Here is a 54,348-nt window from a genome sequence, read left to right on the forward strand (position 1 = left end):
GCGATCCCATGCCTACACCGGGAATTTTTAAGATTTCTGCCCGCAGATTCCCATGTGCCGCTGCCCATGCAGGTCGGACACTCGCACCGGTCGATACGCCCGCGAAAGCTGCCATCGTGCTTGTCGCGCCGATTCCTTTCAGAACATCGCGCCGACGCAGCTTTCCGGTCCGCTTCATGTAATTGTAGATTTCTGGTCTCATAAGATATCCTCCCATGTTCACGGGTGACACGGTGCCAGCGCGAAGTTGGGCTCGTTCTCTATCGGATCGATTCCTGCCCAATGCTTAGCTTGTCTACCGTCGGGGACCGATCTGGCCCTCGCCCTAAGCCAAGGTGACACCACGTCACCCGAACCTGTCAAGCGCGGCGGTGAATTGTGCGGAAGCCGTGCGAAGAGGTGATGGACAGGATCGAATTCGCTCGACTATCGTGGGCGGCAAACAGGGAAGAGGGGTCCATGGCGGAAGTTCAGATCCGCGATGTGCGGAAAGCCTACGATTCGGTCGAAGTTATCCATGGAATGGACTTCACGATCCCCGACGGGGAGTTCGTTGTGCTGGTAGGTCCGTCCGGTTGCGGGAAATCCACGCTTCTTCGCATGATCGCCGGGCTGGAAGGGATCACTTCCGGTCAGATCGCGATTGGCGACCGGGTCGTGAACGGAGTGCCGCCATCCGAACGGGACATCGCGATGGTGTTTCAGAACTATGCGCTCTATCCACACAAGACCGTACGCTCGAACATGGCCTTCGCGCTTCGGATGCGGAAGATGGACAAGGCGGAGATTGACAGGCGTGTGAACCAGGCTGCCGAAATCCTGGGCCTGACACCCTATCTCGATCGGTATCCCCGCGCACTGTCCGGTGGACAGCGCCAGCGTGTGGCCATGGGGCGGGCCATCGTTCGCGATCCCGAAGTTTTCCTTTTCGACGAGCCGCTTTCGAACCTCGATGCAAAGCTACGTGTTCAGATGCGTGCCGAGATCCGCGAGTTGCACCAGCGCCTGAAGACAACCACGGTCTATGTCACCCATGACCAGATCGAGGCAATGACCATGGCCGACCGGATCGTTGTCATGGAAAATGGCTACATCCGGCAGATCGGTGCGCCGCTGGAGCTTTATGACCGGCCCGCGAACCGTTTTGTGGCCAGTTTCATAGGCTCGCCTTCGATGAACCTTATTGAGGGTACTGTGCGCACCGGTGGTATCGAAGCAGGTGGCACGCTTGTCTCGGTCCCGAACGTAAGCGAGTTGGGGAACGGACGAAGCGTGGTTTTTGGGATCCGGCCCGAGGATCTGATTCTTTCCGATGCAGGTCTCAAGGTGACAGTCTCGGTGGTCGAGCCGACAGGTTCGGAAACTCATGTTGTCTGTCGGATGGGGAAGGTCGATATCGTTGCGGTCTTCCGGGAGCGTCACCCGCTTTCTCCGGGCCAGGAGATCCATCTCGCACCAGCGACGGACCGCGTGCACCTTTTCGACAGCGAAAGCGGCGAACGACTGAATTAGAATATTTCGCGGCAGAACCGGTCGCCGCGGACGAAGGGAGGATATACCATGCTGAAGGGCATTGACCCGCGCCTGAACGCGGACGTTCTTTACGTGCTGCGCGCGATGGGGCACGGAGACTATCTGATTGTCGCCGATACCAATTTCCCGTCGGATTCAATCGCGCAGCAGACTGTTCATGGCGATCTTTTGCGGATGGAGAACATCACCACCGGAGAAGCCGCCGAAGCAATCCTGTCAGTATTTCCTTTGGACACGTTCGTTGATGATTTCGCCGCGAGGATGGAAATCGTCGGGGCGCCCGATGAAGTTCCGCCTGTCCAGCAGGAGGTGCAGGCTGCCGTGGACGCTGCGGAGGGTCAGCCCCGCAAGATGATAAGCGTGGAGCGGTTTGCGTTTTATGATCTCGCAAAGAACGCCTATGCGGTTATTCAAACCGGGGAGCGTCGGTTCTACGGGTGTTTCATGTTCCGCAAGGGCGTGATCCCGCCAGAGGAGTAAGCTGATGGGCCACATTGCGATACTTGGGGTTTTCGTCGCCGACACCGCCTATCGCGCGGATCGTCCGCCGCGCATGGGCGAAACGATTCTTGGCAATTCCTTCGCGCTGGGGCCAGGTGGAAAGGGGTCGAACCAGGCCGTGGCGGCGGCAAGGGCAGGCGGTGAGGTGCATTTCGTTTCCAAGTTGGGAAGAGACGCGTTCGCAGACCTCGCCTTCTCGATCTGGAACGACGCGGGTGTGAAACCTGCCGTCAGCCAACATGACGACAGCTACACCGGCGCCGCCTACATCTTTATTGAAGAGGCTACGGGAAACAACGCGATCATCATCTGTCCGGGGGTTGCCGGTACGATTTCAGCCGAAGATGTCGAGGCGCGGCGGGACCTGATCGGTGGGGCCTCGGTGTTCATCACGCAGCTTGAGCAACCGATGGAAGCGGCGCATCGGGCGCTTGAGATTGCCAAGGCTGGCGGGGCTCGGACCATTCTCAACCCGGCGCCTGCTGCGGAAGTGGCGCGCGAGATGCTGGCGATGTGCGACTTCGTCACGCCAAACGAGTCTGAAGCAGAGGGGATAACGGGAGTGGCTGTGACCACGCTCGACGATGCGCGACGTGCGGCCGAAGTCTTTCTCGACATGGGCGTTGGCGCGGCGGTCATCACGCTCGGCGAGAACGGGGCGTTCTACATGGACCGCGAGACCAGCGCGCATGTGCCGCCCTTCAATGCGGGGCCGGTCGTGGAAACCACCGGCGCCGGTGACGCGTTCAATGGCGGATTTGCCGTAGCCTTGTCCGAGGGCAGGACTCCGGTTGACGCTGTCCGGTTCGGATGTGCGACTGCAGCGATCTCCGTCACGCGTCCCGGCACGGCCCCTTCAATGCCGTCGCGGGCCGAGATCGACGCGCTTCTGGCGAAGTGAAGCCTCAGAGGGCGTGCGGTAGATCCAGTGCGACCTCGCGTGCGCGACGGGCGAAAGCCAGAGCCAGCGGACCCAGTCCTTCGGCTTTGTCGCCTGCCGCGGTTCCCGCTTTGGCGCGGTCCGCAATGCCGACGAAGATGACGGCGAACCGGTAGAGCGCGAAGGCTTTGTGAAACGGCAAGAGCGGCGCATCGAACGGAGCGGATGTCATGTAGCGGCCGACGAACTCGCCTTCGGTTGGCAAGCCGAGTGCGGTCAGGTCCTTGCCCAGAAGGCCGCCGTACTCGTGGGGTGTCGAATGCCACGGCATTGCGCAGAACCCGAGGTCGGCAAGTGGATGTCCGAGGGTCGACAGTTCCCAGTCGAGGATCGCCACGACCCGGTCCTCGTCCGGGTGAAAGACCAGGTTTCCCAGCCGGAAGTCTCCATGACAGAGCGAAACGAGGCCGTCATCCGGCGGCATCTGCTCCACCAGCCATGCATGGACCTCTTCGATCTCGGGAAGCGGACCGCTGGGGGAGGCGCGATATTGGCCGTCCCATCGCCGGATCTGCCGCTCGAAGTAGGAACCGGGTCGCCCGTAGTCACTCAACCCGACTTCATCGGGCCTCAGGCGGTGCATGGCGGCAAGGGTATCTGCAACGGTCATCCAGATCCCGTGCCTTCTGTCCCGCGGCAGGTCTGAAAGCGACGTATCGGTGAAGATGCGGCCTTCCACACGTTCCATCAGATAGAAGGGCGTACCTATGGCCCTGGCGTCGTCGTGGAAGAGAACCGGTTTCGGCACCGGTACATCCGTGGGAGCGAGCGCGGATAGCACGCGATATTCACGGTCGACGGCATGCGCACCTTTCAGGATCGGACCATTCGGCTGCTTGCGCAGGACGAGGTTGCGGTCGCCGTAATCCAGGAAATAGGTCGGGTTCGACTGACCGCCCGCAATGCGGGTGAGGGCGAACCTGCCGTCGTCGGGTCCCACGAGATTGGCCAGCAGGGTGCGAAGCGCCTGCGGGTCGAAGTCGGTCTCGGTCATTCTGCCGTGTCCCAGCGATAGAAATCACGGCCCTGATCGGCCAGATGCCGGTTCAGGATCATCTTGTGGACTTCGTCCGCGCCATCGACAAGCCGTGCCTGCCGGGCGTAGCGATAGATCCATTCCAAGACCGTATCGCGTGAATATCCGCGCGCGCCATTGATCTGGATCGCAACGTCAGCGGCTTTGTGCAGCAGGTTGGCGACATGGATCTTGGCCATCGAGATTTCCTTCTGGGCGAAACCGCCGCGGTCGATTTCCCACGCAGCCTTCATCACGAGCAGTCTCCCGGTCTCGATCTGCATGGCCAGGTCTCCCAGCATGACCTGAACGGTTTCGCGGTCCGCCAACCGCACGCCGAAACCTTCGCGCACCGCAGCATAGTCCTGTGCGATCTCGACGCAGCGCTTCGCCAATCCCAGCCAGCGCATGCAATGCGTCAGACGGGCCGGTCCTAGCCGTGTCTGGGTGACCTTCATACCTCGGCCCACGTCCAGAAGGATGTTTTGCTCGGGGATACGCAGGCCGTCAAAACGCAATTCGCAATGTCCGCCGTGTTCCTCCGGGCCCATGATCGGAATCCGCCGCGTGATTTCCCAACCCGGATCGTCCCTGTGGAACAGAAATGCGGTGTGGCCTCGCCGGGCGTCTTCCGATGTGCGGGCCAGCAGGATGAAATGCGCTGCCTCTCCGGCCCCGGTGATGAACCACTTGTGCCCGTTGACGACAAAGTCGCTTCCATCGCGCGTCGCTGTCGTCAGCATCATGCCCGGGTCCGACCCGCCTCCCGGATGCGGCTCGGTCATGGCAAACGCGGAACGCACTTCGCCCCTGGCGATCGGATCAAGCCAGCGGCGCTTCTGAGCTATGGTGCCGAGCGCTTCCAGCACCATCATGTTTCCGTCGTCGGGAGCGGCACTGTTGAAGCAGGCGGGTCCGAATATCGAGCGGTTCATCGCCTCGTAGCAAACCGCCATGCCAACCTTGTTCAGGCCGCGCCCTCCATTGCCGGGGTCGAGTTGCAGGCACCAGAGACCTTCGTTGCGGGCCTTCTCGCGCATTTTCTCCAGTACGGGGAGAGCGATGTTTTCGTGCTCGTCATAGGCGGAAGCGTCGGATTCCAGCGGGATCAGATGTGTCTCGACGAATTCTTCGATTTGGTCTCTCAGGACGGCGACGTCGGCGGAAATCGTGAAGTCCATGGAGCTACAGTCCTGAAACAAGATGGCCGCCGTCGACGGCGATGACCGATCCGGTCATGTAGGCCGAAGCATCCGACGCAAGCAACAGAAGCGGGCCATTCAGGTCTTCCAGCGTACCAAGACGACGCTGAGGTATTCGGTGAACAAGCCTCGTTCCAGCATCGGAAGCGAAGAAGGCCGAATTGATCGGTGTCTCGATATACCCGGGGCAGAGCGCGTTTACTCGAATTCCGTAACGCGCCCATTCAAGAGCAAGCGCCTTGGTCAGTTGAATGACGCCGGCCTTGGAGGCGGCATAGGCCGACACGTGCCCGGACACCCTCAACCCAAGGATCGAGGCAATATTCACGATCGAACCACCGTGCGCCTTCATTGACCGTGCCGCGGCCTGGGCCACGGAGAAGACGCCCGCGAGATTTGTCGCGATCACGTCCTCGAATTGTTCGATCTTCATGTCCATCGCCGACCCTTCGCCTGTAATGCCGGCGTTGTTGATCACGATGTCGAAGGGTTTCGAGCGGGAAAAAAGGGCTGCAACGCTATCCGGAGAGGTGACGTCGAGGGTCGCACTCTCTGCTTCAAGGTTCTGACTGCAAAGGCTTTCGGCGGCACGGGCAATGCGCTCCTTGCGCCGCGCGGCGAGCGTCACCGACGCACCCGATCGCGCCAACAGTTCCGCGAAGTGCAGGCCGAGCCCACTTGAGGCGCCCGTGACCAGCGCGCGCTTGCCTGCAACCGAAAGTTCCATTCGACCCTCCCGTCACTCTGTCCTGTTCTTTTGGACGTAGGTGCTTCTTCTGGATCCTAGCGATCAGTTCCGGCGGATGCAGCCTGAATTTGCCCTGTCCGCAGCCCGGTTCGGACGATTGTCTTCTTCCCGTACCAGCTCAGGTCGGCTCCGCGCTCGGCATCGGCTTCCTGATATTGAAAATCAGGAAACCAATGACCGCCAAGGCGCCGGCGATGTCGATCATGAGATTTCCGGGCCAGAGGCACGCGACACCGGCGACTGCGATGATCGCGCGCTCGATCCAGCCTATGGGGCGTTCCATACAGCCCTGCATCGCGGCCGCGAGCGCATAGATGCCGAAGATCGAGAAGAAGAAGATTTCAAGCGCGACCAGCCAGTCTCCGGAAAGAAACGGCGAGTAGGCCATGATGATCGGAACGATATAAAGACCTTTGGCCAGCTTCCAGCTGGCCACGCCCGTCGCCATGGCCGGAGCCTTGGCTATTGCTGCTGCCGTAAATGATGCGAGGGCCACGGGTGGCGTTACGTTCGAATCCTGGCTCAGCCAGAAGATGATCATATGCGCCGTCAGGATCGCGGTTACCGCCGCCTCGGGCGGAACCACAAGCTCGCGCAAGGGAGCCGCGACTTCGAGAGGAAGGCCTCCGATGATGGCCGCCGCGTCTGCAGCGGACATCGGCGCCGCGAAAGCTGCCATGTGTTCGGGCGCGCCAAGCATCAGAACGGCTTTTGCGGGCTCGGCAAGAGTGCCGGCTGCAAGAGCGTCGATGACAACGCGGTCCGAGATCATGCCCGCCAAGGCAGGCGCCGACAGCGTGGCCAGAACGATGTAGGCCGCGGTCACAGGCAGGCCCATGCCAAGGACGAGACTGGCGAGGGCGATCAACACGATGGCGATCAGCAGGTTGCCGCCGGACCAGCCGGCGATCATCAGGCTGAACGTATTGCCAACGCCCGCGGTCGAGATGACATTGACGACGATGCCGACGGTGCAGAGAAGCACGGCAGTCATCATCATGCCCTTGGCGCCCATCACGAGTGCCTCGAACACGGCTTTTGGCCCCATGCGGTTTTCGGTCAGCCAGCTGGACGCGATGACGGCCAGAATGCCGAACACGGCAGCGTAGGTCGGGGTGAAGCCCATGACCAGCATCGTGATCAGCCCTGCAATCGGGATGACGAAGCTGGCACCACCCTTGCGGAATGCCGAACCCAGTGTCTCGCCATCTGAAGGCATGGGCTGCAGGTTCAGCCGGCGCGCCTCGATGCGGACGAAGAAAGCGACCGAGAGGAAATAGAGAAGTGCAGGAAGCGCCGCGACGGCGACGATCTTCTCGTAGGAAATCTGCGTGAATGTCGACATCACGAAGGCGCCTGCGCCCATGATAGGTGGCATCAGTTGTCCGCCGGTCGACGAGGCAGCCTCGACACCGCCTGCGAAGGTAGGCTTGAAGCCCGCTTTTTTCATAAGGGGAATGGTTATCACGCCGGTCGACGCGGTATTGGCGACGGCTGAGCCCGAGATCGTGCCCGTAAGTCCGCTGGCGATCACCGCGACGATGCCCGGGCCGCCGACCATGCGGCCGGCCACGGCGCGCGCAAGGTTGATGACAAAATCTCCAGCACCGGAGCGAAGGAGGAAGGCTCCAAAGATGATGAAGAGGAACACGTAGGTCGAGGAAATCCGCGCGATGGTGCCGAACATGGCATCGTCACCGAAGATCGATCGAAACGCGATGGTTTCCCATGAAAGGCCGGGGAAACTGAACACACCGCCGATCCATGCCCCCCAGAGGCCGACATAGGTCAGTGACAGGATGACAAGGATCGGGATGACTATCCCGGTCATCCGGCGGGTCAGTTCGATTCCGCCAATCACGCACAGAGCGATGGCGACCCAATCAAGCCAGATGAGGTTGACGCCGCGGTCATATATCGGGGTTTCGGCCGCAGGCAGATAGATCGCAGCGGCGGCTACCAGGGTTCCGAACGTCAGGTCGAAGATCAGCATCCCACGGCTGCGGATCCGCCCCGTGAACATCGGATTGTAGGCCGCGGCGAGAAAGGCAAAACCGGCAAAGTGATAGGCGTTGCGTTGCAGCTCGGAGATGATCGGGTCGAAGGCGACGTATATGTGGCCCACCGATATGACGAAGCAAAGAATGTGGAGCGCCATTTCGCCGGCGCCGCTGAATTCGCGCCGTGCCTCATCCTGTCCCCGGGTTTCGTTGTCCTCGGCCACAGGTTCCTCCCCCGGTATGTTCTTGGTGTCTCCGGCCGGTAAGTCCCGGCCGGAGAGATGAAGGTCTTATTTCGCGATCAGGCGCTCTGGAATCTCGACGCCCTGCTCCTGGTAGAACTTCGCCGCGCCCGGGTGCAGCGGAACCGGCAGGCCGGCGATCGCGTTTTCAAGGGCCATGGCCTTGGTTGCCGGATGGATTGCCTGAAGGAAGGGCAGGTTCTCGAAGATCGTCTTGGTGATCATGTAGACGTTCTCTTCCGAGACATCCGCATTCGTCGCCAGGAAGTTCGGCTGAGCGATGGTGTTCCAGTCAGCGTCCTGCCCCGGATAGGTGCCGGCCGGGATCACGAAACGGGTCCAGAGGTTCCGACCGCCGTCCATGGCCATCATCTGCTCGTCCGTGACCTGAAGCGGGGTTACGCTGTCGCCAGCGGCCGCCATCAGCTGCGAAATCGCGCCGGTGGGAACACCCGCCGGAATGCCGACGCCCTTGACCTGTCCGTTCTGAAGGGCTTCGACCGACGGGCCATAACCGCCGAAGACAAGCTCGTAGTCTTCCTCGATGTTCACACCCAGCCCGGCCAGAAGGGTCCGGTTGGAGCCGATCGTGCCCGAGTTCTGCGCGCCCAACGCCATGCCTTGGCCCTTCAGGTCGACAAGCGCGGACACCGTGCCATCACCGGCGGCGTCCTTCGACACGATGAACTGCTCGACGTTTTGCCAAAGCATCGTGACCGAGCGCATTTGTTCCTGTGGGCCAGCTTCGGCAACCGGGCCTGTGCCGGTTGCGGCGTAAGAGCCGAAGAGACCCTGAAGAATGGCGAACTGTGCCTCGTTCTCACGAAGCAGTCGGACGTTCTCGCCCGAACCGGCCGACGAGATCGCCGACATGCCGATCTTCTCGCCGGGCTCGAGTTTCACTTTGACCAGCGTCGAAAGCGCGACGCCTACAGGGTAATAGGTTCCCCCGGTCGATGCTGTCGCCAAGACGTAGCTGGCTTCTTCTGCGTGAGTCGCCGTGCCGAACGATACAGCAGCGGCAGCCGCGAGTGCGGCTGTTCTAAAAGCTTTCATTAGGTCCTCCCATTTTGACCATGTGTCTCCGAAAACTAGTTCGGAAAACGATGTATCAAGGTGCCTTGCTCAGGCGTCCGCCCCCAGTTTTCTCCGTGATCTCCTTGGCGGCAACCCCGCAAATGGAACTGTTTGCGCAAACAGGGCAATGTGGTTACCCCGTGGGTACGCTGCTACACGTTTATTGGTTTCACATGTGCAGATAATCACACGGTCGTTGTTGAAAGGGGTGTTTTCCAGTTCAAACGGACCCGGAATCCCGTAATTCTCGAAGAATGGACTTCTTCTCTTTGATATTCCCCCCCGAACTTGGGGTTGCGGTCGGTGGTGGGCTTCTGGCAACCAGCTTCGTTGCTTCATTCATCACCGTGGCTCTGGGTATCGGGGGCGGAGGTCTCTTGCTTGCCGTGATGGCCACTTTCCTTCCGCCAGTTGCACTGATCCCCGTTCATGGTGTTGTTCAATTGGGCTCGAACGTCTTCAGGGCCATCCTGCTTCGGGGGTATGTGGTCTGGAAGCCGGTACTGGCATTCGGCATTGGATCATTTCTCGGCGTTGCACTTGGTGGGCTGGTTGCCGTGGAACTGCCGCCCGGACTTGTGCTGATCGGCGTCGGCGCTTTTGTGATTTTCAGCGTTCTCGCGCGACCGCCGTCATGGTTGGGACGCCACGGTTGGCTGACCGGGGCGATTTCCAGTTTTCTGACCATGTTCTTTGGCGCGACAGGAACATTTGTCGCAACCTTCACCAAGTCGCTGGAGCTTGAGCGCCATGCTCATGTTGCGACACATGCAGCCCTCATGACGCTGCAACATGGGTTGAAGATCGTGGTTTTCGGTATTCTCGGTTTTGCCTTCGGCCCGTGGATTTTCTTCCTCGTAGCGATGATCGCGACCGGGTTTCTCGGGACGGTGGCTGGCCGGCACGTTCTAGTGCGGATGACGGACACGGGCTTCAAACGCGCGCTTGATGTCGTTCTTGTCCTGATCTCGCTGCGTCTGATCTGGCAAGGGTTCGGGTCGCTTACCCAGTGATCGACCGGCGAATGAGATTCAGGCCGATCAGGATCAGAACGAACATCAGAACGCGCTTGAAATCCTGCTCCGAGAGGCGGTGCCGAAGACGGGAGCCGGCCCACATGCCAAGGAGGGTCGGCACCAGCATTCCGGCCGAAACCCAGGCGATCGGACCTGTCAGGAACCCTTCGCGCCAGAAGCCGAGAACAAGGGGAATGCTGCCGGAGAAGAGAAGCAATCCGGTTGCTCGTACGAACTCCTCCTTGGTGACCTGGCGCGCCGAGAGATAGACGAGAACCGCTGGAAGCCACAGCGACACGAGACCGCCGAGGATGCCCGCCAACGCTCCGAACCCGAGTTGCGACGGGACATCCGCGCTGTCCGGTATTCTCGGTGCCCATCTGGTCAGGTTCAACGCCACCGAAAGAATGATCGTCGCTCCAAGCACGCCAAACAGGAATGCGGGGCTTGCGCTGGCCGTCAGGGTCAGCGTGACAATGATCCCGATCATCATCACGACGACGAAGGGGAGATAGCGCTTGATCGCCGAAATCGCGCCGCCCGCGGTCAGGAACTGCCACAGGTTCGCCGTGAGAATCGGAGCGATGGCCAAGGCAATTGCCGTGCGAGGATCCGTCTGAAGTGTCAGGATGCCCAAGGCCGTCATTGGCAGACCGACCCCCGCGATCCCTTTGACCGTTCCCGCGATCAGGAAGGCGCCGACGATCATCCACAAGGGCGGCAGCGTCGCAAGGACTTCAGGCCACAAGCGCCTCGGCCTTCTTAAGATCAACGGAAACAAGCTGGCTGACGCCCTGTTCGCCCATGGTCACGCCGAACAGGCGGTCCATCCGTGCCATAGTGACCGCATGGTGCGTGATGATCAGGAACCGGGTTTCGGTGCGGCGGCACATCTCGTCCAGAAGGTCGCAGAACCGGGTGACGTTGGCATCGTCCAGCGGCGCGTCCACCTCGTCCAGCACGCAGATCGGCGCGGGGTTTGCAAGGAATACGCCGAAGATCAGCGCGAGCGCCGTGAGGGTCTGCTCGCCGCCCGAAAGAAGCGAGAGCGTGGCAAGTTTCTTGCCAGGCGGCTGGCACATGATCTCCAGGCCCGCTTCCAGCGGATCGTCACTCTCGACGAGTACCAGCTTCGCTTCACCTCCACCGAACAGATGCTTGAACAGCATCGAGAAATTGCTGTCGACCTGCTCGAAGGCGGTGAGCAGCCGTTCGCGGCCTTCTCTGTTCAGGCTTGCGATGCCGGAGCGCAGGGCACGAATGGCCTCTTCGAGATCGGTCTTCTCGGTTACGAGGGAGCCATGTTCGGCCTCGACTTCTCGGGCGTCTTCCTCGGCGCGGAGGTTGACAGCGCCCAAGGCGTCGCGCGCACGGCGCAACCGCAAAACCTCGGCCTCGATCTTCTCGGCGGATGGCAGCGCCTCGGGGTCGGCGTCAAGTTGCTGCAGCAGTGCCTCGGGTGTCGTTTCCTGTTCTTCGCTGATCCTTTCGGCAGCCTGTGCCACGCTTTCCCTCGCGGCCTCGGCACGGGCTTCGGTGGCGGCGCGTTTCTCTCTGGCCTCAGAAGCTTTCCGTTCCGCCTCCCGCTCGGCCTCCTTGGCATCGCGTTCAGCAGTCTCGGCCTCGGCCAGTGCGTCGGCCGCCATGCGTCGCCGCTCTTCCGCCGTTCCGAGGGCGTCGGCCAGTTTCTCGCGTTCTGCCGCGATCCGGTCCGGGGCCGCGCGGGCTTCGTCCAGCTCTCCTTCCGAGACCGTCCGACGCTCACTGAGTTCCGTCATCCGTGTGCCGGCGTTCTCGAGGCGGGATGACCAGGTGGCGCGCTCGCGCTCGATCTCTGCGAGGCGTCGGGCGCGGCTTTCGCCTTCGCGTTTCAGTTCATCGTGGGCTGTGCGCCGCGCCATCATCGTGATCCGCGCCGCTTCCACCGTGACCTTGGTATCCTCGGCTGTAGCGCGGAGCGCGTCCAGGTCGTCAAGATCGGCGAGTCCGCGTTCCGCTTCCAAAAGCCGACCCCGTGCTGCCGTAGCCTCATCCGCATGGCGGCTGACCGCCATTTCGGCCGACTCCCGCTTGCCCTGCGCGATATTCCTGTCGGCTTCGGCGCGGCTCAAGGCCCGGTTCGCCTCGGCAAGCGCGTGATCTGCCGCGCGCCGCTTCTCGCGGGCTTCTGTGACGGCAGAGGTCAAACGTTCCAGTTCGTTCTTGAGATGCTGGTGTCCGCGCGATGCGCCGTCGGCGCGCGCCGTCGCGCGTTCCAGGTCCTGCTTCAGAGCTTCGAGACGGTTCAACTGCTCAAGACGAAGCGCGGCTGCCGATGGCGCATCTCCGGAACCGGCGCGAAACCCGTCCCAACGCCAGAGGTCGCCCTCAATGCTGACAAGCCGCTGACCGGGCAACAGGTCTTTCTGAAGACGGTGGCCGTCCTTTCGGTCGACGAGACCGACCTGACCAAGACGGCGGACCAGCACCGGGGGTACGCTCACAAAGTTGGTCAGAGCCGCGACGCCCGACGGTAAAGACTGCGGCTTTGCGTAGCCCGGAAGCGAAGCCCAGCCCGACGCTCCGTCGTCGTCGATGGCGGGCGCGCGCAAATCGTCTGCCAGTGCCGCGCCCAGAGCCTTTTCGTACCCGGATTTTACGGTCAGCAGGTCCATGACTTGCCCGCCCTCGGCGGTGTCACGATCGACCAGCTTGGCCAGAGCTGCCACCTCGGCCTGAAGCGCCTTGACCTCGCCCTCCGCCGAGGAGCGTTCCGCGCGGGCCTCGGCCTCGCGGGTCTGATGCGCCTCGCGGGCATCGTCGGCCGCGACCAGCGCCTCTTCGGCGGCAGCGGCGGCACTGCTCGCGGTGGCAAGCGCCACTTCGGCAGTTGCGAAGGCCGCTTCGGCCGACTTCAGGTCTTCGGTCGCGGCTTTTGCCTCTGCGGCCGCCTTTGCTTCGCCTTCCTCGTTGCGGGCAAGCGTCGTTCGGGCATCTTCCAGCAGGCGTTCCGCTGATTGGTGACGCGCTGCGAGGCGGGCCACGTCTTCGGTCAACTGGGACAGGTCGTTTTCGCGGTTCTGCAGTACTCTTGCTGCGTCATGCGCCTCGGCTGAAGCTGCTTCCAGGGCGTCGTCGTGGCCGTCGCCGGCCGCGACTAGTCCGGCCTCTTCCGAGCTCAGGGTTTCAAGGGTTTCACCTGCATCCGTGTTCAGAGCGACCTCGCGCTCCATGTCGCGGTCCAGTTGCGCAATGCGCGCCTCCAGCGTCTCGATGGTCTTGAGCGCACGGGCCTCCTGTTCGTCGAGCGCGCCGATCTGGACCTGGACACGTTGCAGAACGGCTGCGGCGATCGCCTCCTCTTCACGAAGAGGCGGCAGCGCTTCTTCGGCTTTTGCGCGGTTTCCGGTCGCCGTGCGCGCGTGGCGTTCAGCTTCGGAGGCGGTGCGGACGCGCTCGGCCAACTCTGCTTCCGCAGCGATGCGGGCGTTTTCCGCCTCTCGCCAGCGCAGGTACAGCAGCAGACCTTCGGCGTGGCGCAGCTGACCTCCGATCTCGCGGTAGCGCGCAGCCTGCCGGGCCTGGCGGGCCAGCGATGCCAGCTGCGAGGCCAGTTGCTCGATCACGTCGTCGACGCGCGCAAGGTTGGTCTCGGCGCCTTTCAGCTTCAGTTCGGCCTCGTGTCGGCGCTGATAAAGCCCTGAAATCCCTGCGGCTTCTTCCAGAATCCGGCGGCGCGACTTCGGTTTGGCGTTAATCAGCTCACTGATCTGCCCCTGACGAACAAGCGCGGGGGAATGCGCGCCGGTTGAGGCGTCGGCGAACAGCATCTGCACGTCCCGGGCGCGGACGTCTTTGGTGTTTACCTTGTAGGCCGATCCCGCGTCGCGCGTAATGCGCCGGACGATTTCCAGCGTATCGCTGTCATTGAACCCGGCAGGGGCCAGGCGGTCGGAATTATCAAGAAAAAGAGCGACTTCCGCGAAGTTCCTCGCGGGCCTCGTCGCGGCTCCGGCGAAGATCACATCCTCCATCCCGTCACCGCGCATGGCGGTCGGTCGGTTCTCGCCCATGACCCAGCGCAATGCTTCCAGCAGGTTCGACTTGCCGCAACCGTTCGGCCCGACCACGCCTGTCAGCCCGTCCGCGATCACGAGATCGGTCGGGTCGACAAAGCTTTTGAAGCCGTTCAGGCGCAGTTTCGTGAAACGCAAGGGCTCTGCTCGCCTCAGCTGATTCCGGGTCCGACGATCTTGCGGTCTTCGTTCCGAGAGTCAACTTATCCCGCAAGGGGAGGTGGGCAGATCGGCAGTTATCCACAAGATATTGCGGTCCGGTGATTGTCAAAGCGCCTTTGCGGTCCTAGCGTCCCGCGCAATGACTGAACATGCCACAGAAGAACGGATCGGCGATCGGATCGATCCAGCACGGGCCGGTGCGCTGTTGGCCACCCTTGGCCTGGACGTGGATGTCGAGGTAGGTCAGGAATTGCCGCCGTTCGCCCATCATGCCTTCTTCTGGTCGCGGAAAACCGAGGAAAACCTGGCGCTTGACGGGCATCCGAAACTGGGCGGACTGATACCCGATCTTGGCCTGCCGCTTCGCATGTGGGCAGGTGGGCGCCTGCGGCTGCACGCGCCGTTCAGAGCGGGCGTAAATGCCGAGCGATTCTCGCGGGTTACGGGGGTTGCGCGCAAGGAAGGGCGCAGCGGAAAGCTGGCTTTCGTGACGCTGCGCCATGAACTGCGGCAGCGGGGGCAGGCGGTGCTGACGGAGGATCAGGATATCGTCTATCGGGAGGCGACGACGCTGGGGGGCGAAGCGCCTGTCGCGGGTGAAACGCCGGATGAGAGACGGGCGCTAAAGTTATCCAATATAACGCTTTTCCGGTATTCAGCGCTGACTTTTAACGCGCATCGGATCCACTATGACCTGGAGTACTGCCGGAACGAGGGCTACCCGGGTCTTGTCGTGCATGGCCCGTTGATGGCAACCGCGCTGGCGATGATGGCAGCAGAGCGCAAGTCTCTGAAACTCTTCGAGTTTCGCGCAACCTCGCCGTTGTATCTCGGTGACGTCGCCTGGCTGTGCCGGACGGGAAACCGTTATTGGCTCGAGGGGCCGGGGCGGCGGCTTTGCATGACGGCCTCGGCGGAATAGGACGGGTCGGCAAAGCGTCGGCAAAACGTATGCCAAGTGTATGGCAAGCTGTCAGCCAAGAGGCTCGATGCGGAATCCGTCGGGAATCCCGTCCTTGTTCTCCAGCACGAGGTCGCACATCACCTTCGCCACCTTTGGCGCGACGCCAAATCCGATCTTGAAGCCGCCATTGGCCACGAAATGGCCCGCGCGGCCGGGCCAGGGGCCAAGAAGCGGCGCGCGGCTTTTGGCGCGGGGACGCACACCTGCCCAACGTTCGACGACGCGCGCGCCCTTGAGGACCGGCATCAGTTCCGAGACCCGGTGAAGCACCTCGTCGAGAAGGTGATCCGTCCTGTCAGGCGTGTCGAAGTCCCGTTCGGAGGTCGAACCGATGGCCACGGTGCCGTCGAGGTGGGGTACGATGTGAAAGCTTTCCGCGAACAGCTGGGGTTTTCCCGCGGCGTTGAAATGAAGGATCGCGGCCTGGCCTTTGACGCCGTTTCCCATATCACGGTCAAGCACTTGTCCAAGGTCTTTCAACCCCTGCCAGCCGGTTGCCCAGACGACCGGGCCGGCGTCGTCGCCATCGGTCACGATTTCGCCGCCGCGCGCCCGGATTGCCGCGGCGAGGCTGTCGGTTGCGTGGCGCGGATGCAGGATGGCGGACAGGGTATCGTGGATGTAGAGGCCGGTCGGTGAGGGCGGGCGCCAGTCGCCGGCGGCCCCGGCGTCGATGACCTCCCACTGCGCCTTGCCACCCCAGTTTGCTTCCGCGGCGGCGCTTCTGGCGCGGGCCATCACGACGGCCTTCTCGTCGATCAGCGGCTGAAGCCGGCCGACGCGCGCATAGCCTGAGGAGATGCCGGACGTAGCCTCGACCTCGGACCAGAATCCTTCGGCCATCAGGAGGCTGTCGAGCTGAAACTGTTTCTTGACGTTCCAGACATCGGGAGTGTGCGGTTGAAGCGCGCCGACCACGCCGCCGGATGCCCCCGCGGCGGGTCCCCTGGGGTCGATGACGCGCACTCTGGCGCCGCGCTTCAGCGCTTCCCAGGCGATGGACAGCCCGAAGATGCCGGCGCCCCGAACAGTGAGATCTGCCATTGCCAAGGTCCCCGCTCCTTGCCAGTGTCGCCGCGATTTGACTCCTTCTAGGACAGACCGTGCTCAAGGACCAGCATCCGGAACTTGATTGGAACGGCGACGTGCCCGTGGCGCGACGCTTCGACGACCCGTATTTTTCGCTGGCCGACGGGCGCGAGGAGACGCGGCATGTCTTTCTTGCGGGCAATGGCCTGCCCGAGCGGTTCCGCGACGGGTTCCATATCGCGGAGTTGGGCTTTGGAACCGGGCTGAACCTGTTCACGGCTCTTCAGGCGTGGCGTCAGGCCGGTTCTGCGGGTGTGCTTCGCTTCACGACCTTCGAGCGATTCCCCATGCATGTCGATGACATGGTCCGGGCGCTGGCGGTCTATCCTGACCTGAAGGCCATCGCCGGGCCGGTTCTGGAGGTTCTGGCAGACCGCGGAACGCATGTCCGCACCGCGGAACTTGAGCTTTCGGTCATCGTGGGCGATGCGCGCGATACCTTGGCGGGATGGCCGGGACGGGCGGATGCATGGTTTCTCGACGGCTTCTCTCCGGCGAAGAATCCCGAACTGTGGGAACCCGGACTGCTGGCCGAGGTGGCACGGCACACCGCCCACGGCGGTACGGCCGCGACCTATTCCGCGGCGGGCCATGTGCGCCGGTCGCTGGAGGCGGCCGGTTTCGAGGTTGAACGGCGAGCGGGCTTTGGCCGCAAACGCCACATGACGGTGGCGCGGCTGGCATGACGGAACAATCGAACCGGCAGGGCATCTACCTGATGATCCTGACAACCTTCGTCTTTGCCGCGCAGGACGGAATCTCGCGCCACCTTGCGGAAAACTACAACACCCTGATGGTCGTGATGATCCGTTACTGGTTCTTCGCCGCCTTCGTGATCGCCATCGCCGTGCGCAAGGCCGGCGGACTGAAGGCGGCGGCTGCGACGAAGCAGCCCTTGCTGCAGGCGTTCCGGGGTGTGCTTCTGGCCGCCGAAATCTGCGTGGCCGTGCAGGCGTTCGTGTATCTTGGGCTGGTCGAGAGCCATGCGATCTTCGCGTCTTATCCCCTGTTGGTCGCCGCGCTGGCCGGGCCGATTCTTGGCGAGAAGGCGGGGTGGCGGCGGTGGCTGGCGATCTTTGTCGGCTTCGTGGGAATGCTGATCATTCTTCAGCCGGGGGCAGGCGTGTTCAATCCGCTGGCGATCATCCCACTGGTCTCGTCGCTGATGTTCGCGCTGTACGGGTTGCTGACGCGCTATGCCGCGCGGCTGGACACGACGGCGACCTCCTTTTTCTGGACCGGGACGGTGGGTGCCGCGGTGATGACGGTGGTCGGCCTGCCGAACTGGGAAACGATGACGCCGCCCGACTGGATCTGGATGCTTGCCCTGTGCATGACCGGGGCCACGGGTCACTGGCTTCTGATCAAGTGCTACGAGGTTGCCGAGGCCAGCGCCGTGCAGCCTTTCGCCTATTTCCAGCTGGTTTTCGCTTCGGCGATCGGCATCCTTCTCTTCGGCGAGGAAGTGAAGGCGAACCTTGTCCTGGGAGCGGCGATCATCGTCTTGGCAGGGATTTTTGCCTTGTGGCGCGCGCATGTGGCCGCGCAGAGGGGGCGCTGACGCGCGCCCCCGTGCAGCCGGGAGCGATCAGCCCGCTTTTTTCAGATCGGACACGAGCCCGTCGATATCGCCGCGCCGCTTGTCCAGCATGGCGCCGATCTCGGCACGTTCGGATTTCAGAAGGCTGATGCCTTCGATCAGCAGATCGAAGAACTTGTCCGAGCCGGACCGGTCGGAGACCATGAAGCTGATCTCGAAGGGCGGCTGGCCCTTGAGGAGCGCGACGGCCTGAACCTCCTGGAAGGTCTTCACCGCACGGGCGCTTTTCACCTCGATCTGACCGCCGATGAACTCGCGGAACCGCTTGCCGTATTTGCGCGAGAGGTAGCCGGCAAAGGCATCGGTAAAGGCGTTCATCTGGCTCGATGACGCCTCCCGGGCCGGCGGGCCCAGCGCGGAGCGCGCGATGGTCGGCACGTCGGCGTACTTGCGGAAGATGCGCTCGAAATCGCCGTACATCTGGCTTTCGGACTTGCCCGAGTTGATGATCTTGTTGATCTCGGCCACGGCGGTGTCGATCAGCTTGCGGGCTTCGGATTCGGACAATGCGAATGCGCCGGGTGCCGCAAGAACCGACGTGGCGGAGAGCAGGCCGGCCAGAATAACGCGGCGCGAGGGATCAAAATTCATCATAAAGTCCTTCATAGACCTCATCGTAGAGGTCTTCATAGGGGTCGAACATGTTACCGGCGGATGTCTGCCCAGAAAGCTCGAACCGGCGGCTTTCCAGGTAGAAGAGCCTGAGTTGCGCGTAGCTGTCGGCGCTGTCGTAGAGAATTCCGTCCACGGTGTCGGAGAACTCGTACCGCGAATTCAGAACGGACGGCAGGGACGTCGATGCCGCGATTTCATCGCCATCGTCGCCGAGGACCGTGCCAATCGGGTTCGCGAGGATATCGACGAACTGGCCGATCGCGTCGCGCTCGGTCGAGGGGCCGAGAAGGGGCAGTTCTATATAGGCGCCTTCCTGCGCACCCCAGACCGCAAGAGTGTCGCCGAAGCCTGTCTCACGCGGTTCCAGGCCGAAACCGCTGGCCGGGTCGAACAGGCCGAAAATGCCCATTGTCGTATTGATCAGGAACCGGAAGGTGTTGTGGACGGCGTCTTCGCCCTGACCCTGCAGAATGTCGTTCACGACGCTGCGCGGTGTGTCGAGGTTGCCGGCTGCATTCGAGAGGCTTGTACGGACACGACCGGGAACGATCGTCCCGTAAACCTGGCTTGCGGGTTTGAAGAACAGCCTGTCGGCACCTTTGTTGAAGGCATGGCTGGCACGGTTGGCGGATTCGTACGGGTCGTGAATTTCCACCGGCGTATCGGGCACCGAACACGCGGTCAGACCGACCGCGGCAACAAGTACGAACATCCCCACTGACTTTGGCATCAAAAAAGGCCTTTGGACTACCGTGCCGGTGAATCGATCCCGGCTTCAAGGGACTCACATAATCGAATTTCCGGGGATTTACATGGTATGGGACGAAAGAGTCCGTGAAATCGAAAAACGTTGTTGCGCCTGAGTGCCGCCCATGGCTAACCGATAGGCAAGTGCACAATTCGTGCGTCCGGCCGAAAGCGGAATGGGAGGTGCTCCGTGAGTCATATCGATGCGAAACTGTCCGAACTCGGGCTGAAACTGCCGGACGCGCCTGCGCCGGCCGCAAACTATATTCCTTACGTCGTGAGCGGAAAGCTTGTCTTCGTGTCCGGTCAGATTTCCATCGCGGAAGACGGCACGCTGATCACCGGCAAGGTGGGAGCAGACCTGGACACCGAGGCTGGCGCGCGGGCTGCCGCGCGGTGCGCGCTATCACTTCTGGCCCAGGCCAAAGCCGCTTGTGGCGGTGATTTCAACCGCCTGAAGCGGGTGGTTAAACTGACCGGCTTCGTCAATTCGACGCCCGATTACGCCGAGCAGCCGAAAGTCGTGAACGGAGCCTCGGACCTTCTGGTCGCGGTTCTTGGCGAAGCCGGACGGCACTCCCGTTCGGCCGTCAGCGCGGGTGCGCTGCCCCTGGGGGTTGCCGTGGAAATCGAGGGCATTTTCGAACTCGAATGACGCGCACTCTGCCAGCAAGTCTGCTTGCAGCGCCAATTTCGCACCGGGCGCTGCACGATATCCGAGACGGTCGGCCCGAAAACTCGCGCGCCGCCGTGCGGGCGGCCGTTGCATCGGGCTATGGAATCGAGATCGACATCCAGATGAGCGCCGACCGGCAGGCCATAGTCTTTCACGACTACGATCTTGAGCGACTGACTCCCGCCAGGGGGAAGGTAAGGGACATACAGGCGGACACGCTGTCCGAGGTGAGATTGAACGGAAGTGACGAGGGAATCCCCCGTCTGGACGAGATCCTGCAGATCGTAGCGGGCCGGGTTCCGCTTCTCATCGAGATCAAGGATCAGGATGGGGCGCTTGGCCCGGATGTCGGGGAACTGGAGGTGGCGGTTGCCGCTGCGCTTGAGGGCTATGCGGGCGATGTCGCGCTGATGTCATTCAACCCGCACAGCGTGGCGGCCATGCAGACTTTGCTGCCCAACCGTCCTCGCGGTCTGACGACCGAGGCCTTCCTGAAGGACGATGAGTGGCCGGCGAAGCCGGACTACCTTGCTGAACTGGAGCGAATTCCGGACTATGAGAAGGTCGCGGCCTGTTTCATCAGTCACAATCACCGCCATCTGTCGATGCCTCGGGTTGCCGAGCTGAAAGCGGAGGGTGCGGCGATCCTGTGCTGGACGATCCGCTCGCCCGAGGACGAGGCAGCGGCACGGCGGATTGCAGACAACGTGACCTTCGAGGGCTATCTGGCCTGAACGACGCTTGATTTCCGGGGATCAGCGCACAGGTTTACCTGAAAGAGAACTGGGGCCGGCACCTTGGCCGATATCGAGATTTCCGTTCTGAATTCGCTGGCCGAGATCTCGCCCGAGGTCTGGGATCGCTGCGCCTGCCCGGAAACCGCCGATGGCGGGCGGCCTTTCGATCCCTTCACCACTCACAGGTTTCTCAAGGCGCTGGAAGACAGCGGTTCGGTCGGAACCGGGACCGGGTGGCAGCCGCGCTATCTTGTTGCGCGCGATGGGGAAGACGTGCTGGGTGTCCTGCCGCTTTATGCAAAGGGTCACAGCCAGGGCGAGTATATCTTCGATCACAACTGGGCCCATGCCTGGGAAAGAGCCGGGGGACGGTATTATCCCAAGCTGCAGGCGGCGGTGCCGTTCACGCCGGCGACGGGCCGGCGGTTCCTGACCGCACCTGGCCATGAGAGCGAAGGCATGGCCGCGCTGGTGCAGGGGGCGCTGGAGATCGCGACGCGGAACAGGCTGAGTTCCGTCCACGCCACCTTTTGCACCGAGGAGGAAGCCGAGCGCGGTGCGGCAATGGGCCTGCTGCACCGTGTCACGCAGCAATACCACTGGGTCAATGACGGCTACGCGGATTTCGATGCGTTTCTCGCCGCGCTTTCGTCCCGCAAGCGGAAAACCATCCGCCGAGAGCGCCGGATCGCGCAGGAGTTCGGCGGCGAGATCGTGCAACTGACAGGGGACGCGATCCAGCCCGAGCACTGGGACGCGTTCTGGGCGTTCTACCAGGATACGGGATCGCGCAAATGGGGTACGCCCTACCTGACACGGCGCTTCTTCGACATCGCCCAGGATACATTGCGCGACGATATCCTGCTGGTCCTGGCGCTGCGCGACGGTCGCCCCGTTGCCGGGGCCATGAATTTGATCGGGCGGGATGTGCTGTACGGCCGGTACTGGGGCGCGGTCGAGCATCACGACTGCCTGCATTTCGAACTCTGCTATTATCAGGCCATCGACTACGCGCTTGAGCACGGCCTGTCCCGGGTCGAGGCGGGCGCGCAGGGCGAGCACAAGCTGGCGCGGGGCTACCTGCCGGTGGAGATCCACTCGCTGCACTGGATCGCCGATCCGGGGTTCTCGAATGCGGTGGCCGACTATCTCGAAGCCGAGCGCAAGGCCGTGGGGGAGGACATCGAGGTGCTGACCTCCTACGGCCCGTTCCGGAAAGTGACGGAGGAACCGACATGACAGACAAGTTGACGGGGCCTGAGCGCGACGCTGCTCTGGCCGAACTGGCCGGGCGCGGCTGGGAGCTGATCGAAGGGCGGGACGCAATTCGGAAGACCTTCAGGTTCAACTCGTTCATCGATGCCTGGGGCTGGATGAGCCGGATGGCGATCCATGCCGAGAAGCTCGATCATCATCCCGAGTGGTTCAACGTCTACAACCGGGTGGAGGTCACCTTGACGACCCACGACGCGGATGGTTTGTCGGCGCTCGACCTGAAACTTGCCGAAAAGATGGACGCCTGATCCCCCATGGAATATCTCGACCAACTGCTCGCCTTCAAACTCACCTCGGACACGACCATCGGCGACGTGCTGACGATCGATTTCCTTCTGGGGGTCGTCGGACAGGTGACGTTGGCCGCCGTGATCCTGATCGTCGGCTTCTTCATCGCCGGTTTCGTCAAGCGCCGGATCATGAAGCTGACCGACCGCTCGCGGCATTTCGACAAGACGATGGGCAGTTTCCTGGCCAGCGTGGCGCGCTATGGCATTCTTGCTCTGACGATCATCTTCGTCCTGCAGCAGTTCGGGTTTCAGACCACCTCGCTGGTGGCTCTTCTGGGTGCCGCCGGCCTGGCCATCGGCCTTGCCCTTCAGGGCGTCCTGGGCGGCGTTGCGGCAGGGGTGATGCTGGTCGTGTTCCGCCCGATCAAGGTCGGTGATTTCGTCGAGGTGAACGGCAGGTCGGGCACGGTGAAGGATATCTCGATCTTCACCACCGAGCTTGCGTCGGTCGACAACGTGCAGATCATCATCCCGAACTCGCAGGTCTGGGGCAATGTCATCACGAACTACTCGATCTACGACACCCGGCGCGCCGAATGGTTGTTCGGCGTCAGCTATGGCACCAACCTTGCCGAGGCAGAGCGGATCATCCGCGACACCGTCCTGAGCGATCCGCGCGCGCTGTCCCAGCCGGAGCCGTTCATCCAGATCAACAACCTGGGCGATTTCTCGGTCGATTTCCTGGTCCGGGTCTGGGTCAAGGCGCCGGATTATTTCCAGTACCAGGCCGACATGAAGCGCGAGGTGAAGGAAGCCTTCGATGCCGGGGGGATCGAGATCCCGTTTCCGACCCGCACGGTCATCGGACAGTCCGCGGAAGCCTGACCCTCCTCGGGAACCCGCAGAGCTTCAAGCAACCTGCAGTTCCTCTTGGCGAAAATACTTCGGGGGGAGGCCCGGAGGGCCCGGGGGGGGCTGGCCCCCCGGTGTCAGATCGCTTCCAGAAGCGTCTCGCCGGTGGTCAGGTCGCAGGCGCCGATCTTCTCTTCCATCTGAAGCACCTTCACGACGCCGTCTTCGACGTAAAGCGCGCAGCGCTGCATCCGGTCCTTGAAGCCGATGGCGGGCACGGTGAATTCGAGGCCAAGTGCCTTGGTCAGCTCCGAGTTCCAGTCGGCGAGGATCTTGATGCCCTTGCCGGTCGCACCCGAGGTCCGTCCCCAGTGTTCGCACACGCGCACGTCATTCACCACGACGACAAGCAGTTCATCCACGCCCTTTGCGCGGAAGGCATCCGCCGTACGGATCAGGCTGGGCAGGTGCGCCGCCGAGCAGGTCGCGGTATAAGCACCGGGCATTCCGAAGATCACGGCCTTCTTGCCTGCAAGGCCTGCGCCGAGATCGAATTCCATCACCTCGTCTCCGACCTGGTAGGGGAGCGTGACCTCGGGGAGCCTGTCCCCGACCTTTACCATTGCCATGTTCGTACTTTCCTGTTGGTTTGCCTCTGGCTGAAGGTCGATATAAGCCGAGAAGACCGGGACGCCAGAGGGAAAACGCAATGAGCGGCATTGTCATCGTCGGAGCGGGTCAGGCGGGCGCCACGCTGGCTGAAACGTTGCGCTCCAAGGGGTTTGACGGGCCCGTCACCCTGGTCGGCGCCGAGGCCGATCTGCCCTACGAAAGGCCACCGCTCTCCAAGGCCTATCTCTTGGGCGACATGGCCCGGGAGCGGCTCTACCTGCGACCCGAGGCGATCTATTCCGAAAAGGATATCGTGCTGAAACTCGGACAGCCGGTCAGCCATCTGGATACCGCAGCAAAGACGGTGAAGGTGGGGGGCGAGGTTCTGTCCTATGACCAGCTGGCGCTGACAACGGGGTCTGTACCTAACCGGCTGCCGGCGGCGATCGGGGGCGATCTGGAGCATGTCTTCACCGTCCGGTCGCTGGCCGACATCGACCGGATGCGGCCGTTCTTTGCGCGGAATGCCCGCGTTCTGGTGGTGGGCGGTGGCTATATCGGGCTGGAAGCGGCAGCCGTGGCCGCGAAACTTGGCTTGCAGGTCGTTCTTGTCGAGATGGCCGAGCGCATCCTCGGACGCGTTGCGGCCCCCGAGACCGCGGATGTAATCCGGGCCGCGCATCAGGCGCATGGCGTCGATATCCGCGAGGGCGTCGGGCTGGAGCGGCTTCTTGGCGAGGACGGCGTGGTCACCGGTGCGCGGCTGACTGACGGGAGCGAACTGGCCGTCGATTTCGTCATCGTCGGCACCGGGATCCGCCCCGATACGCGGCTGGCCGAAGAGGCGGGTATAGGCTGTGACAACGGAATAGCGGTCGACGAGATGGGCCGGACCAGCGCGTCCGACGTCTGGGCCGCGGGAGACTGCGCCTCATTTCCCTACAAGGGCGGGCGTTTGCGGCTGGAATCGGTGCAGAACGCCATTGACCAGGCCCAGGCCGTCGCCGCGAACATGCTGGGGGCCGGAGTGCCCTATCTGCCCTATCCGTGGTTCTGGTCGGACCAATACGATCTGAAGCTGCAGATCGCCGGTCTCAACACGGGCTACGACCGGATCGTGGTTCGCAAGACGGATGACGCGGTCAGTCACTGGTATTTCAGGGGAGACACCTTCCTTGCCGTCGACGCGGTGAACGCGCCGCGGGATTACATGGTGGGCAAGCGACTTCTGGAGATGGGGCGGAGCGTGGCCCCAGAGGTCGTTGCCGATCCCGACGCGAACCTGAAAGCGCTTCTGAAGCCGTGAGGATCGTCGGCGGACGCATGAAGGGTCTGGGCCTGGCCTCGGTCGGGAAGGGCGACCCTGGCCGTGCGCTGCGCCCGACCTCGGACCGGGTGCGTGAAAGCCTGTTCAACCTTCTGGAACATGGAGGCTTTGGCGATCCGGTGCCCGGTGCCGTGGTCCTGGACGTGTTCGCCGGAACCGGCGCTCTCGGGCTGGAGGCCCTCAGCCGGGGGGCGGCGCAGGTCAGTTTCATCGAAGACGGTCGGGTGGCGCTTGGTCTGCTTGCGGAGAACATCCGCAAGGCGCGGGCCGAGGCGGACTGCCGGGTGATCCGGCGCAGCGCTCTGAAACCGGGCGCGCTGGCAGGCGAGGCGGCGAGTCTGGTCTTTCTCGATCCGCCCTATGGCAAGTCGCTGGGTCAGAAGGCGCTGGAGGCCTTGCGGGCCGGCGGATGGATCGCGCCGGGTGCGCTGGTGATCTGGGAAGAACGCGGCGCCCAGGAGGCGCCGGAGGGGTTCCGGGCGATCGAAACCCGGGGCTACGGCGAGACGGTCATCACGCTTTTGCGGGCGGAAGCCTGACAGGACAACGTTCCTTATTTTGTGCTCCGCAAACCAAATGCGTAAATTTTCATCTTCTTGTGGTAGAGTGGGTCACCGCCGCGAGCGCATGGGACGTGCCGGTTCGGCGTCACAGGGGGGTGAATAACAATGTCCGAAACTCAGCAAGGGACGTGCTTTTGCGGTGCGGTCGAGGTCGAAGTGACCGGGGCGCCCGAGGCGATGGGGTATTGCCACTGTGAATCCTGCCGGTCGTGGTCGGCCGGTCCGGTCAACGCATTCACGCTGTTCAAGAACGAGAATGTGCGCGTGACCAAGGGTGAGGAATATCTGGGTCACTTCATGAAGACCGAGCGCAGCGATCGCCAGTTCTGCACCAAGTGCGGCGGCCATGTCATGACCTATCATCCGCTTTGGGGCCTGATGGACGTCTATGCGGCGACCATCCCGACCCAGACCTTCACGCCGGGTGTGCACGTGCACTATGCCGAGACCGTTTTGCCGATGGCGGACGGTCTTCCGAAGATGAAGGATATTCCCGCCGAGATGGGCGGCAGCGGAGTGACCCTTCCCGAGTAGTGGCCTGAAGTCCGGGCGGCCGGTGTCGCGCGGTCCGCGTGAACGTCGTAGCATGTGCGCATGGATCGCGCTTTGCCTGGCAGATGGGTTGTCGAAGACCCGGTGGAGAGGCCTTGCCCGCGCCCACGCATGGCGGCGGACTGGCCGCTTGTGAGCGATATCCTGTCCTGCCGCGCCGGGGTCCCGGAGCATCTGATCGGTTGGCGAAGGGCCGCGGAGCGGGCGTCGCCGGAGCCATCGGCCTGCGCGGAAGTCAGCGATTTGCCGGACTGAGGCGTTGCGTCAGAGGCCGAGTTCAATCTTGGGTGTGAACGTGATCCGACGGCCCGTCTCGCGGTCATCGCCGCCGCCCGAGGTCAGGATGATCCGAGCGGCTTCGGCTCCGATCTCGCGCCTGGGCGTGATCGTCGTTGCGACGGGGACGGGAAGGTTCTCCACGAATTCGAGGCCGTTGAAACCGGCGATCAGGACCTGCTCCGGCACAGGCACGCCGCTTGCGATGCAGTGATAGGCGCAGCCGGCTGCCACATCGTCGTTCGAAGTGTAGATGCAGTCCAGGTCGGGCGCCTCGGCGAGGAGGCTTTTTGTCAGGGCGCGGCCTGCCCCAGTGGTGGACAAGGTCTCGCGGGTCTTCGTTGCCCGGAACGCCAACCCGTGGCGGGAGAGCGTCTCGGTGAAGCCAGCGAGACGCTTTCGGGCGCGGGTGTCCCGTTCGAGGCCGCAGCCGGCATAGCCGAAGGCACGGCGCCCTGACCTGATGAGGGCCTCCGCCATCGCGGCGCCTGCCGCATGGTGCGAGAGGCCGACGCAGGCATCCACCGGGTCGCCATCGAGGTCCATGATCTGCACCACAGGTATGTCCGCGGCCGCCAGCAGGCGCCGGGTTTCCTGCGGCTGGTCGAGGCCCGTCACGATCAGACCGGAGGGGTTCCACGAGAGCATGTTCCGGATCACGTCGTATTCGCGTTCGGGGTCATAGTCGGTGGTTCCGAACACGGGCTGCATGCCGCTGCCCGCAATCGCGGCAGCAATCCCGGAGAGAACCTCGGCGAAGACGATGTTCGTCAGGCCGGGCACGACCACGCCAATCAGATTGGAACGCCTGCTGGAGAGCGACATCGCAAGATGATTGCCCACATAGCCGATGTCGCGCGCGGCCTTCTGCACTTTGTCGATACTGGATCGCGAGACGTCGCTGGCACCGCGCAGGGCGCGGGATGCCGTCATCTTGCTGACTCCGGCGGCAGCGGCCACGTCGGCAAGTGTCGCTCTCTTCGCGGTGGTCACGTGTGTCCGGTCCGTTCTGGCGGTTGGGAAATTGACTCTGAGTACGGGTTTCGGTATCGATACCGGTATCGGTACCGGCAATCTGTTGCCAGGTCAAGAATCACATCCGTGGAGTGGGGGAAATGTCAGAAAAAGCGAAGATTGCCATCATTGGGCTGGGGTCCATGGGATATGGCATGGCCCGGTCCTGTCTGCGTGCGGGTCTGTTGACGCATGGCTATGACGTTGTCGCGGCGCAAATGGACAGGTTCCGTGCCGAAGGCGGCGCAGAGGGAGCGATGGTCGACGTCGCGGCGACCCTCGACGCGGTGGTCGTGGTGGTACTGAATGCGGCTCAGACCGAGGACGTTCTGTTCGGTGAGGCAGGGGTCGTTCCGCTCCTGCGCAAGGGGGCCGTTGTTCTGGCTTGTGCCACTGTCCCTCCGGAATTCGCCCGCAGGATGGAAGCCCGGTGCCGCGACTTCGGCGTGCACTACCTGGACGCGCCGATCTCGGGCGGCTCGAAGAAGGCCGCGGCGGGGGCTCTCTCGGTCATGGCCGCGGGCTCGCCGGAGGCCTTTGACGCGGCGCGCCCGGTGCTGGACGCCACCGCCGAGACGGTCTTCGAACTGGGCGATGAAGCCGGGGCCGGGTCGGCGATGAAAGCCGTCAACCAGTTGCTGGCCGGGGTGCACATAGCGGCCATGGCCGAAGCGCTGACCTTCGGGATGACGCAGGGTGTTTCGCCGGCAAAATTCCTGGAGGTGATCAGCAAATGCGCGGGCACGAGCTGGATGCTGGAGAACCGCGCGCCCCATGTCGTGACCGGGGATTACACGCCGCACAGCCAGGTGAACATCTGGCCGAAGGATCTTGGTATCGTGCTGGACATCGCGCGGACGGCGAAGTTCAGTGCTCCGATCACGGCGGCGGCGATGCAGCAATTCGTGGCGGCTGCCGGGATGGGGTTCGGGCATGAGGACGATGCGGCCGTGGCCAAGGTCTATGCCCGAAACGTGGGTCTGACATTGCCGGGAGAAGACTGATGCTGCTGGGATGTATCGGCGACGATTTCACGGGGTCCAGCGATCTGGCCAATACGCTGGCCAAGCAGGGGATGCGCACGGTTCAGTATACCGGCGTTCCGGACGGACCTGCCGCTGCGGATGTCCAGGCCGGTGTCGTTGCCCTGAAGTCCCGTTCCATCGAGCCCGGCAAGGCGGTGGCGCAGTCGCTGGCGGCCCTGGAGTGGCTGCGGGCACAGGGTTGCGAGCAGATCTTCTTCAAGTATTGCTCGACCTTCGATTCCACGCGCGAGGGCAATATCGGCCCCGTCGCCGATGCGCTGGCCGAGGCCTTGGATGCCCACAAGGTTATTGTCTGTCCCGCCTTTCCGGGAACGGGACGATCGATCTATCAGGGCCACTTGTTCGTGAATGACCGGCTTCTGAACGAGTCCGGCATGCAGAACCACCCGCTGACGCCGATGACGGATGCCGATATCCGTCGCTGGCTGGCGTACCAGACGCGGTACGAGGTCGGGCATGTGGCGGCACGCGATGTCTTTGCCGGGGCCGGGCAGATCGCCGAGGCGCTTGAGCGCGAGCATCTTGCGGGCAAGAGGCATATCGTTGTGGATGCGATCCGGGACGCGGATCTGGTCGAGATCGGACGGGCGGCGAAGGGATTGCCGCTGATCACCGGCGGATCGGGGGTGGCGCTGGGACTGCCTGCGAATTTCGGCTGCACCGCCGCCGAGGTTCCGTGGACGGGGCAGGGCGGGAAGAGCGTCGTCCTGTCCGGCTCCTGCTCTGTCGCGACGCGTGCGCAGGTGGCTCGGCACGCGGCGAGTTATCCGGCGCGCGAGATCGTGGCGGCTGAGGTGATCGAGGGCCGGTTGACGGCGCGGGAGATTGCGGACTGGCTTCTGGCGGGCGAGGGCGTGCCGCTGGCCTACAGTTCGGCCGATCCGGCGGCGGTCGCCGAGGTTCAGGCGGCATATGGGCGCGAGCGGTCCGCCGACGCGCTGGAGGCGTTCTTCGCCGAGGTGGCCCGTCTTGTGGTGGCAGGCGGCGCGACGCGCGTCATCACCGCGGGCGGCGAGACCTCGGGTGCCGTGGTCGAAGGGCTGGGTCTGACGATGCTGGAGATCGGTCCCGAGATCGATCCGGGCGTGCCCGCCCTGCGGGCCGGACCCGATCTGGTGGTCGCGCTGAAATCGGGGAACTTCGGGGCGGAGGATTTCTTTGAGAAGGCGGACGCGGTGCTGGAGGGCAGGACATGACGGAATCCGCGCTGCGCGAGCAAATCTGCCTTCTGGCCAAATCGCTGTTTGACCGGGGAATGACCCATGGCAGCACGGGCAACATCTCGGCCCGGACCGAGGATGGCGGCCTTCTGGTCTCGCCGACGGGAACCAGCTTCGGGCGGCTCGACCCTGGCCGTCTGTCGCGCTTCGATGCGAAGGGTAACCTGATCTCGGGGGACAAGCCGACCAAGGAGATGCCCCTGCATTCGGCGTTCTACGATACCCGCAGCACGGCCGGTGCGGTGGTGCATCTGCATTCCTGCCATTCGGTCGCGTGGTCGATGATGCCCGAGGTCGACGCGGACGATTTCCTGCCGCCGCTGACGCCCTATGCGGTGATGAAGCTGGGCAAGGTGAAGCTGTTGCCGTTCTTCCTGCCGGGCGATCCGGCGATGGGCGAGGCCGTGCGCGGCCTTGCGGGCAAGCGCAGTGCGGTGATGCTGGCCAATCACGGGCCGGTGGTCGCGGGAAAGGACGTCGAGGCGGCCTGCAACGCGGTCGAGGAACTTGAAGAGACGGCGCGGCTGGCGATGATGCTGCGGGGCGTTGAGGCCCGGATGCTGACCGCCGAGCAGGTGCGCGCGGTCGTCACGAAATTCGATGTGGAGTGGGACGCATGATCCGGTTTTCGGCCAACCTCGGGTTTCTCTGGGCGGATCGCCCTTTGCCGGACGCGATCCGCGCCGCGAAGGCTGCCGGTTTCGATGCCGTCGAGTGCCACTGGCCCTATGACGTCCCATCCGAAGAGGTGGTCGCTGCTCTGGATGAGACCGGACTTCCTATGCTGGGGCTGAACACGCGGCGGGGTGACGTGGCGGCGGGCGACAATGGCCTTCTGGCGCTACCGGGCCGCGAGGTCGAGGCGCGCGCTGCGATCGACGAGGCGATCGCCTATGGCGCGCGGGTGGGTGCGGGCAAGGTCCATGTCATGGCCGGGTTCAGCGAGGGCGACGAGGCGCGGGCGTGCTACGAGGCCAACCTGCGCTATGCCTGCGAACAGGGCGCGGTTCATGGCATGACGATGCTGATCGAGCCGCTGAACCGGCACGATGCGCCGGGCTATTTCCTGAAGACGACCTCGCAGGCGAAGGAGATCATCGAGAGCGTTGGAGCCCCCAATCTGAAACTGATGTTCGACTGCTACCACGTGGGCCGGACCGAGGGGGATATCGTCACCCGCCTCGGGGAGCTTTTGCCGATCATCGGGCATATCCAGTTCGCCTCGGTTCCCGACCGCGGTGCGCCGGATCATGGCGAGATCAATTATCGGATGGTGTTTTCCGCGATCGAGGCGCTGGGCTGGTCTGCACCCGTCGGCGCAGAGTACAAGCCCGGCGGCGAAACGGATGCCACCCTTGGGTGGTTGTCGGATTTCGGCTGAGCGCACTTTCGGGCGCAATTGACCTGGCGCGCCATTTGTGATCACACTTGATCCATGCTGAGCCGCGCCGCCGATCCGCTTCCTTCCGCACATGACAGGGTTTACCGGACCCTGCGGGCGACGATCATGCACGGGGAAATCGAGCCGGGTCGCTCGCTGACGCTGCGCGGGATCGGCAAGGAGTTTGGCGTCTCGATGACGCCGGCCCGCGAGGCCGTCCGGCGTCTGGTTGCGGAAGGCGCGCTGACGTTGTCGAGCTCGGGCCGGGTATCGACACCGGAGCTGACCAACGAGCGGATCGAGGAACTGGCGGCGCTGCGCGCGCTGATCGAAACGGAGCTTGCCAGCCGGGCGTTGCCGCGCGCGCACCTGGCGCTGATCGACCGGTTGCAGGCGATCAATGGCACTATCGCCGAGGCCGTCAGCAAGGGCGACGCGGTGGCGTACATCAAGCGCAATCTCGAATTTCACCGCACGCTCTACCTGCGCGCCCAGGCTCCCGCCATGCTGGCCATGGCCGAAACCGTCTGGTTGCAGCTTGGGCCCACGATGCGGAAGCTCTACGGGCGGCTGAACCGGACCGAGGTGCCGGGGAACCACCGCCTGATCCTCGCGGCTTTGCGCGCCGGTGACGAGCCGGGCTTGCGCCTTGCGGTGCGGACGGATGTGACGCAGGGCCTTAGAATGCTGGCGGGTTAGCGTCTCTTCAGTATACCTGATCCGATCCATCAGTATTTCGCGATTGACGAGACGCTGCCGAAGGGCGCAACTCGCGACATGAAAGACCGCACTGCCCTTGTCACGCCGATCCTTCTGGCGGCGTGCCTGATCATCACAGTCAATTTCGCGATCCGCGGCGCGTTCGGAGTTTTCCAGATTCCGATCGCCGAGGAATTCGGCTGGCCGCGTGCGGAGTTCTCGATGGCGATCGCGATCCAGAACCTGTTCTGGGGCATCGGGCAGCCGATCTTCGGGGCGATTGCCGAGAAGATCGGGGACAGGAAAGCGATCTTTTTCGGAGCGGTTCTTTATGCCGCCGGCCTGGTGCTGTCTGCTTTCGCGACGACGCCTTTCGCGATCCAGAGCCTTGAGGTTCTGGTCGGTCTGGGCATCGCGGGTACCGGCTTTGGCGTGATCCTGGCCATCGTGGCGCGGTCCGCCTCGGACGAGCACCGCTCGATGGCGCTGGCGATGACGACGGCGGCGGGATCCCTGGGGCAGGTGTTCGGCGCGCCTCTGGCCGAGTGGATGCTGTCGTTCCTGCCGTGGCAGACCGTCTTCCTGGTGTTCGCGGCTGCGATCCTTGGCGTTCTCTTCGCGCTTCCCTTCATGCGTGCGCCGGTTCTGAGCAAGACCGAGATCGAAGAGAGCATGGGAACCGTCCTGTCGCGCGCGTTCCGCGATCCGTCCTATGCGATGATCTTCATGGGCTTCTTTTCCTGCGGCTACCAGCTGGGCTTCATCGTGGCGCATTTCCCCGCGCTCGTGACCGAGATGTGCGGGCCGATACTGCCGGGCAGTACGCTGCATGCGCTGGGCGTCACGACGACCTCCGCGCTGGGCGCGGTCGCGATCTCGGTGATCGGGCTGGCCAATATCGTCGGCACGCTGATGGCCGGGTGGCTGGGGCAGCGCTATCCGAAGAAGTACCTGCTGGCGAGCATCTATGCTGCGCGGACGATCATCGGTGCGGTTTTCATCCTGAGCCCGATCACGCCGATGTCGGTGATCCTGTTCTCGGTCTTCATGGGATCGCTCTGGCTGGCGACCGTGCCTCTGACCAGCGGGTTGGTCGGCTATCTCTTCGGTCTGAGGTACATGGGAACGCTTTACGGTTTCGTGTTCCTCAGCCACCAGCTGGGCAGTTTCCTTGGCATCTGGCTGGGCGGGCGGCTTTATGATGCGACCGGAGACTATACGCTGGTCTGGTGGCTTGGTCTTGCGGTCGGCGCCTTCAGTGCGCTGGTGCATCTGCCGATCCGCGAGGAAAAGCGCGGGCTGCCGCAGGCGGCCTAACGGTCCGAGAGAAACTTACGCAGGGCTTCGGCAATCTGCGCGGGGTGTGTCTGAAGAAGGACGTGTCCGGCACCGGGGATCTGCACATGGTGCGCGTCCGGGTTCAGTTCGGCCAGCCGGCCCATCGATGTCAGCGGAATGACCGGGTCTTCGGCACCCCAGATCGCCAGCACGGGCAGGCCTTCGCGCCCGAGCATCCGGTGATCGTTGTCGCATGTCTCGCGCAGGGCGTAGCGCCGCGAGGACAGGAGAGCGGGCAGAAACCCCCGCATGCGGGTTTCGGAGGCCTGCCGGTCCTCCAGATCGGGGATGACGGTGGCGTTCGAGCGGTGCTCGACCAGTTCGCGCCGAAGCGCCATGCCGCCGAAGACGCGGGTCAGCCAGTCGCCCAGAACGGGGAGCGTCCAGATGCGTCCGGCAACGGTGTCGTAGACCGGTGTCAGTCCCGCGGGTGCGATCAGGACGAGTTCCGAGACCCTGGCCCGGTTCGCAGCGGCATAGGCGGTGGCGATGACGCCGCCCATGGAGTAGCCGACGAGGACAAAGGGCCTGTCGATCATCTGGTCCTTGATCAGGGCGTTCAGCTGCCGGATGAAGAAGGCCGATGTCTGCCGCGCATGCGTCCGGGCCGAAAAGCCGCGGCCATAGAGATCATAGGTCAGGACGCGGTAGCCGAGCCCGCTCAGGCTGCGCTCGGTCGCGGCGAAAATGTACGAAGGTGTGGACAGGCCGTGGACGCAGATGGCGACCGGCCCGTCCTCCGGTCCGCTCCAGCGGTAATGGGTGGCGCCTCCGGGCAGGTCCGCGAACTTTCCTGGTGCGTCCTGTCGCCGGACCCTCCGGCGCATCGCCTCTGCCAGGAACGGCAGGGCGACAATCGCAAGGGCAACGAGAAGGACATACGTGGCCAAGGTCGGGGCTCCGGATCAGTACCGTTTGGGCTGGGTCGCCGCGCGCATGACGCGCCGGTGCGCAACCGCTTCGCGCCATACAAGTATCAGTCCTGACAGCATGATCAACGCGATGCCCGTCCAGGCCCAGATATCCGGCCACTCGCCGAAGATGCTCAGACCCCAGAAAACGGCCAGCGGCATGGCGGCGTATTCGAACGGCGCAACATAGGCCGCCTCGGAGCGGCGGTAGGCCTGGCTGATGGTGAAACCGCCGAGCGAGGAGGTTATGCCGAGCAGGCCGATCAGCACGAGATCGAAGCCCGAGGGCCAGACCCAGGCACGGAGGAGGAACTCCATCGACGGGTGGTCGAAAGTCTCGTACCGGCCGTCCCCAAGGAAAAGGCCAGCGGAACCGGCGAAGAAGAAGAACGTCACCTGGATGTAGAAGGCCATTGCCGTGGCGTTCTCGGTGCCGCCGATCTTGCGGGTCAGGATGTGCAGGGTGGCATAGCCGAAGGCGGCCACCAGGGGCAGCAGGGCCGCCAGCTGGAACGCCTCGGTGCCCGGGCGCAGGACGATCAGTACGCCAAGCATCCCCGCCGCGATGGCCGCCCAGCGTCGCGGGCCCACTGTTTCACCGAGAAAGATGACCGAAAAGACCGAGATTGCGAGCGGCGAAATGAAGAAGATCGCCACGGCCTCGGCCAGCGGCATGGCGGCAAGTCCGAGGAAAAAGCAGAAATTTGCGAAGACCACGCAGGCGCCACGGGCGATATGGGTGCCAAGCCGGCGGGTCTTGAGCATCGACAGCGACCCGCCTGTCAGCGGAACCAGGACGGCGAGGATGAAAGCGAGACCGAAAAGGGTGCGGAAGAAGATGAGCTGGTAGAGCGGGTAGCCGCCGGACAGGAACTTGACCAGGACGTCGTTGGTCGAAAAGCACAGCACGGCAACAAGCGCCCAGATGGCGCCGACCGGTGTCGAGCGTTCTGCATCCGTCAGTGTCATGGGGCGTGTGTCTCCGTCACCCTGTTACGCCGGGAAAACGCTCCAGTCCATGCATGTTGTACGCACCGCAGGGATGGACGGCTGGACAGGAGCCGGACGGCTCCTAAGACAGAGGCATGGATACGGAACCGGACACAGCCAGATCGGCGGCCTTGCCTTGGCGAATTTATCTGCTGTCCGCGTGGATGCTGCTGACCGCCTTGTTCTGGTTTCTTAACCCCGGCGCGACCGAGGGGTTCTCGTCAGGTGTCCGCCTGCTGTTCTGGGCGGTCCATGTGGGGTTGCCGCTCGCTCTCCTTCAGGCGGTGCAGGTCTTCCTATCATGGCTGCCTCGGGCGGCCTCTCTTGCTCCTGTTTGGCAGGTGGTGCTGGCGGGCATCATCGGCGGCGTGCTGTTCACGCCCGTCGGGCTTTTCCTTGATGGCGTTTTCCCCGATCCCGACGGAGGGCGGGTGCAGCCGATGCTGGGAGCGGTGATCTCCGAGCTGAGCAGCATCGTGCCTCCGGTCGTTCTGGTCTGGCTGGCCGTGAACGCGCCGCGGCTGGTGCAGCCGGGGCGCGTGCCGGAGTCGGCGGCACAGGAGAGAAGAGCCGAGTTCTGGAGCAAGGTTCCCGAAGGACTGGGCGACGATCTGGTCTCGGTTTCTGCCGAGCTGCATTACATACGCGTCCGCACCCCGCGCGGCGAAGCCCTTGTGCTCTATCCCTTCGGCAAGGCCGTCGAAGAGTTGGCCGGGGAGGGCGGGCTGCAGGTTCACAGGTCGCACTGGGTGAAGTTCGATCACGTGGGCGAGGTGATCCCGCGGAAGGAGCAGGCGGAAATCCGGCTCGACACGGGCCAGACCCTGCCTGTCAGCCGGCGGTACAAGGCGGCATTCCTGCAAGCGCTGCAAAAGGCCAAGTGACGGCTCGTCGCTCGTGCATGAACGCTCGTCGCTCGTGCATTCCGTGTTGCCGGACGTTCGGGGCGGCCGAGATGCCTGTCATGGTTTCTCTCGACAAAGGACGTCACATGACCTTCAAGACTACGTTTCAAGCTGCCGGGCTTGCCGGTTTGCTGTCGGCCGTTGCCTCCGGGGCGGCATGGGCCGAAGGGTTCTATCTCAAGGCTTATGGCGGGGCATCTGCGCTTTCGGACAGCGACATCACGATTTCAGGTTTGGGCACGGACAGCGGCGTCGGTTTCGGTTCCGGCACGATTGCGGGGGCTGCAGGAGGCTATGCGTATGGCGGCTGGCCGGTGTCCGCCGAACTGGAATGGACCTACCGCACAGGTGACAGCGATGCCGGGGCGACGGCCGGGGGCGATTTCGCGTCTACGGCGCTGATGCTGAACGGCGTCTGGAACCTGGGAAAGACAGGGCGCCTGACACCCTATGTGGGTGCCGGTGTCGGCGTCGTCACCGAGATCGACTTCGATGTTCCGGCGGGCGCTGCCGCGGGGGAATACAGCGACACCGGTATCTTCGCCTTCCAGGCGTTCGGCGGTGTGTCCTATGCGGTCACGGACCGCTTTTCGGCCTTCGGGGAGCTGCGCTACTTCGATGCTGGTTCGGTTACACTGGCAGGTCCGGGCGGAGCCACGCTGAGTGCCGACTACAACACGCTCGACGTTCTGGCCGGCGTATCGTTCAGGTTCTGAGCGCGCGCTCGAGCGCATCGAGAAAACGCGAGCGGTCGGCTTTCGAGAAAGCCCGGCCGCCGCCTTGCCGGAACGGATCGGCGGCGCGGAGATCGGCGGCAAGATCGCGCATCGCCAGCACGTTGCCGATATTCGCCGCCGTCAGCGCCTCTCCGTTGGGCTTCAGGACTCTCGCGCCCGCCTCGACGCATTTCGCTGCAAGTGGGATGTCGTTCGTGATGACGACATCGCCGGGGCCCGCGTTCGACGCGATCCATTTGTCGGCCTCGTCCGCGCCCTCGGAAACGAACACGCTTTCGATCAGGGGATTGGGCGAGGGACGGATGCCGCCGTTCGAGACCATCTTGACGGTCACCTTGCGGCGGGTGGCCACGGTCTCGACCTCGGATTTGACCGGGCAGGCATCTGCATCGACATAGATCATGGGGAGAGGGTGGCCTCGTTGGGACGCGGTGGCAAGAGACGGTGGGACCGAATGGCGGACGGAGCGGCCAATCGATGACTCGGTTTGCGCGGCATCCGATGTTCTTCGGATCGCCAGTTTATAGGGTATTTTCTATCATGATACGAAAGCGTTGTCCTGGCCGGGAACAATAATCCGGCAGGTATCGAGGCGCATATTGCACCTCGATACCCCTTTTTCGCAACGCTGATGGGTTTCAGCTATCAGCGTGCTCACAGGTTACGTTCGGGTTGAACGGCATCAGAACGCCCATCGGGTTTTCTCGGAACAGCCAGACGTGCTGATCATAGTGCGGCATGAAGCCATGGGCCTCATCGCCTGGCGTGTTCGGATCATCCGCCATATGATCCCACATACGACCGTTGAGCATCGGCGCTTCGCCCATTCCGGCTGCCTGCCAAGCGGCTTCGAACACAAGGTTCTCAACTGCAACGAGTTCGAGCGATCCGTCTGCCTGCGGTTCGTAGATCAGGATCGAGGGTTGTGACCAATCGGTGTAGGTCGACTCGCCATTTACGCGCGGTTCGGTTCCCGTGATCTTGAGCATCGCCGGGTGAATGTAATGTATACCCATCGCGCCAAGTTCAGCGGGCAATCCCTCGCCCGCTGCAGAGACACAATGGTTGTCCGGTGTGATGTAGCCTTCCGCCAAGGCCACATTGATATCCTTGTATTTTTCGACGCTGGCGCGCATCGCTTCAAGATCGACTTCATCGGCCAGGACCGAAATCGGTGCCAAGGCAGCGAGCAGCGCCAGGATTGACGTCTTCTTCATTTTTTCCTCCCAAATGCCGAGTTTGGCGAGCATGAGACTCATATCGGCATTGCCATCTTATCACGAAAACGAGAAATTTTCTTCGCTCTCAGACTTCGACCGGGAGATCGCCTATACTGAAAGAACCGTCGCGAGCCGCGGTCGAGGCCGCGAGGAGCAGGTTTGGAGGAACATCATCCGGGTAGGTTTGTCGTTCTTGATCGCCGCGCTTCTGACGCCGCTTGCTGCGCAATCCGAAGGCACGGACATTCCGGATTGGGCTGAAGTGAGCGCAATTCTCACAGAGCGATGTGTGATGTGTCACTCGGAGGTTGCAGGAGCTTCAAAGGGTCTCCGGCTGGACGACTATGAGGCCGCGCTTGCCGGAAGCGAGCGGGGTCCGGTCATGGTGCCCGGAGACGTATCGGGCAGTGAGTTGATCCGTCGATTGCGCGGTGAGAGCACGCCCCGCATGCCGTTTCTCAGCCGCCCGCTGCCGGACGACCAGATTGCCTTGATCGAAAGCTGGATAGCCGCCGGTATGCCCAATCGGAATGGCGCGCGGTAGCCCGCAGCCGAAGTTTGAAGATTGGTTCAGGAAAGCAGGGTGGCCGGGTCTCGACCTCGGATCTGATCGGGCAGGCATCGGTGTCGGCGCGCATCTTCGACGGCGGTAGTCACGAGATAGTTCTTTCTTCAAGCGCCGCCCGCGCGTAGCGTTCACAGGAAATGGAGAAGTGACATGGCGGCACTCAGCCCGACTGATCTGATCAGGTTATTTTCAGAATGTTTTTCCGCAGGCGATATCGATGGCCTGATGGCGTTGTACGAAGAGGGCGCGGTATTTCCGAACCACCATGGAACGTACAAAGGGGCAGAGCAGATCCGTCCTGTCCTGCAAGGCTATATCGACTCCGGTGCTGTCATTGAATTCGAAAGCCAGGTCGCTTTCGAGACCGGCGATATTGCCCTTGTCCAGAACGGGTGGACACTGACGACGGCAGGTGGTGACAAGGTCACGGGGGTGAGTGTCGAAGTCGCCAGAAAGCAATCGGACGGTACCTGGCTATACGTGATCGACAGTCCCGATGGAGCGGCTCTTCTCGGCCACTGAACTTGCCCTGTTACCCGGTGAAGAAGGCTTGAAAAGACCCGATGCGGGCGTCCACGCGCCACCCCTGGCGCGCGAAAGAGGATAGACGCCTGCCCGCGCCTCCACTTTGGGCATCAGCATCCTCGCGCTCACACTCGATCAGCGGGTTGAACGAGAGGTGAATTTGCGAGCGAGGTCAGCCAAGGATGCAAGAAATGCCGGCGTCTTGCTCGGAAGCATCTCGAAATGCGTCGACGCAAGCTTCGAAGCCCGGATCCGGTCGGACAATCCGCGTGGCAGCGTCGCCGGATCATCGGCATGGGTGCACGACAAGACGAGGGCTCCCCAATCCGACCAAGGTGCGAACTCGACAGCTTCTCTCGCATGCCGCCGTGCATTCTCGATGTCTCCGTCGTGGAGGGCGAAAATTGAAAGAAGTGTCTGAAAGTAGTGATATTGTGGCAGCGCGATATCGACTTCAATGTGTTGTTGGAAGCGGGTTCGTGCCGCGTCCACCTCTCCGTTGAACAGGTCGATTTGCACCCGCGTCAAATGCGCCAGCTGGAAGTTCGGCGTGATGGCCATCGCCCGATGACAATCGGCCAGGGCGCCGTCGATATCCTGCTGCAGCCAGAACTTGAGATTGCCGCGTGTACGCATTGCGAAATCCACCTCCGGACCGGCGAAAACCGCGCGCTCCGCGATCTCCATCGCTTCCTGAACGCGGTGCTGGCTGCGATCGATCGCGATGAGGGGATACATGTGAACATATGTCGCCGCCAACATCGCCAGGGCCATTGGGCTTTCAGGAAATCGCTCGGTTGCATGCGTCAGAATACGTTCCGCCGCACCCGTATCTGCAGTTGTAATTCGCGAGTAGTGGTAGGCCGCTTTCTGGAGGAGTTGTTGCAGGTCGAGCGTCTCATCCGGCTCTGAGAGAAGCCTCTTTCCGAAATGGGCTATGGCTGAAACGCGCTGCACGTTCGTGACCTTCCGCGCGAGGCGCGCGACGAACTCTTCCCTGGGCTGGTCAAGAAGTTCGAAGACCTCTGCGAAGAAAATGCCACGCCCACCGGTTTCCTCGATCTCCATGAATACGTCGAGGACGTTGTTTCGGCTGCTGATCGTGCCGCGAATGACATAGTCGAAATCTCCGGATTTCGACGCATCCGTCGCTATTCGAATTCCGGCTCGGCGCGAGATTGAACGAACGATCTCCTGGCGTATGCGTTCGCCGAGATGCAGGGCCTCCTCTCCGCCCGAGCGGATTTCAATGGCGCGCACACTGATGACCGGCATCCCACTTGGCGGACCAGCCGTCGTCGGGGTTGCCACGAGCAGGAAGCCTCGCCCCGGAATGGTCTGGATGATCTGCCGCGCATCGTCGCCCAGAGCCTTTCGGATATCCCGGATGCACTGCGACAGGCTTTCATCGGTTACGGTGACGCCCGCCCAGACACGAGACACGATCGCGTCCTTGCCCACCAGCTGCCCCGGCGTTTCGGCCAGGATGGAAAGGGTCTGGATGGACTTCCGACGAAGCGGTAGCACCTTGCCATCCTTGTCCAGGAGCATTTCCGCCGCCGGATCGTATTGGCACTCTCCAACCCTGATCATGGCCGGTAATTTCCTAAAAATTTCAGATCGATTTCAAGACGCCAAAACTTCGCTGCCGCAGACTAACTCTTATCCGGTGAAGACGAAACAACTCCGGAACACGATCAGAAAAAGGAGCTTGGACATCGCCATGAGGAAAATTTCGAAAACGATCGCCGCCGCAGCAGCCTGTGTTGCACTGGGTAGCCCAGCCTTCGCGGATCAATTCATCGTTGCGCTCTCCGAACCGATCACGGAAGCCCATGCGCGCGTGCTGGAAACGCTGAAGATCAAGGTCGTGGACGCCTTCGAGTTCGAAGGAGCGAACATCGCGGTTCTCGACGCGCCCGGAGATGCCTATCTCGAGACGCTGTTCAACGTCATCAGTCCAAAGGCCCTTTCGCTTGCGGCACTGCCCGTTGACTGGACCGACGACGCCATGGGACGCATCGACACCGCCACCCGGCTGATGTTCGGAACCGAAATGACCTGCGGATTCTGTTCGTCGTGATAAGTTGAACCGAATGGCGCCGCTCTCCTGGCGGCGCCGTTGATTGAGGCGTGAGAGCTATGGCTTTGGATGTCATCGGAGTAGGTTTCGGACGCACAGGCACGGAATCCATGAAGGAGGCTCTTGAACTTCTTGGATTCGGCCCGTGCCATCACATGTACGAAGTGCTGAGCGACAAGGACCGGTACGATCGATGGCTCGCGATTTTGCAGGGTCGTGCGGAACCGGACTTGCCCGCATTGCTCGAAGGCTACCGTTCCACCGTCGATTGGCCGTTTGCCCTTTACTGGCGAGAGCTTGCGGCACTTTTCCCTGATGCCAAGGTGCTGCTGACGGTCCGTCCTGCCGATCAATGGTACGACAGCATGGACCGCACGATCCTCGATCTGATGCGCAAGCCGGAAGACAACAAAATGGCGGACGCCTTGGCCAAGAGGGTCTTTCCAGGTGGTGTCGAGGACAGGGCCGCTGTTATCCAGGCCTATCTCGACAACACCGATGCGATCACGTCCACGATCGGGGCGGACCGCTTGCTTGTCCATGAACTGGGAAGCGGATGGAGGCCGCTCTGCCGCTTCCTGGGCTGTCCGGAGCCGGATCGCGCATTTCCCAGGACAAACGAAGCCGGGGGCTTTCACGACCGGGACAGGACGTTGACGGGCAAGCGGGATGCAGAGAGCTAGAGTCTCTCCGCGGGGGCATGCATTGGTTCTTGGCCGGACGTTTCCTCACGACATCAGGCGAATTTCTTGCCGCCAGAGTTGCTCCGTGTGAAACGCGATGTGGTCCTCCACGAAGCTTGAGACAAAGAAATGCCTGTGGTCGTAGCCTTTTGCTTCAGCCTTCACCCGGATGGAGCCTTCGGATCAAGCTTCGCAGCCACGTCGCCGCCAGGAAGATGACAAACCATGGCAGGGCATAGGCCAAAGCGATCAACCAGCCGAACAAGGCTGCAAAAAAGAGGGGTCCACCATCAGAATAGGCCTCGTCCAAGAGGTCTTCGCTGGGATTCTCCGTGGTCCTGACAAGTTCCTGCAACTGTTCGAAGTGGGTGACGACGGAGAGGAAGTAAGCCGCCCATCCGACCACGACGATCAAGAGGATGATCACCCACCATCGCGGCCTTCGCCAAAGGAAGCGCGATGCCAGGAGCACTGCGGGCAGCGCTGAAAAAATTCCACCGAACAAAAGGCTTTCAAACGAAATGATGATCTCTCCCATGCGCCGCCATGTGGTCTCTGGCGCGGACCTTTTCTGGCTCTTGGCTCAGTCCCCGCAGAGCCCCAAGTTGACCTGCGCTTACCGCCAGAGCTGTTCCGCGTGGAAGGCCACGTGGTCTTCCATGAAGGTCGAGACGAAGAAATAGCTGTGATCATAGCCCTTCTGCAGGCGGATGGTGGCCTCCATGCGCCGCGTGGCAACCGCTTCGGCAAGGGCCTCGGTCTTGAGCAGATCGCCGAACTGGTCGTCGGTGCCGGTGTCGATCAGAAGCGGTGCGTCCAGCTGCCCGTCGCGGAGGAGGCGGGTGGCGTCATGCGCCGCGCCTGCCTCGACCGATCCGAGATAGGCTTCGAACTGTTTCCGGCCCCAGTCGCTTGCCGTCGGATGGCAGATCGGTGCGAAGGCCGAAACGGAGCGGAAGCGGCCCGGCGACTTTGCCGCCAGCGTCAGTGCGCCATGACCGCCCATGGAATGCCCGGTGATAGACTGGCGGTCAGGATCGAGCGCGAATTTCGCGAATAACAGGTCCGGAAGGTCGCGGAGAATGTAGCTTTCCATCCGGAAATGCGGCGCCCATGGCGTCTCGGTCGCGTCGATGTAGAACCCGGCCCCCTGGCCAAGGTCATACGCTTCGTCGTTCGCCACGCCCTCGCCCCGGGGCGAGGTATCGGGAAACACCAGCGCGATGCCGTGCTCGGCAGCCCAGACTTGCGCTCCGGCCTTCACCATCGCGTTCTCGTGCGTGCAGGTGAGGCCCGAGAGGTACCAAAGAACCGGCACGGGGCCGTCCTCGGCCTCGGCGGGCAGGAAGAGCCCGAAGGTCATGTCGGTGCCCGTCGCGGCACTTCGGTGCGTGTAGACCCCTTGCCGACCGCTGAAGCACTTGTTGTCCGAAACCGTGTCCATGCGTTTCTCCCTCAAAGTGTTTCCAGCCAGGCGATGGTGGCGGCAACCGTCACGACCGACACGGCGGTCGAGACAAGGATCGCCGCCGAGACCCGCTGGGGCGCGACATTGTAGTGCTGGGCGAGGATATAGACGTTGCCCGCCACCGGCAGAGCGGCGGCAGCCACCATGACCTTGGCCGCAAAGGGATCGACCGGCCAGATCACCAGCGCCGTCAGGGCGACGGCGGCAGGGTGGATGAAGAGCTTGAACGCACTGATGGTCACGGCGACCGACATGCGCTCGGCCGATTTCGAGGCCAGCGACGCGCCGATCGCGAACAGCGCGCCCGGTGTGGCCGCGGCTCCGAGCAGCGTCAGGAATTCCTCGGCCGGTGCCGGCATCGGCAGGTTCCATGACGACCAGACGATCCCCAGCACCACCGAGACGATCATCGGGTTCTTCACCAGCCCCATCACGACGGTTCGCAGGATCCCCAGCGAGAGACCCCCGCCACGCGATCCCGTGATCAGGATCACGATCAGGCTGGAAAAGACGATCAGGTCCACCGAGAGCATGATGATGATCGGCGCGACGGCTTCGGGTCCCATCAAGAGCGCCAGCATCGGAATGCCGAGAAACCCGATGTTCCCAATGACCGAGCATTGCGCTTCGACCGCGGCTTCGGCCACGCTGACGCCGCGCAGCAATGAGACCACGGTGGCGATGACGTAGACCGACGCCGTGGCGGCCAGGTAGGCCTTGATGAAGGTCCAGTCGAGAAGCTGCTCCAGTTCCAGCGATGCCGCGAAGCGGAAGATCATGGCGGACAGCGCGAAATAGAAGACGAACTTCGTCAGGTAGGCGGTCGCTTCTTCGGTAAAAAACCGGGTCCGGCCGGAGATATAGCCCAGCCCGATCACGGCGAAGAACGGAAGAGTCTTGAGGAAGATATCCCACATGGTGGTCCGCCTATCATGCAGGCGGCGCATGGAAAAGACACGGCGCTTGCCTGTCGCCATTTCCGGCAGTACGCGGTGGCAATGAGCGCCGCTGTCTTCTTTGCCGTTCTCGGGGCCGCCGCCCTGCACGCGTCCTGGAACGCGCTTATCCGCATTGGTGCCTCGAAGGTGACCACGATGCTGGTGATGACACTGGTGCAAGGCGCGCTCGGTGCCGCGATGACAACGCAATTTGCCGTCCCGGCGGCCTCTGTCTGGCCCTGGCTTGTGGCTTCGGGTCTCTTTCACGCGGGCTACAAGATCTTCCTCGCCTTCGCCTATGAGCACGGAGATCTCAGCCGGGTCTATCCCATCGCGCGGGGCGCGGCGCCGCTGATCGTGCTGGTGGTCAGCACCTTCGCTCTCGACGAGGGGCTGCGCGGGCAGGACATCGGCGCGATCCTGATTCTGGGGCTTGGCATCCTGCTGATGAGCCGGGGGGTCTTCACGTCCGGCGAAAGCGTCCGGCTGGTCCCACTGGCGCTGGCTTCGGCCGCGATGACCGCAGGGTATTCGCTGGTCGACGGGATCGGCGCGCGCATCGCGGGCAACGCGGCGATGTATGTGGGCTGGCTGTTCCTGCTGGACGCCCTTCTGTTCACCCCGGCTATCGTGGCGCTGAGGGGCAGAGGCGTGGCGAAGGCCTCGGCCCGTGTCTGGATGCTGGGCAGCGCTGCGGCGCTGTTTTCCTTCGCGGCCTATGCGATAGCGGTCTGGGCGATGACCCAGGCGCCGATCGCGCTGGTGACGGCGTTGCGAGAGACATCGATCCTGTTCGCTGTGCTGATCGGCTGGCTGGCCTTCGGAGAGCGCATGGACCGGGGGAAGGCGGGAGCGGCGGCCCTGATCCTCGCAGGGGTGGTCCTGACCCGGCTTTGAGGATTTCCGCCTCCGGCGGCCGTATTTTAACCAGGAAGAAAGAAAATTTGAGTCAAATTGCTCGCGCGGTACAGGGAGCCGTCCCGATGACCGCCCAGGGAGAAGGGCAACCTTCTTCGGAGGCGTCCCGAGGGTTCGGGGCGCCTCCCGCGTCTTCTTCCTGGGTCAAATACGGCGGGGGTGCGGGGGCGGAGCCCCCGTCCGATCCGGCCGAATTCAATTGCGGGACAGCGTTTCGGCCAGTCGCATCAGGGTCACGGCCTCGGCGCGGTAGCCAAAGGTATCCTCGCCCTTGGCGCCGTTCGCGAGCGCGATCGCCTCGGGCCAGGTCCAGCTGCCCAGGTAGTCGCCGCTGCGCAGAAGCTGCCCGAAACCGGCCATGGCGACCGAGAATCTCACGTCCTCGCCGGCGGTGCCCCGCTCGCTGCGGATAGGCGTCTCGATCAGAACCGAGGTGGTTTGTCCCGGTTCCTTGTAGCGAAGCTTGAAGTAACCGAGTTCGCCCGTTGGAGCAGGCCGGTCGTCGCGGGCCTGGGCGTAGCGCAGCGGACCGTTCCGGATGGCGTCGGAACCGACCGGCGTGACCTCGTAGATTGCCGTGACGGTGTGGCCCGCGCCGATATCGCCGGCGTCGATGCGGTCGTTGTTGAAATCCTCGCGGGCGAGGGCGCGGGTCTCATAGCCGATCAGGCGGTACTCCGCGATCTCGGCGGGATTGAATTCCACCTGGATTTTCACGTCGTTCGCGATCGGGAAAAGCGCTCCGGTCAGCTGGTCGACCAGGACTTTCCGAGCCTCCGACAGGGTGTCGATATAGGCCGCGGTGCCATTGCCGTTCTGAGCCAGCGCCTGCATCGTCGCGTCGTCGAGGTTGCCGCGACCGAAACCGAGGACGGAGAGGTAGGTGCCCGTTTCGCGCTTGCCCGCGATGAAGTCCTTCAGTGCGTCGGGGTCCGAGAGCCCGACGTTGAAATCGCCGTCCGTGGCAAGGATCACGCGGGTCACCTCGCCATCAGCGGCCATGCCCTCGGCCACCGCATAGGCCTGTTGCAGGCCCGCCTGTCCGGCGGTCGAACCGCCGGCTTCCAGCCGGTCAAGCGCGGCGAGAATGGTGGAGCGTTCGGCGGCGCGGGTGGGCTCAAGCACCTGCCCGGCGCTGCCCGCGTAGGTGACGATGGAGACTTCGTCCTCGGGGCGGAGCTCCGACAGCATCAGGCGGAAGGACTGCTTGAGGAGCGGCAGTTTGTTCGGGTCCTGCATCGACCCGGATGTATCGATCAGGAAAACGAGGTTGAGGGGCGGGCGGTCGCCGATGGCAGGCAGCGTTCCCTGGATGCCGATATGGACGAGGTTCGTGCCTGCGTTCCAGGGCGTGTCCATGACGGTGATCGTGGGCTGGAACGGGTGTTCACCGTCTGGCGCGGGGTAGGCATAGGGGAAATAGTTCACCATCTCTTCCACGCGCACGGCGTCGCGCGGTGGCAGGCGGCCCGACATCAGCGATTGCCGGATCACGGAATAGGACGCGGTGTCGACATCGATGGAGAAGGTCGAGACCGGGTCCTCCGTCGTGACCTTCAAGGTGTTTTCAGGGGCGTTGGCATAGGCTTCGGTGTCGCTTTCGGGCTGGAGCAAGACCGACTCGGGCGGCCGCGGCGCGTGCATTACAGTTGGGCGTGACCTTTCCGTGAGGATGGCTCCCACGGCTGCGGCGACGCCCTGGTCCGCGAAGGACTCCGAGGCGGCTTCTCCTTCCGTCACGGGCTCGTCAGCCTGCACAAGAGTGCTGGGTTCAGGCGCGGGATTTGGCTCGGCGAGTTTGGCCAGACCGCGTTCGGCGCGATCGTCGGCGGGCGGTGCCTCGGCGGCGCGCGGCGCGGGCATGGCAAGGTCCTGACGGAGCGCATCGGCGTCCGGTGCGCTTTCGGTCATCGTGGCGTTGCCTACAGGCGCGGCACGCTCTTCGGAAACCCTGTCGACCAGAACCGTATCGGGGGCAGGGGGCATCAGAAGGCTTCGCCCCTCGGGCGTCACCAGGATCGCGCCCACCGCAATCAGTGCCGTCGTGGCCACCAGGCCGCCTTTCGTCGTCATCGCGTGCATCATCGCTTTCACTCCGTCCAGAAGCCGGGACATCCGGCTTTTCTGAACGATCTGACGCGGGGCCGGGCGTGATCCTTGGAGCACGGCGAAATTTTTTTCAGCAAGCGCAATGTTTTCGCGCCTGCGGGCATTGTCCGGCGCGGGCGTCGCGGCGTCGAAGGCCGCTTTCAGATCGTCGAACTCGTCAGCCATTCTCGGCCTCCTTCAGCGCGCGCAGGCGCTTCTTTACCTCGGACATACGCCAGCTGATCGTTCCCTCGCTGACGCCAAGGACGTCCGCCGCCTCGGCATGTGTGACCTCGTCGAGCACAAGCGCCACGGTGTCGCGCAACTCGTCGGGCAGGGCGCGCATCGCAGTGGTCAGCCAGTCCATCGCTTCGGCGGCCTCTGCGGCTTCGGCGCGCCGGGCGGTTTCAACCTCTCCCCAGCCGTCAGCGGCGCGCGCCCGGGTAGCAGCACGGCGGCGACGATCGTTCGATGCGTTGACCACAACCCGGTAGAGCCAGGTCGTGAATCGTGCATCCCCACGGAACGCCGCGATCTTCGCGGGCAGAGCCGCGCAGATGTCCTGGGTCAGGTCCTCGGCTTCGGCGCGCGCGCCCGTCAGGCGGAAGCACAAGCGGAACACGCGGTCGTAATGGCGGGCGACGAGGCTGGTGAATGCCTCGCTGTCGCCATTGGCCGCGGCTTCTGCCAAAGCTTCATCGGTCACGATCATGCGCATCACGATGGGTATGACGCGCGGGAAAGGTCAATCCTTGGAGGAACCGCCGATTTTTTTCGCAGACTTTCGCATCGTCAAGGAAGGATTGCCGCATTGCCGGTTTTCGATGGAATTGGTAACAGCGGCTGACCACGGAAGGGACTGATGCCATGCCCGTCATCACGGAAATCGCCGACCTGAAACGCCTCTACAAGAGGCGCGTCCCGAAGATGTTCTACGACTATGCCGAGACCGGCTCCTGGACCGAGCAGACCTTCCGGGACAATACCAACGATTTTCAGGAGATCCGCCTGCGCCAGCGTATCGCGGTCGACATGGCGAACCGTTCCACCGCGACCGAGATGGTGGGCCAGGAGGTTGCGATGCCGCTGGCCCTGGCTCCTGTCGGATTGACGGGCATGCAGAACGCGGATGGAGAGATCAAGGCGGCGCGGGCGGCCGAGAAGTTCGGGGTGCCCTTCTGTCTGTCGACCATGTCGATCTGTTCCATCGAGGACGTCGCCGCGCACACGAGCAAGCCCTTCTGGTTCCAGGTCTATACCCTGAAGGACGACGATTTCATGCGGCGGCTGATGGATCGCGCCCATGCCGCGAATTGCTCGGCCATCGTGATCACCGTCGATCTGCAGGTGTTGGGCCAGCGTCACAAGGACCTGAAGAACGGACTGTCCGCCCCGCCGAAGCTGACGCCGGCCTCGATCGCCAACATGATGACCAAGGTTCCGTGGGGGCTGGAGATGCTGCAGACGAAGCGGCGGTTCTTTGGCAATATCGTGGGCCATGCACAAGGCGTTTCGGACCCGTCGTCGCTGTCGTCGTGGACAGCCGAGGCCTTCGATCCCTCGCTGAACTGGGAGCGGATCAAGGAACTCATGGACATGTGGGGCGGCAAGGTGATCCTGAAAGGGATCATGGAGGTCGATGACGCGGTGAAGGCGGCCGAACTTGGCGCCGACGCGATCATCGTGTCGAACCACGGCGGCCGGCAGCTGGATGGCGCCTTGTCGTCGATCCGTGCCCTCGAGCCCATCGTGAAGGCGGTGGGCGACAAGACCGAGGTCTGGATGGACTCCGGCATTCGTACTGGTCAGGACGTATTGAAGGCCGTCGCCCTGGGTGCAAAGGGAACGATGAGCGGACGCGCGTGGCTCTATGGTCTGGGGGCGATGGGCGAACAGGGTGTCACCAAGGCGCTCGAGGTGATCCACAGGGAACTGGATCTGTCGATGGCCTTCTGCGGAAGGCGCAACATAAAGGACGTGGATCGCGATATCCTTCTGGTCCCCAAGGGTTTTTCCGGGGAGTGGGGCTGAGTCGTTCCGCGCCTTGAAGCGTCAACAATAACCGGCCTTAGTGGTTATTGTTTCTTTTTGATGTAAAGATGTCGCGGCGCCGACCCAAAAACGGCCTGTTTCCTGCCACGTTCTTGCCGCAATCAAGCGGGGGACGTAGATTTCGCCCCATGACCAGTGCTCTTGATCATCGGTATGGAAAAATCCTTGCGGCCGCAGCCATTCTGTCGGCCGCTCTCTCCATGCCTGCACAGGCTCAGATGCCCGCCAGCCTGACCGAGGCGGCGGAGTTCCCGGCGGAAACAGCAGCAATCGTCCAGGCGACGGCCCGGCTTTTCGATGCCGTCGAGGCCAGCGGACGGCCTCGCGGCGGCCGGCCCGTCATCGCGCGCCCCGTTCTTACCAAGCCGGCCAGTGTTCGTGCCGAAGATGCCAAGGCCGACATCCTGGTCTCGCGCGGCCCCGTTGATCATCTGACAGGCTACCGCATCAGCTGGTACCCGGTGGACCGGTTTCTTGGGTCCGTCGATTTCATGGGAACATGGGACGGAAACCGGAACCTCGTCTGCGGTTTCGTGACATGGGACCTGACCGATCCAAAGGCCCCGGTTCTGGAGAGCGTCGATGCGACCTTTCTGGACATTGGCGCTTTGTCCGGCGAAAGCGCCGAGACTATCCACGCGGCACTCCTTGATGCGAACTGTGCCTACGGAGCGATAGACGCGAACTACGCGTTTTTCGAATAGGGCGGTAACCGACCTCTTCAGGAGCCCCTTACGTCTCTGCCAGCAGCCCGGGATAATCCAAGGACAAGTCCCGAATTTCCGGCGGCCGATGGGTGCCGGGGTGTAACGTGGGCGGCTTCCAGGCCTGGCTGGTGCGTCGTCTCAATGGATGGAAACGAAAAGGGCCGGCGATGGGTTGGCGCCGGCGCCGTCATTTCCTCGAAACCTTCGATCCAGAACTTCAGTTCGGTTTGGAACCCGACCGAGAAACTCTCATGGTTCGATTCCGAACTCGCTCCTTCGTATCCAACGCGCACTGACGTATCGAGGCCCCCCGAGGTGAGCATTCGCACGCCAAGACTTATGCGTGCGCGTGCATCTGTATTGGCTTGCGTACTGTCATCCACGCCGACAAGAAAGGCATCGCCTTCGAGTGTTGCGCCAAGTCCAGAGAGGGCGAGCGGGCGTTCGAAGGAAATACCCAACTCGGCGCGCCGCACGGTTGTGGTTGCTGCCGCAACGGGATTGCTGCCTGCGTCGATGTATGCATCCGCATCGTCCTGAGCGATGGTGTAGGACAAGGTCGGCCAGATCACCGAGTTCCCGAGTTCAGTTCGGCCCGCCAGAGTGGCCTGGAACAGGGCACGGTTACTGTCATACTCGGCGCCGTCTATGGAGTTTTGCGATTGGCCGAAGAGCAGTCGGCTTTCGAAGTAAAGCTGATCCCGAAGGCGCGAAACCATATACGGTCCAACCGGCCAACCGGTGTGGTTGATCTCGCTCCCGGCGCTGTGCGGTCGTCCTATATCTCGCCATAGGCGAAATGGCCCGAGGTGAACTCGGTCGAATCCGTGAAATGATTCCGGCTCCAGGTCTCCGCTCCGCTGGAGTCCTTTAGGACAATGACAAGGTTTTCGCCTGTCGGCTCGAAGGAATCTGGCTCCGCAGCCGGGTCGCGTCGCACGCCGACACGAAACTCGACCTCGCAATAGTCTTGGGTCACAAAGAAGAGACCCCTATTCCCGATCACGTCCACGATGACGGCATGGGCTGGTGTCGCAATGCCCCCAGCCAGCATGATCGTCGCCGCCCAAAGGCTGCTGCTGAACAGGTGTCGGATGGTTGGGCGCTTGTCTCTTTCGGAGCATGTCATACTTGCTCAAATCCATTCTTTTAGTCAGTTCTTTTGTGCAAAATGCACCGAGGGCATTGTTGGGCAGTCGGGCGAAACCACGGCCGCCGAGGGTTAATTGTTTCGAAATTTGAAAGAGTTGCTTTCCGGAAGCGACAAAACCGCGCTCTCAATCTGAGCGATATCCGGGGTCTCGTTTTTTCCCTTTTCAACCCCCGTTTCCCCCGCTATACGCCGCACTTCATGGGCGGACACCCTTGGAGGCCGCCTGAAACTTGAAAAATTGGAGAATTGACCATGGCTGGTGAGATCCCTGATCTTCACGCCACGGTACGGACGGGGACAGGCAAGGGGGCCGCTCGTCAAGCTCGTAGAGACGGGCTCGTACCTGGCATCGTTTACGGCGGCGGAACCGATCCGCTCCCGATCAACGTTCCCTACAACGTACTGTTCAAACAACTGAAGCAGGGCCGGTTCCTTGCGACGCTGTTCAACCTCAAGGTTGACGGTCACGACGACGTGCGCGTCATCTGCCGCAATGTGCAGCGCGACGTGGTCAAGGACCTGCCGGCGCACCTCGACCTGATGCGCCTGAAGCGCACGTCGAAGATCGCGCTCTACATCCCGGTCGAGATCCAGGGACAGGAAAACTGCCCCGGTATCCGCAGGGGTGGTGTTCTGACCATGGTGCGGCCGGAAGTCGAGCTGAAAGTCACCGCAGGCGATATTCCTGAGAAGATCGTCGCAAACGTGGCTGGCCTGAATATCGGCGACACGCTGACCATCTCGATGGTCGACCTTCCGGCTGGCGCGAAGCCGACCATCGACCGCGACTTCGTCATCGCGAACATCCAGGCCCCGTCGGGTCTGGCCAGCCAGGCAGACGAGGAAGAGGCTGACACGGCCGAGCCAGAGACCGAGGACGACGCCGAATAATCCGGCTTTCGTCCCTGACGAGACAAGAAAACGCGGCACTGACGGTGCCGCGTTTTTTCTTTTGCCCCAATGGTTGGCGCATTGGCTGAATTCCGGTCATCTTGCGGCCATCGAAGGCCGTCAGGTTTGTTCACCACTCCGAAAGCCGAAGGCTTTAGTCTAGTCTTGTCCTCAGGGAGGGACCCCAATGAACGAGGTTCCAATGTGTCTGACTGTCGAAGCTCTTGTCCTGTTTCTCAATCTCTTGCCGCCCGATATCGTGACGACCGGGGCGGACATGATCACCGTCCATGCGCAGACCGGAGACGCGGTCTGGGAGGCGGACGGAGATATCTGGAGTCTCAGGCCCTCTGAAGGCCAGGTGTCCCAAGCCGGCTGACATCACGCGCGACGCAGCGCTCGCGTGTTTCACAGCTTCGGCACACCGCCCTGCATCACAGTCAGGAACCAGCCGGTGTCGATGTTGCCACCGCAGAGAATGACCGCAACTTCGCGACCGCGCATGGCGCCCGCTTCCAGCATCAGCGCGGCAAGCGCAGCCGCCCCGGCGCCTTCGGCAAGGTTGTGGGTGTCACGGTAATAAACCCGGATCGCCTCGGCGACGGCCTCCTCGGTGACGGTGACGATCCTTTCGGCGCCGGGTCCATAGATGTCGAGAGCCGCCTGCGCCGGTTCGCGCACCGCGACTCCGTCGGCGAAGGTCCGCGCACTGTCGGTGGCGATGATCCGGCCAGCTTCGGCGGATAGCTTGGCGGCGGGAGCGTGTTCGCTGACGACACCGACGATCTTGGTTCGAAGCCCAAGCGCATCGCGGGCGGCGATGCATCCGCAAATCCCCGAGCCAAGGCCGATGGGCACGTAGAGCGTATCGATCTGCGGCTGGGCCAACAGCAGTTCATAGGCATATGTCGCCACACCGCGCACCAGTTCGTGATGAAAGGAAGGCACAAAGGTCAGGCCCTCCTCGGCGGCGATACGAAGCGCTTCGTCGCGCGCGGCTTCGAAATCCGTGCCAACCTCGACCAGTTCGGCGCCGAATGCCCGCATTGCGGCGTTCTTCTCGATGGAGTTGCCGTGCGGCGCGCAGATCACTGCACGCAGGCCCGCCTGTGTCGCCGCCATCGCCTGACCCTGGCCGTGATTGCCACGTGTGGCAGTGATGATGCCGGGGCAATCCGGCTGAGTTCGTTTCAGCCAGTCGATGAAGGTCAGCGCGCCCCGCACCTTGAACGATCCGGTCGGCGTGTGGTTTTCGTGCTTGACCCAGACCTTGCATCCAAGACGCGCTTCCAGCAGGGGCCAGGCATATTGCGCCGTGGCTGGCATCCGCGAATGCACAAGTTCTGCGGCCGCGATGAGTTCGTCTCTGCTGAAAATCTGCTTCTTCCTCTTGGTCCAAATACTTCGGGGGTCCGGGGGCAGAGCCCCCGGTCTGTCGGACGCCGCCAGGCGTTCGACGGGTCGCTGTGCCTAAATTGCCCGTCCTTTGTCGTCGTGAGCATCCGTTCTTCGCCGAGGGTCAAGACCAGATCATATTGCATGATCTTTCCGGTTCCTAGACACGGGACGAATATCCTTTGGGTTCAGTCATCATGCCTGTCGTCCGGGGTGGCGCGGCGATTGATCACAAGGGCAAGAAGCGTACCGGCGACGAAGCCGCCCAGATGCGCCTCCCACGCCAGGAGGCCGCCCGTCGCATAGTAGAGAGCCACGTTCATCGCCGCCAGCAGGAGGGCGCCGCGGGCCACGGGCCACACCTGTTCCTGAAGCACGACGCGGTCGCGGAGATCCCAGGCCAGAAGCGCGCCGGCCAGCCCGAACAGTGCGCCGGAAGCGCCGACCATCGGGCGGTAACTGTCGGAAATGAGCGCAAATCCGATGGCACCCCCCAGAAGGGCACCAACGTAGAGGAGCAAGGCGCGTGGGGTGCCGATGCGTTCAAGAACTGGGCGACCGAGAGAGAAAAGCGCAATCATGTTGACCACAAGGTGCACCAGTCCCGCGTGAAGGAAGCCATAGGTCAGGAACATGGTCGCCGGTTGAAGGGCGTAGTTCGGTTTCCAATCCTTCAGAAGCCCCGGCCAGAAGCCGCCGTATTCATATATCAACTGCCGGAAGCGGGGGATTCCGAAGGCACCGAGGTCTCCCAGTTGCAGAATGATCTCGATCGCCGTGCAGAGTCCGGTCAGGGCAACAAGCCCCCAGCC

General features: G+C 62.9%; 60 protein-coding genes (2 of these 60 cut by a window edge). 33 read left to right on the forward strand and 27 right to left on the reverse strand.

Translation table 11 applies throughout. The features are described 5' to 3' along the window. On the reverse strand, positions 1-202 hold the beginning of the coding sequence (locus ACKLNI_RS06410) for an extracellular solute-binding protein (protein ID WP_413718223.1). Its footprint begins 1,448 nt before the window's first position; the window shows 202 of its 1,650 coding nt (coding positions 1-202); it begins with the start codon at positions 200-202; its stop codon lies beyond the left edge, outside the window. 257 nt (positions 203-459) lie between these two features. Here ACKLNI_RS06410 and ACKLNI_RS06415 point away from each other — a divergent pair, with 257 nt between their 5' ends. Genes ACKLNI_RS06415 through rbsK form a run of 3 tightly spaced genes read left to right on the forward strand, consistent with a single transcriptional unit; the run spans position 460 to position 2,935 of the window. Continuing rightward, positions 460-1,512: an ABC transporter ATP-binding protein gene (locus tag ACKLNI_RS06415; protein WP_413718224.1), complete on the forward strand. Its 1,053-nt coding sequence runs from the start codon at positions 460-462 to the stop codon at positions 1,510-1,512. Between the two features lie 48 nt (positions 1,513-1,560). Continuing rightward, complete coding sequence (locus ACKLNI_RS06420; RefSeq protein ID WP_413718225.1) at positions 1,561-2,013, forward strand: RbsD/FucU family protein; 453 nt, start codon at positions 1,561-1,563, stop codon at positions 2,011-2,013. 4 nt (positions 2,014-2,017) lie between these two features. Further along, on the forward strand, positions 2,018-2,935 hold the full coding sequence (gene rbsK / locus ACKLNI_RS06425; protein ID WP_413718226.1) for a ribokinase: 918 nt from the start codon (positions 2,018-2,020) through the stop codon (positions 2,933-2,935). A gap of 4 nt (positions 2,936-2,939) precedes the next feature. Here rbsK and ACKLNI_RS06430 read toward each other — a convergent pair whose 3' ends face one another. From ACKLNI_RS06430 to ACKLNI_RS06450, 5 genes are all read right to left on the reverse strand, one after another. Further along, complete coding sequence (locus tag ACKLNI_RS06430) at positions 2,940-3,968, reverse strand: phosphotransferase family protein (RefSeq protein ID WP_413718227.1); 1,029 nt, start codon at positions 3,966-3,968, stop codon at positions 2,940-2,942. After that, positions 3,965-5,170: an acyl-CoA dehydrogenase family protein gene (locus ACKLNI_RS06435; protein WP_413718228.1), complete on the reverse strand. Its 1,206-nt coding sequence runs from the start codon at positions 5,168-5,170 to the stop codon at positions 3,965-3,967. Before ACKLNI_RS06435 ends, ACKLNI_RS06430 begins: the two co-directional genes overlap by 4 nt. Before the next feature lie 4 nt (positions 5,171-5,174). Beyond that, positions 5,175-5,918, reverse strand: a complete 744-nt coding sequence (locus ACKLNI_RS06440) for an SDR family NAD(P)-dependent oxidoreductase (RefSeq protein WP_413718229.1) — start codon at positions 5,916-5,918, stop codon at positions 5,175-5,177. 139 nt (positions 5,919-6,057) lie between these two features. Next, positions 6,058-8,163 carry a TRAP transporter permease gene (locus tag ACKLNI_RS06445; RefSeq protein WP_413718230.1) on the reverse strand — a complete coding sequence of 702 codons (2,106 nt, stop codon included), beginning with the start codon at positions 8,161-8,163 and terminating at the stop codon, positions 6,058-6,060. 66 nt (positions 8,164-8,229) lie between these two features. Beyond that, complete coding sequence (locus tag ACKLNI_RS06450) at positions 8,230-9,237, reverse strand: TAXI family TRAP transporter solute-binding subunit (RefSeq protein WP_413718231.1); 1,008 nt, start codon at positions 9,235-9,237, stop codon at positions 8,230-8,232. Positions 9,238-9,512: 275 nt separating this feature from the next. Here ACKLNI_RS06450 and ACKLNI_RS06455 point away from each other — a divergent pair, with 275 nt between their 5' ends. Continuing rightward, a complete protein-coding gene (locus ACKLNI_RS06455; RefSeq protein ID WP_413718232.1) occupies positions 9,513-10,271 on the forward strand; it encodes a sulfite exporter TauE/SafE family protein in 759 nt (252 codons plus the stop codon). Here ACKLNI_RS06455 and ACKLNI_RS06460 read toward each other — a convergent pair. Continuing rightward, on the reverse strand, positions 10,261-11,022 hold the full coding sequence (locus ACKLNI_RS06460) for a sulfite exporter TauE/SafE family protein (RefSeq protein ID WP_413718233.1): 762 nt from the start codon (positions 11,020-11,022) through the stop codon (positions 10,261-10,263). The genes ACKLNI_RS06455 and ACKLNI_RS06460 overlap by 11 nt on opposite strands. Then, positions 11,012-14,467, reverse strand: coding sequence for a chromosome segregation protein SMC (smc, locus tag ACKLNI_RS06465; RefSeq protein WP_413718234.1), 3,456 nt, complete (start codon positions 14,465-14,467; stop codon positions 11,012-11,014). The genes ACKLNI_RS06460 and smc overlap by 11 nt, the downstream gene beginning before the upstream one ends. 163 nt (positions 14,468-14,630) lie before the next feature. Here smc and ACKLNI_RS06470 point away from each other — a divergent pair, with 163 nt between their 5' ends. Beyond that, positions 14,631-15,413 (forward strand): HTD2 family dehydratase, encoded by a 783-nt coding sequence (locus ACKLNI_RS06470; protein WP_413718235.1) that lies wholly within the window; start codon positions 14,631-14,633, stop codon positions 15,411-15,413. A gap of 51 nt (positions 15,414-15,464) precedes the next feature. On the opposite strand, the gene ACKLNI_RS06475 is transcribed toward ACKLNI_RS06470, so the two are convergent. Then, positions 15,465-16,505 carry an NAD(P)/FAD-dependent oxidoreductase gene (locus ACKLNI_RS06475; protein ID WP_413718236.1) on the reverse strand — a complete coding sequence of 347 codons (1,041 nt, stop codon included), beginning with the start codon at positions 16,503-16,505 and terminating at the stop codon, positions 15,465-15,467. A 53-nt stretch (positions 16,506-16,558) separates the two neighbouring features. Between ACKLNI_RS06475 and mnmC2 the strand changes: the two genes are divergently transcribed. Continuing rightward, positions 16,559-17,230, forward strand: a complete 672-nt coding sequence (gene mnmC2 / locus ACKLNI_RS06480; RefSeq protein ID WP_413718237.1) for a tRNA (5-methylaminomethyl-2-thiouridine)(34)-methyltransferase MnmC2 — start codon at positions 16,559-16,561, stop codon at positions 17,228-17,230. Then, complete coding sequence (locus tag ACKLNI_RS06485) at positions 17,227-18,105, forward strand: DMT family transporter (protein ID WP_413718238.1); 879 nt, start codon at positions 17,227-17,229, stop codon at positions 18,103-18,105. The genes mnmC2 and ACKLNI_RS06485 overlap by 4 nt, the downstream gene beginning before the upstream one ends. 27 nt (positions 18,106-18,132) lie before the next feature. Here ACKLNI_RS06485 and ACKLNI_RS06490 read toward each other — a convergent pair whose 3' ends face one another. Then, positions 18,133-18,735, reverse strand: a complete 603-nt coding sequence (locus ACKLNI_RS06490; protein WP_413718239.1) for an MlaC/ttg2D family ABC transporter substrate-binding protein — start codon at positions 18,733-18,735, stop codon at positions 18,133-18,135. Continuing rightward, positions 18,725-19,471, reverse strand: coding sequence for an MlaA family lipoprotein (locus ACKLNI_RS06495; RefSeq protein ID WP_413718240.1), 747 nt, complete (start codon positions 19,469-19,471; stop codon positions 18,725-18,727). The genes ACKLNI_RS06490 and ACKLNI_RS06495 overlap by 11 nt, the downstream gene beginning before the upstream one ends. A gap of 225 nt (positions 19,472-19,696) precedes the next feature. On the opposite strand from ACKLNI_RS06495, the gene ACKLNI_RS06500 reads away from it, so the two are divergent. From ACKLNI_RS06500 to ACKLNI_RS06520, 5 genes are all read left to right on the forward strand, one after another. After that, positions 19,697-20,161, forward strand: coding sequence for a RidA family protein (locus ACKLNI_RS06500; RefSeq protein WP_413718241.1), 465 nt, complete (start codon positions 19,697-19,699; stop codon positions 20,159-20,161). Further along, entirely contained in the window at positions 20,158-20,916 is a 759-nt protein-coding gene (locus ACKLNI_RS06505) for a glycerophosphodiester phosphodiesterase family protein (RefSeq protein WP_413718242.1), read from the forward strand. The genes ACKLNI_RS06500 and ACKLNI_RS06505 overlap by 4 nt, the downstream gene beginning before the upstream one ends. Before the next feature lie 63 nt (positions 20,917-20,979). Continuing rightward, positions 20,980-22,158 (forward strand): GNAT family N-acetyltransferase, encoded by a 1,179-nt coding sequence (locus ACKLNI_RS06510; RefSeq protein ID WP_413718243.1) that lies wholly within the window; start codon positions 20,980-20,982, stop codon positions 22,156-22,158. Further along, positions 22,155-22,442, forward strand: a complete 288-nt coding sequence (locus ACKLNI_RS06515) for a 4a-hydroxytetrahydrobiopterin dehydratase (RefSeq protein WP_413718244.1) — start codon at positions 22,155-22,157, stop codon at positions 22,440-22,442. Before ACKLNI_RS06510 ends, ACKLNI_RS06515 begins: the two co-directional genes overlap by 4 nt. Positions 22,443-22,448: 6 nt before the next feature. After that, positions 22,449-23,309 (forward strand): mechanosensitive ion channel family protein, encoded by an 861-nt coding sequence (locus ACKLNI_RS06520; RefSeq protein ID WP_413718245.1) that lies wholly within the window; start codon positions 22,449-22,451, stop codon positions 23,307-23,309. Between the two features lie 104 nt (positions 23,310-23,413). Here ACKLNI_RS06520 and ACKLNI_RS06525 read toward each other — a convergent pair whose 3' ends face one another. Then, positions 23,414-23,905 (reverse strand): redoxin family protein, encoded by a 492-nt coding sequence (locus ACKLNI_RS06525; RefSeq protein WP_413718246.1) that lies wholly within the window; start codon positions 23,903-23,905, stop codon positions 23,414-23,416. A gap of 80 nt (positions 23,906-23,985) precedes the next feature. Here ACKLNI_RS06525 and ACKLNI_RS06530 point away from each other — a divergent pair, with 80 nt between their 5' ends. The 4 genes from ACKLNI_RS06530 to ACKLNI_RS06545 all read left to right on the forward strand — a co-directional run bounded on the left by ACKLNI_RS06530 (position 23,986) and on the right by ACKLNI_RS06545 (position 26,585). Next, positions 23,986-25,194, forward strand: a complete 1,209-nt coding sequence (locus ACKLNI_RS06530) for an NAD(P)/FAD-dependent oxidoreductase (RefSeq protein ID WP_413718247.1) — start codon at positions 23,986-23,988, stop codon at positions 25,192-25,194. Then, positions 25,191-25,754: a 16S rRNA (guanine(966)-N(2))-methyltransferase RsmD gene (gene rsmD, locus ACKLNI_RS06535; RefSeq protein WP_413718248.1), complete on the forward strand. Its 564-nt coding sequence runs from the start codon at positions 25,191-25,193 to the stop codon at positions 25,752-25,754. The genes ACKLNI_RS06530 and rsmD overlap by 4 nt, the downstream gene beginning before the upstream one ends. Before the next feature lie 129 nt (positions 25,755-25,883). Continuing rightward, entirely contained in the window at positions 25,884-26,312 is a 429-nt protein-coding gene (locus tag ACKLNI_RS06540) for a GFA family protein (RefSeq protein ID WP_413718249.1), read from the forward strand. A gap of 129 nt (positions 26,313-26,441) precedes the next feature. Further along, positions 26,442-26,585: a hypothetical protein gene (locus ACKLNI_RS06545; protein ID WP_413718250.1), complete on the forward strand. Its 144-nt coding sequence runs from the start codon at positions 26,442-26,444 to the stop codon at positions 26,583-26,585. 9 nt (positions 26,586-26,594) lie between these two features. Here the strand turns inward: ACKLNI_RS06545 and ACKLNI_RS06550 are convergent, their stop codons facing one another. Next, positions 26,595-27,599: a LacI family DNA-binding transcriptional regulator gene (locus ACKLNI_RS06550; RefSeq protein ID WP_413718251.1), complete on the reverse strand. Its 1,005-nt coding sequence runs from the start codon at positions 27,597-27,599 to the stop codon at positions 26,595-26,597. 122 nt (positions 27,600-27,721) lie between these two features. On the opposite strand from ACKLNI_RS06550, the gene ltnD reads away from it, so the two are divergent. From ltnD to ACKLNI_RS06580, 6 genes are all read left to right on the forward strand, one after another. Beyond that, positions 27,722-28,624 (forward strand): L-threonate dehydrogenase, encoded by a 903-nt coding sequence (gene ltnD, locus ACKLNI_RS06555; RefSeq protein ID WP_413718252.1) that lies wholly within the window; start codon positions 27,722-27,724, stop codon positions 28,622-28,624. Then, entirely contained in the window at positions 28,624-29,862 is a 1,239-nt protein-coding gene (otnK, locus tag ACKLNI_RS06560) for a 3-oxo-tetronate kinase (RefSeq protein WP_413718253.1), read from the forward strand. Before ltnD ends, otnK begins: the two co-directional genes overlap by 1 nt. After that, the gene (gene otnC / locus ACKLNI_RS06565) at positions 29,859-30,506 is read left to right on the forward strand and encodes a 3-oxo-tetronate 4-phosphate decarboxylase (RefSeq protein ID WP_413718254.1); all 648 of its coding nucleotides are present in this window, start codon (positions 29,859-29,861) and stop codon (positions 30,504-30,506) included. The genes otnK and otnC overlap by 4 nt, the downstream gene beginning before the upstream one ends. Continuing rightward, positions 30,506-31,267, forward strand: a complete 762-nt coding sequence (locus tag ACKLNI_RS06570) for a hydroxypyruvate isomerase family protein (RefSeq protein WP_413718306.1) — start codon at positions 30,506-30,508, stop codon at positions 31,265-31,267. Before otnC ends, ACKLNI_RS06570 begins: the two co-directional genes overlap by 1 nt. Before the next feature lie 54 nt (positions 31,268-31,321). After that, on the forward strand, positions 31,322-31,966 hold the full coding sequence (locus tag ACKLNI_RS06575; RefSeq protein WP_413718255.1) for a GntR family transcriptional regulator: 645 nt from the start codon (positions 31,322-31,324) through the stop codon (positions 31,964-31,966). 78 nt (positions 31,967-32,044) lie between these two features. Then, the gene (locus ACKLNI_RS06580; protein WP_413718256.1) at positions 32,045-33,283 is read left to right on the forward strand and encodes an MFS transporter; all 1,239 of its coding nucleotides are present in this window, start codon (positions 32,045-32,047) and stop codon (positions 33,281-33,283) included. Here ACKLNI_RS06580 and ACKLNI_RS06585 read toward each other — a convergent pair. Beyond that, positions 33,280-34,194: an alpha/beta fold hydrolase gene (locus ACKLNI_RS06585; RefSeq protein WP_413718257.1), complete on the reverse strand. Its 915-nt coding sequence runs from the start codon at positions 34,192-34,194 to the stop codon at positions 33,280-33,282. The genes ACKLNI_RS06580 and ACKLNI_RS06585 overlap by 4 nt on opposite strands. Positions 34,195-34,209: 15 nt before the next feature. Then, positions 34,210-35,184, reverse strand: a complete 975-nt coding sequence (locus tag ACKLNI_RS06590) for a DMT family transporter (RefSeq protein ID WP_413718258.1) — start codon at positions 35,182-35,184, stop codon at positions 34,210-34,212. 116 nt (positions 35,185-35,300) lie between these two features. Here ACKLNI_RS06590 and ACKLNI_RS06595 point away from each other — a divergent pair, with 116 nt between their 5' ends. Together ACKLNI_RS06595 and ACKLNI_RS06600 are read left to right on the forward strand one after the other, a co-directional pair. Then, positions 35,301-36,089, forward strand: a complete 789-nt coding sequence (locus ACKLNI_RS06595) for a LytTR family DNA-binding domain-containing protein (RefSeq protein ID WP_413718259.1) — start codon at positions 35,301-35,303, stop codon at positions 36,087-36,089. Positions 36,090-36,196: 107 nt separating this feature from the next. Then, positions 36,197-36,826, forward strand: a complete 630-nt coding sequence (locus ACKLNI_RS06600; protein ID WP_413718260.1) for an outer membrane protein — start codon at positions 36,197-36,199, stop codon at positions 36,824-36,826. On the opposite strand, the gene ACKLNI_RS06605 is transcribed toward ACKLNI_RS06600, so the two are convergent. Both ACKLNI_RS06605 and ACKLNI_RS06610 read right to left on the reverse strand, forming a co-directional pair. Then, a complete protein-coding gene (locus ACKLNI_RS06605; RefSeq protein ID WP_413718261.1) occupies positions 36,816-37,250 on the reverse strand; it encodes a YaiI/YqxD family protein in 435 nt (144 codons plus the stop codon). The two genes, ACKLNI_RS06600 and ACKLNI_RS06605, sit on opposite strands and share 11 nt — an antisense overlap. Before the next feature lie 235 nt (positions 37,251-37,485). Then, a complete protein-coding gene (locus ACKLNI_RS06610; RefSeq protein ID WP_413718262.1) occupies positions 37,486-38,064 on the reverse strand; it encodes a hypothetical protein in 579 nt (192 codons plus the stop codon). Positions 38,065-38,095: 31 nt separating this feature from the next. Here ACKLNI_RS06610 and ACKLNI_RS06615 point away from each other — a divergent pair, with 31 nt between their 5' ends. Together ACKLNI_RS06615 and ACKLNI_RS06620 are read left to right on the forward strand one after the other, a co-directional pair. Beyond that, a complete protein-coding gene (locus ACKLNI_RS06615) occupies positions 38,096-38,611 on the forward strand; it encodes a c-type cytochrome domain-containing protein (protein WP_413718263.1) in 516 nt (171 codons plus the stop codon). A 174-nt stretch (positions 38,612-38,785) separates the two neighbouring features. Continuing rightward, complete coding sequence (locus tag ACKLNI_RS06620) at positions 38,786-39,157, forward strand: YybH family protein (RefSeq protein ID WP_413718264.1); 372 nt, start codon at positions 38,786-38,788, stop codon at positions 39,155-39,157. 138 nt (positions 39,158-39,295) lie between these two features. Here ACKLNI_RS06620 and ACKLNI_RS06625 read toward each other — a convergent pair whose 3' ends face one another. Then, a complete protein-coding gene (locus ACKLNI_RS06625; protein WP_413718265.1) occupies positions 39,296-40,753 on the reverse strand; it encodes a winged helix-turn-helix domain-containing protein in 1,458 nt (485 codons plus the stop codon). 130 nt (positions 40,754-40,883) lie between these two features. On the opposite strand from ACKLNI_RS06625, the gene ACKLNI_RS06630 reads away from it, so the two are divergent. Together ACKLNI_RS06630 and ACKLNI_RS06635 are read left to right on the forward strand one after the other, a co-directional pair. After that, positions 40,884-41,243: a hypothetical protein gene (locus ACKLNI_RS06630; protein ID WP_413718266.1), complete on the forward strand. Its 360-nt coding sequence runs from the start codon at positions 40,884-40,886 to the stop codon at positions 41,241-41,243. A gap of 59 nt (positions 41,244-41,302) precedes the next feature. Further along, positions 41,303-41,926, forward strand: coding sequence for a sulfotransferase family protein (locus ACKLNI_RS06635; protein WP_413718267.1), 624 nt, complete (start codon positions 41,303-41,305; stop codon positions 41,924-41,926). Between the two features lie 154 nt (positions 41,927-42,080). On the opposite strand, the gene ACKLNI_RS06640 is transcribed toward ACKLNI_RS06635, so the two are convergent. The 3 genes from ACKLNI_RS06640 to ACKLNI_RS06650 form a co-directional block, all read right to left on the reverse strand. Continuing rightward, positions 42,081-42,464: a hypothetical protein gene (locus tag ACKLNI_RS06640; protein ID WP_413718268.1), complete on the reverse strand. Its 384-nt coding sequence runs from the start codon at positions 42,462-42,464 to the stop codon at positions 42,081-42,083. 78 nt (positions 42,465-42,542) lie between these two features. Further along, the gene (gene fghA, locus ACKLNI_RS06645; protein WP_413718269.1) at positions 42,543-43,370 is read right to left on the reverse strand and encodes an S-formylglutathione hydrolase; all 828 of its coding nucleotides are present in this window, start codon (positions 43,368-43,370) and stop codon (positions 42,543-42,545) included. An 11-nt stretch (positions 43,371-43,381) separates the two neighbouring features. Continuing rightward, positions 43,382-44,311 (reverse strand): AEC family transporter, encoded by a 930-nt coding sequence (locus ACKLNI_RS06650; protein ID WP_413718270.1) that lies wholly within the window; start codon positions 44,309-44,311, stop codon positions 43,382-43,384. 81 nt (positions 44,312-44,392) lie between these two features. On the opposite strand from ACKLNI_RS06650, the gene ACKLNI_RS06655 reads away from it, so the two are divergent. Further along, positions 44,393-45,229, forward strand: a complete 837-nt coding sequence (locus tag ACKLNI_RS06655; RefSeq protein ID WP_413718307.1) for an EamA family transporter — start codon at positions 44,393-44,395, stop codon at positions 45,227-45,229. A gap of 216 nt (positions 45,230-45,445) precedes the next feature. Here ACKLNI_RS06655 and ACKLNI_RS06660 read toward each other — a convergent pair whose 3' ends face one another. After that, positions 45,446-47,524, reverse strand: coding sequence for a vWA domain-containing protein (locus ACKLNI_RS06660; protein ID WP_413718271.1), 2,079 nt, complete (start codon positions 47,522-47,524; stop codon positions 45,446-45,448). Continuing rightward, positions 47,517-48,050, reverse strand: a complete 534-nt coding sequence (locus ACKLNI_RS06665; RefSeq protein WP_413718308.1) for an RNA polymerase sigma factor — start codon at positions 48,048-48,050, stop codon at positions 47,517-47,519. Before ACKLNI_RS06665 ends, ACKLNI_RS06660 begins: the two co-directional genes overlap by 8 nt. Before the next feature lie 155 nt (positions 48,051-48,205). Here ACKLNI_RS06665 and ACKLNI_RS06670 point away from each other — a divergent pair, with 155 nt between their 5' ends. Further along, positions 48,206-49,369 carry an alpha-hydroxy acid oxidase gene (locus tag ACKLNI_RS06670; protein WP_413718272.1) on the forward strand — a complete coding sequence of 388 codons (1,164 nt, stop codon included), beginning with the start codon at positions 48,206-48,208 and terminating at the stop codon, positions 49,367-49,369. 149 nt (positions 49,370-49,518) lie between these two features. After that, positions 49,519-50,094 carry a hypothetical protein gene (locus tag ACKLNI_RS06675; RefSeq protein ID WP_413718273.1) on the forward strand — a complete coding sequence of 192 codons (576 nt, stop codon included), beginning with the start codon at positions 49,519-49,521 and terminating at the stop codon, positions 50,092-50,094. A gap of 17 nt (positions 50,095-50,111) precedes the next feature. Here the strand turns inward: ACKLNI_RS06675 and ACKLNI_RS06680 are convergent, their stop codons facing one another. Together ACKLNI_RS06680 and ACKLNI_RS06685 are read right to left on the reverse strand one after the other, a co-directional pair. Continuing rightward, on the reverse strand, positions 50,112-50,816 hold the full coding sequence (locus tag ACKLNI_RS06680; RefSeq protein ID WP_413718274.1) for a hypothetical protein: 705 nt from the start codon (positions 50,814-50,816) through the stop codon (positions 50,112-50,114). A 59-nt stretch (positions 50,817-50,875) separates the two neighbouring features. After that, positions 50,876-51,151, reverse strand: coding sequence for a hypothetical protein (locus ACKLNI_RS06685; RefSeq protein ID WP_413718275.1), 276 nt, complete (start codon positions 51,149-51,151; stop codon positions 50,876-50,878). Positions 51,152-51,502: 351 nt separating this feature from the next. Between ACKLNI_RS06685 and ACKLNI_RS06690 the strand changes: the two genes are divergently transcribed. Both ACKLNI_RS06690 and ACKLNI_RS06695 read left to right on the forward strand, forming a co-directional pair. Next, positions 51,503-52,141, forward strand: a complete 639-nt coding sequence (locus ACKLNI_RS06690) for a 50S ribosomal protein L25/general stress protein Ctc (protein ID WP_413718276.1) — start codon at positions 51,503-51,505, stop codon at positions 52,139-52,141. Between the two features lie 187 nt (positions 52,142-52,328). Then, positions 52,329-52,520 carry a hypothetical protein gene (locus ACKLNI_RS06695; RefSeq protein ID WP_413718277.1) on the forward strand — a complete coding sequence of 64 codons (192 nt, stop codon included), beginning with the start codon at positions 52,329-52,331 and terminating at the stop codon, positions 52,518-52,520. Between the two features lie 29 nt (positions 52,521-52,549). Here the strand turns inward: ACKLNI_RS06695 and ACKLNI_RS06700 are convergent, their stop codons facing one another. Next, positions 52,550-53,563 carry a threonine dehydratase gene (locus tag ACKLNI_RS06700; protein ID WP_413718309.1) on the reverse strand — a complete coding sequence of 338 codons (1,014 nt, stop codon included), beginning with the start codon at positions 53,561-53,563 and terminating at the stop codon, positions 52,550-52,552. Positions 53,564-53,724: 161 nt separating this feature from the next. Continuing rightward, positions 53,725-54,348 carry the 3' portion of a rhomboid family intramembrane serine protease gene (locus tag ACKLNI_RS06705; protein WP_413718278.1) on the reverse strand. It continues 48 nt past the right edge of the window, so 624 of the gene's 672 nt are visible here — the last part of the coding sequence; its start codon lies off the right edge, out of view — the gene reads right to left on this strand; it ends in the stop codon at positions 53,725-53,727.

It is taken from the genome of Silicimonas lutimaris (assembly GCF_047314965.1).
Classification (GTDB): Bacteria; Pseudomonadota; Alphaproteobacteria; order Rhodobacterales; family Rhodobacteraceae; genus JAVJUV01.

Excerpts from the sequence above, each read along its gene's own strand:
- ACKLNI_RS06415 (WP_413718224.1), top strand. The coding sequence starts at position 460 with ATGGCGGAAGTTCAGATCCGCGATGTGCGGAAAGCCTACGATTCGGTC.
- ACKLNI_RS06420 (WP_413718225.1), top strand. The coding sequence starts at position 1,561 with ATGCTGAAGGGCATTGACCCGCGCCTGAACGCGGACGTTCTTTACGTG.
- rbsK (WP_413718226.1), top strand. The coding sequence starts at position 2,018 with ATGGGCCACATTGCGATACTTGGGGTTTTCGTCGCCGACACCGCCTAT.
- ACKLNI_RS06430 (WP_413718227.1), bottom strand. The coding sequence starts at position 3,968 with ATGACCGAGACCGACTTCGACCCGCAGGCGCTTCGCACCCTGCTGGCC.
- ACKLNI_RS06435 (WP_413718228.1), bottom strand. The coding sequence starts at position 5,170 with ATGGACTTCACGATTTCCGCCGACGTCGCCGTCCTGAGAGACCAAATC.
- ACKLNI_RS06440 (WP_413718229.1), bottom strand. The coding sequence starts at position 5,918 with ATGGAACTTTCGGTTGCAGGCAAGCGCGCGCTGGTCACGGGCGCCTCA.
- ACKLNI_RS06450 (WP_413718231.1), bottom strand. The coding sequence starts at position 9,237 with ATGAAAGCTTTTAGAACAGCCGCACTCGCGGCTGCCGCTGCTGTATCG.
- ACKLNI_RS06455 (WP_413718232.1), top strand. The coding sequence starts at position 9,513 with ATGGACTTCTTCTCTTTGATATTCCCCCCCGAACTTGGGGTTGCGGTC.
- ACKLNI_RS06470 (WP_413718235.1), top strand. The coding sequence starts at position 14,631 with ATGACTGAACATGCCACAGAAGAACGGATCGGCGATCGGATCGATCCA.
- ACKLNI_RS06485 (WP_413718238.1), top strand. The coding sequence starts at position 17,227 with ATGACGGAACAATCGAACCGGCAGGGCATCTACCTGATGATCCTGACA.
- ACKLNI_RS06490 (WP_413718239.1), bottom strand. The coding sequence starts at position 18,735 with ATGAATTTTGATCCCTCGCGCCGCGTTATTCTGGCCGGCCTGCTCTCC.
- ACKLNI_RS06495 (WP_413718240.1), bottom strand. The coding sequence starts at position 19,471 with ATGTTCGTACTTGTTGCCGCGGTCGGTCTGACCGCGTGTTCGGTGCCC.
- ACKLNI_RS06505 (WP_413718242.1), top strand. The coding sequence starts at position 20,158 with ATGACGCGCACTCTGCCAGCAAGTCTGCTTGCAGCGCCAATTTCGCAC.
- ACKLNI_RS06515 (WP_413718244.1), top strand. The coding sequence starts at position 22,155 with ATGACAGACAAGTTGACGGGGCCTGAGCGCGACGCTGCTCTGGCCGAA.
- ACKLNI_RS06520 (WP_413718245.1), top strand. The coding sequence starts at position 22,449 with ATGGAATATCTCGACCAACTGCTCGCCTTCAAACTCACCTCGGACACG.
- ACKLNI_RS06525 (WP_413718246.1), bottom strand. The coding sequence starts at position 23,905 with ATGGCAATGGTAAAGGTCGGGGACAGGCTCCCCGAGGTCACGCTCCCC.
- ACKLNI_RS06530 (WP_413718247.1), top strand. The coding sequence starts at position 23,986 with ATGAGCGGCATTGTCATCGTCGGAGCGGGTCAGGCGGGCGCCACGCTG.
- ACKLNI_RS06540 (WP_413718249.1), top strand. The coding sequence starts at position 25,884 with ATGTCCGAAACTCAGCAAGGGACGTGCTTTTGCGGTGCGGTCGAGGTC.
- ACKLNI_RS06545 (WP_413718250.1), top strand. The coding sequence starts at position 26,442 with ATGGCGGCGGACTGGCCGCTTGTGAGCGATATCCTGTCCTGCCGCGCC.
- ltnD (WP_413718252.1), top strand. The coding sequence starts at position 27,722 with ATGTCAGAAAAAGCGAAGATTGCCATCATTGGGCTGGGGTCCATGGGA.
- otnK (WP_413718253.1), top strand. The coding sequence starts at position 28,624 with ATGCTGCTGGGATGTATCGGCGACGATTTCACGGGGTCCAGCGATCTG.
- otnC (WP_413718254.1), top strand. The coding sequence starts at position 29,859 with ATGACGGAATCCGCGCTGCGCGAGCAAATCTGCCTTCTGGCCAAATCG.
- ACKLNI_RS06575 (WP_413718255.1), top strand. The coding sequence starts at position 31,322 with ATGCTGAGCCGCGCCGCCGATCCGCTTCCTTCCGCACATGACAGGGTT.
- ACKLNI_RS06580 (WP_413718256.1), top strand. The coding sequence starts at position 32,045 with ATGAAAGACCGCACTGCCCTTGTCACGCCGATCCTTCTGGCGGCGTGC.
- ACKLNI_RS06590 (WP_413718258.1), bottom strand. The coding sequence starts at position 35,184 with ATGACACTGACGGATGCAGAACGCTCGACACCGGTCGGCGCCATCTGG.
- ACKLNI_RS06595 (WP_413718259.1), top strand. The coding sequence starts at position 35,301 with ATGGATACGGAACCGGACACAGCCAGATCGGCGGCCTTGCCTTGGCGA.
- ACKLNI_RS06600 (WP_413718260.1), top strand. The coding sequence starts at position 36,197 with ATGACCTTCAAGACTACGTTTCAAGCTGCCGGGCTTGCCGGTTTGCTG.
- ACKLNI_RS06605 (WP_413718261.1), bottom strand. The coding sequence starts at position 37,250 with ATGATCTATGTCGATGCAGATGCCTGCCCGGTCAAATCCGAGGTCGAG.
- ACKLNI_RS06610 (WP_413718262.1), bottom strand. The coding sequence starts at position 38,064 with ATGAAGAAGACGTCAATCCTGGCGCTGCTCGCTGCCTTGGCACCGATT.
- ACKLNI_RS06615 (WP_413718263.1), top strand. The coding sequence starts at position 38,096 with ATGAGACTCATATCGGCATTGCCATCTTATCACGAAAACGAGAAATTT.
- ACKLNI_RS06620 (WP_413718264.1), top strand. The coding sequence starts at position 38,786 with ATGGCGGCACTCAGCCCGACTGATCTGATCAGGTTATTTTCAGAATGT.
- ACKLNI_RS06625 (WP_413718265.1), bottom strand. The coding sequence starts at position 40,753 with ATGATCAGGGTTGGAGAGTGCCAATACGATCCGGCGGCGGAAATGCTC.
- ACKLNI_RS06630 (WP_413718266.1), top strand. The coding sequence starts at position 40,884 with ATGAGGAAAATTTCGAAAACGATCGCCGCCGCAGCAGCCTGTGTTGCA.
- ACKLNI_RS06635 (WP_413718267.1), top strand. The coding sequence starts at position 41,303 with ATGGCTTTGGATGTCATCGGAGTAGGTTTCGGACGCACAGGCACGGAA.
- ACKLNI_RS06640 (WP_413718268.1), bottom strand. The coding sequence starts at position 42,464 with ATGGGAGAGATCATCATTTCGTTTGAAAGCCTTTTGTTCGGTGGAATT.
- fghA (WP_413718269.1), bottom strand. The coding sequence starts at position 43,370 with ATGGACACGGTTTCGGACAACAAGTGCTTCAGCGGTCGGCAAGGGGTC.
- ACKLNI_RS06650 (WP_413718270.1), bottom strand. The coding sequence starts at position 44,311 with ATGTGGGATATCTTCCTCAAGACTCTTCCGTTCTTCGCCGTGATCGGG.
- ACKLNI_RS06655 (WP_413718307.1), top strand. The coding sequence starts at position 44,393 with ATGAGCGCCGCTGTCTTCTTTGCCGTTCTCGGGGCCGCCGCCCTGCAC.
- ACKLNI_RS06660 (WP_413718271.1), bottom strand. The coding sequence starts at position 47,524 with ATGGCTGACGAGTTCGACGATCTGAAAGCGGCCTTCGACGCCGCGACG.
- ACKLNI_RS06665 (WP_413718308.1), bottom strand. The coding sequence starts at position 48,050 with ATGATCGTGACCGATGAAGCTTTGGCAGAAGCCGCGGCCAATGGCGAC.
- ACKLNI_RS06670 (WP_413718272.1), top strand. The coding sequence starts at position 48,206 with ATGCCCGTCATCACGGAAATCGCCGACCTGAAACGCCTCTACAAGAGG.
- ACKLNI_RS06675 (WP_413718273.1), top strand. The coding sequence starts at position 49,519 with ATGACCAGTGCTCTTGATCATCGGTATGGAAAAATCCTTGCGGCCGCA.
- ACKLNI_RS06680 (WP_413718274.1), bottom strand. The coding sequence starts at position 50,816 with ATGGTTTCGCGCCTTCGGGATCAGCTTTACTTCGAAAGCCGACTGCTC.
- ACKLNI_RS06685 (WP_413718275.1), bottom strand. The coding sequence starts at position 51,151 with ATGCTGGCTGGGGGCATTGCGACACCAGCCCATGCCGTCATCGTGGAC.
- ACKLNI_RS06690 (WP_413718276.1), top strand. The coding sequence starts at position 51,503 with ATGGCTGGTGAGATCCCTGATCTTCACGCCACGGTACGGACGGGGACA.
- ACKLNI_RS06695 (WP_413718277.1), top strand. The coding sequence starts at position 52,329 with ATGAACGAGGTTCCAATGTGTCTGACTGTCGAAGCTCTTGTCCTGTTT.